Genomic DNA, 44556 nt, shown 5'->3' with positions numbered 1-44556 from the left:
GACACTCGCGTTGAGCGGCACGGCAACCACCGGAATAGGGTGATCCCGCGCACTGCGTCCTCGCTGTGTTTTGTTACTAAAGGAATCTCCAACCCGGATCAAGTGACCCAGGCCGGGGATGTCAACATATCTGGCGTTGACTTTTGGCACGCTGTTGAGTTCTCAAGGAACGGATGCTTCCTTCGAGCGGCCTTCCGACCAGCCCTCCGGGCTTCGTTCTTTCGTGTTTCAAGCTTATCAGACGTTTTCCGCTCCGTTTTCCGGAGTTTCACTCGCCTGACCGGCTTTTCTTCGCCCCTCTCGGTGCGACTCCGGAACTGTACGGGGATCGGACCCCCACAAGCAAATCGGCCCCCGCCCGTCATCCGGGCGGGGGCCGACCGAACGGCTCAGCGGACCTCGGTGATCTCCGGTCCGCGGGCGAACGGGTCGAGGGCGGCGCCGCCGAAGCGGGAGCCCTCGGGGTCGGCGACAGTGCCGTCGGCGACCATCTGGGCGTCCTCGGGGAGCTTGAGGACGATCGGGTCGCGGGGGGCCATCGGGGTCTCGCCGCGGACCACGACGGTCTGGCGGAAGACCTGCTCCAGGATGCCCGCCATCTCGGGCTGCACCGCGGCCTGGCCGGAGATCACGCCGCGCAGGAACCAGCGGGGGCCGTCGCAGCCGACGAAGCGCACCAGCTGGACACCCTGCGTGCCGTCCGGCAGCTGTACGGGGACCTGAGCGCGGAGGTGCCAGCCAAGGGCGCCCTCCTCCTCGTCGACCCGGCCGCCCTGCTGGGTGATGCCGGTCGCGATCTCCTCGCGGACCTCGCCCCAGATGCCCTCGTTCTTGGGGGCGGCGAAGGCCTGCAGCTGGATGGCGCTGTTGCCCAGCACCAGGGTGGCGGCCACGATCGCGTCGCCGGCCACCTCCACCCGGAGCTCCATGCCCTCGACACCGGGGACGAGGAGACCCCCGAGGTCCACTCGGCCCTCCTGCGGGCTCTCCAGCTCGGAGATGTCCCAGGGACCTTCCGGGCGCGGCGCCGGGGGGAGGCCGACGCGGTCTGCCGGGTCCAGGTCTGTCTGGTTCTCGCTCTCGGAGTCTGCGGAACCTTCGACACCATCGGCCGTCTCGTCGGCGCTGATGGCGTCGTCGGCGAGCTGCTCGACAGCGTCCTCGCTCTTGTTGCGACGACGGAACACGGTCACTGTCCTTCCCGGTCCAAAACCGATCCAAGACCGAAGCGAATACCTGCTCGGCTTACTGCGAGGTCGCGGGCATGCTAGACCGCGGCATGACCGCCGGTCGACCCGAACCCGCCTTCTGCCCTGGCAGAACCGGGCAACTCGGTCACTTCGTGGAACCGCGCCTTCTCGACCTGCTGGATGACCAGCTGGGCGATGCGGTCCCCTCGACGGAAGCTGACCTTCTCGCGCGGGTCCAGGTTGACGACGATCACCTTGATCTCACCACGGTACCCGGCATCGACCGTCCCCGGGGCGTTCACCAGTGCAACTCCGCAACGAACTGCGAGACCCGAACGCGGGTGCACGAAGGCCGCGTAGCCGTCCGGGAGGGCAATGCTGATGCCCGTGGGGAGCAGCACCCGCTCGCCGGGGGCCAGTTCGGCGTCCACCGTGGTCCGCAGGTCGGCGCCGGCGTCGCCGGGGTGCTCGTACGCGGGCAGCGGGATCTCGGGATCGATCCGGCGGATCAGGATGTCGACGGGCTGGCGGGCGGTGCTGCTCACGGATTCACCTCAAGGCTCGGGCGCGCTCGAACAGGGCTCGGTCGTCGATCGCCTTCTTGACGTCCTCGGGACGACCGTGCGTGGTGAAGTGTTCCAGCTTCACCTGGATGAAGAGAGCTGTCGCCCGGACGGCGACCGGGCCGTCAGGGCCGCCGATGCGGCCCTCGGCGGCGCTGTAGACCTTCCGGCCGTGCACTCCGGTGATCCAGGCGCGCAGGTGGAGCAGCGTGTCGACCGGCACCGGGCGCAGGAAGTCGGTCTCGATCCTGCCGGTCACGGCAGGGGCGTGGAGCAGCCAGTTGAGGCTGCCGAGGGTCTCGTCGAGGGCGGTGACGAGCAGGCCGCCGTGGGCCAGGCCGGGGCCGCCCTGGTGGGCGGTGCGGACGGTGAACTCGGCGGTGAGGTCGAGGCCCTCGCCGGCGGTCACGGTGAGCTGCAGGCCCTGGGGGTGCTCGGGACCGCAGCCGAAGCAGTGGTCGTAGTGCGAACCGAGCAGGCTGCCGGGGGCCGGGGCCGCCGCGGCGCGGGGCGGCAGGACTGCCTCGGCCGGGGGCGTGGTGGGGGTCAGGAAGGCCGTGGGAGCAGCGGAGGCGGCCGGGGTGGCGGCAGAGTCTGGTCTGTTCACACGCGCGACCCTACCGCTCAGTAGCTTTTCACCGGGAGAGCGTCCGGCAGGCGGATTCCGGGCCCGGCGCGGGGGCCCGGCGTAGGAGCGCCCAGAATGGGGGCATGTACGACGAACGTCTCACCGTGCCCCGCTCGTGGTGGCTGCTCGCGCTCGGTCTCGGGCTCTCGCTGGCCCTGGTCCTGCTGCGGTTCTCACCGGTCGCCGCGCTGGTCGGACTGGTGGCCGGTACGGCCGCCGGCGCCGTGGCGCTGAGCAGCTACGGCTCCGCCCGGATCCGGGTGGTGCAGGGCTCGCTGGTCGCGGGGGCCGCCCGCATCCCGGTGAGCGCGCTCGGCGAGGCCGAGCCGCTGACCCCCGCCGAGGCGGTGGCCTGGCGCGGCGTGAAGGCCGATCCGCGGGCGTTCATGCTGCTGCGCAGCTACGTGCCGACGGCGCTGCGGGTCGAGGTCACCGACCCGCAGGACCCGACGCCCTACCTGTACCTGTCCACCCGTTCCCCCCGGAAACTGGCGGACGCGCTGGCGGCGGCCCGCCAGGCTCCCACCGGCTGACCGGCTGCCCCGGAGGGGCGGACATGGAGGAGGGACGGCTCCGCTGGTTGCGGTGCCGTCCCTCTGCTCCGAGGTGCTGCCCTACCTGCGCAGGGGTGCCCTGCCGGTGCGGTCGCGGGTGCGACCGCCGGTACTGCCTCCGGACTCGTCGGTCGGAGCCCGGTGGGGCGCTGTACCGGGCCGACGGATGGCCGTCGGTCCCGGGCCGTGGCTGCCGAGCGCTCAGGCGCCGCAGTCCCGGCAGATGGGCTGACCGTTCTTCTCGCTGTAGAGCTGGCTGCGGTGGTGAACCAGGAAGCAGCTCATGCAGGTGAACTCGTCGGCCTGCCGAGGCAGGACGCGAACCGAGAGCTCCTCGTTCGACAGGTCGGCGCCGGGGAGCTCCATGCCCTCCGCGCTGTCGAAGTCGTCCGAGTCGACGGAGCTGCTCGACTTCTCGTTCCGCCGGGCCTTCAGCTCCTCGATGCTGTCCTCGTTGAGGTCGTCATCGGTCTTGCGTGGGGTGTCGTAGTCCGTTGCCATGTTTCGCTCTCCCCCTTTGGGTGTGTGCGGGTATCTCCAGCGCACGTAACGCATGGGGGGCCGGTCTTGTGCCCGACCCGAGGCGGAGATTTTGCCTTACTTCAAGCCCTGTTACTCAATCGACACCCGGCGGAAGGTCCGTTGGAGTGATCGAACACGTACCGAACGGCCTCGCCGGGATACGTCCGAACGGGCCCCGCGAGACTACCCGACCGCTACCGATGGTGATCGACGGCCTCCGGGGTGATCGGGAAAGCCCCCTCTGCACAAGGGGTTTGACGGGCCATCGACGGATCGCCCGCCCGGCCGCCCGATCACGGTCGGCAACCTACCCCGCCGAACGGGTGATCACCCTACGAGGTCGCCCGTACGTGTCGTGCGATCACTTGTGACCTTCGTCACAGTGACGTCATTTCGGGTCAAATTCGGGAAATCCGTACCCGCGTCCGGCGCCGGCTCCTAGCGCGCGGCAGCCGCCGCGCGCCGGGCGAGGAGCGCAGCCTGGCGCTCGTCGAAACGGGTCGCCTGGGCGTCCAGGCCGTCGAGGAAGAAGCCCAGCTCCTCCTGGGCCCGGCGGCCCTCGGGGCCCAGCCCCTGGATCTCCATGACCTTGAGGTGGCGCAGCACCGGCTGCAGCACGTCGTCGTGGTGGATGCGCAGGTTGTAGACCCCGCCGATGGCGATCTGGGCCGCCGCACGCTCGAAACCGGGGATCCCGTGGCCGGGCATCCGGAAGTCGGTCACCACGTCCGCCACGGCCCGCATGGCCTGATCCGGGGCGATCTCCAGGGCGGCCTTGAGCAGGTTCCGGTAGAAGACCATGTGCAGGTTCTCGTCGTTGGCGATCTTCGCGAGGAGCTGCTCCGCCAGCGGGTCGCCGGCGTAGTGCCCGGTGTTGCGGTGCGAGATCCGGGTGGCGAGCTCCTGGAAGGCCACGTACGCGACCGAGTGCAGCATGCTGTGCGCGTTGTCGGACTCGAAGCCCTCCGACATGTGCTGCATCCGGGCCCGCTCCAGCTCCACCGGGTCCACCGCGCGGGTGGTGAGCAGGTAGTCGCGGATCGCTATGCCGTGGCGGCCCTCCTCGGCCGTCCAGCGGTGCACCCAGGTGCCCCAGGCGCCCTCCCGGCCGAACATGGTGGCGATCTCGTGGTGGTAGCTGGGGAGGTTGTCCTCGGTCAGCAGGTTGACCACCAGCGAGACCCGGCCGAGCGGGGTCACCTTCGACTGGTCCTTGTCCCAGGCCAGGCCGCCCAGCACGCCGTCGAAGTCGGCGCCCTGGCTCCACGGCACGTACTCGTGCGGCATCCACTCCTTGGCGACCTTGAGGTGGCGGTTGAGCTCGGTCTCCACGACCTCCTCCAGCGCCATGATCAGGCGGGCGTCGGTCCAGGCCGGGGAGGCGGTGCGCTGCACGGGTGCGATGGTCACGGCTGGTGCTCCTGAGGCGAGTGGGACGCATGAGGCCGGTTGGAGGCAAGCTGATGCGACTCACTTACGGCTGCGTAGGTTACGTAACCGTAAGTTGTTCTGGCGGGAAATGACAAGCCGCCCCTGCCAGCACTTATGTCGCTTTGACACGTGTGGCAGGGGCGGCTCGTGGGTACCGCTGGTCGTCCGCACTCGGAGGGCCTGGTCCGGCGCCCGGGTTTCAGATCCCGGGGATGCGCACCGTCATGGTCAGGCCGCCGCCGGGGCGCGGCGCGGCCTCGATGGCGCCGCCGTGCGCCCGGACCACCGAGCGGACGATCGAGAGCCCGAGGCCCACGCCCTTGTCGCTGCGGGTGCGGTCGGCGCCCTTGACCCGGCGGAACGGCTCGAAGATGTGCTCCAGCTCGTACCCGGGCACCAGCGGCCCGGTGTTGCTCACCACCAGCTCGCCGCGGCCGCCCGCGGCCGGGGTGCAGGTGATCTCCACCCAGCCGCCCGGGGTGTTGTACCGGACGGCGTTCTGCAGCAGGTTGAGGGCGATCCGCTCGAGCAGCACGCCGTTGCCCGAGACCATCGCGGGGTGCAGCTCCGAGTGCAGCTCCACCTCCCGGCCGGCCGCCTCGCTGCGGACCTGCTCCAGCGCCCGCCCGGCGACCTCGGAGAGCTCCACCGGGCGGCGCTCGGTGAGCTCGTTGTCGCTGCGGGCCAGCAGCAGCAGACCCTCGACCAGCTGCTCGCTGCGCTCGTTGGTGGCGAGCAGGGTCTTGCCGAGCTGCTGGAGGTCGGGCGAGGTGTTCGGGTCGGAGAGCTGCACCTCGAGCAGGGTGCGGTTGATCGCCAGCGGGGTGCGCAGCTCGTGCGAGGCGTTGGAGACGAACCGGCGCTGGGAGTCGAAGGAGCGGTCCAGCCGGTCGAGCATCTCGTCGAAGGTGTCGGCCAGCTCCTTGAGCTCGTCGTCCGGGCCCTCCAGCTCGATCCGCCGGTGCAGGTCGGAGCCGGCCACCTCGCGGGCGGTGCGGGTGATCCGGTTCAGCGGGTGCAGCACCCGGCCGGCCAGCGCGTACCCGGCGATGAAGGCGATCACGGCCAGGCAGATCAGCGCGGTGAGCGCCTTGCGCAGCAGCAGGGCCAGGGCGGCGTGCTGCTCGGCGCTCTGGGTGTCGGACATCCACCGGTTGAAGTCGGTGATCCTGGTCCCGTCGGGGGTGACGAAGGCGTAGCCCGGGCTGATGGCGACATTGGGCAGCGAGGTGTCCCGGAAGGCCTGCTGGACGAAGTAGTACATCAGCACCAGGAGCACCACCCCGGCCATCAGGAACATCCCGCCGTAGAGCAGCGTGAGCCTGATCCGGATGGTCGGGCGCAGCTGGAGCCAGCCCAGCAGGGCGTCCCCCGGGTGGCGGGTCTCCTCGGCGGGGCCGTCGGCGGGCACGCCGGAGGCCCCGCCGACGGGTGGCGGGGTGTTCATTGACTGTCCTCTCGGGGAACGGCCGGCGGCCCGGGGAGGCCGCGAGGTCAGGTCAGATGCGGTAGCCGGAGCCCGGCACGGTGACGATCACCGGCGGGTCGCCCAGCTTGCGGCGCAGGGTCATCACGGTGACCCGGACGACGTTGGTGAACGGGTCGGTGTGCTCGTCCCAGGCCTTCTCCAGGAGCTGCTCGGCGGAGACGACGGCGCCGCCGGCCCGCATCAGCACCTCCAGGACGGCGAACTCCTTGGGGGCGAGCTGGACGGTCCTGCCGTCGCGCAGCACCTCCCGGCGGCCGGGGTCGAGCGAGATGCCGGCGCGCTCCAGCACCGGAGGCAGCGGGACGGTCGCGCGGCGGCCCAGCGCCCTTACCCGGGCGACGAGTTCGCTGAAAGCGAACGGCTTGGGGAGGTAGTCGTCGGCGCCGATCTCCAGGCCCTCGACGCGGTCGCTGATGTCGCCGGAGGCGGTCAGCATGATCACCCTGGTCGCCAGCCCCTGGCCGACCACCCGGCGGCAGACGTCGTCGCCGTGCACCAGCGGCAGGTCGCGGTCGAGCACGACGACGTCGTAGTCGTTCACCGCGATCCGCTGGAGTGCCGCCTCGCCGTCGTAGACCACGTCGACGGCCATGGCCTCACGGCGCAGGCCGGTCGCGACCGCTTCGGCGAGCAGCTGCTCATCCTCCACGACGAGTACCCGCACGATGGTTGTCCCTTCTCCAGGAGCTGGGCCCCACCGTGGCCCGCCGGGAGCGGGTCCGCCGACGTACGGGCCGTGACGTCGCCCGGACGCAGGAGCCCGGACGATGGTTCCATCCTGCCTGGTGTGCGGGTAAAGCAGCGGTAAGACCGGTCTACGGGCGGGCGCCAGCGCGGCGCAAGCGGTAGCCGCGATCACCGTTTGGACTGTGACGCGGGCAACTTTCTCAGGTTGCGAGGTTTCCCGGCGCGGTCTGCGGGGAGGACAGCTTCACACCACGCGATCGCGCTCGGAGCGCCGGTCGCAACCACCCTCCCGTGCGTTCTTCCGCACCGGTGCAGGGGTCATGTGTCAGGGAGCGGCCCTCGGCCGACTCACAACGCCCGGCGGTCGGCCACGTGCCTCCGGCGTTCCCGTACGGCACCGACCACGCACCGGGGAACGCCGACCGTGCCCGTCCGACACACGCAAGGGGGCCGTATGGACGCCTTCACCGCCGGAATCCTGCAGCGCATAAAGAACGCCGAGCAGGACCTGCACCGAGCACTCGAATCCGGGGACGAGTTCCTCGCCGAGGTCGAACAGTCAGAGCTTGAGGACCTTCGCCGGCTCGCCGCCGAACACGGCGTCGACCCGGTGCGTGAGATGCACCGCACGGCCGCCTGACCAACACGTCCGAGCCCTGGCCGCCACTCGTGGCCGCCAGGGCTTCGTCGTGCCCGGAAGACAGTGCTCAGTGCTCGCTGCTCAGGCGGGCCAGGCGAGCGCGATGGCGCGCAGCTGCTCCGGGGTGAGCGCCGGAGTGCCGGGCTTGGCGTCGTAGAACGCGGTGCCGTTGACCTCCTGCACGGTGACCAGGGTGCCGTTCGGGCGCAGTGCCTCGGCGGCCCGGTACAGGACGGGCAGCGGGGCGCCCTTGGCGGCGCCGGTGAGCCGGATCACGGAGACCGTCCCGTCGGACGACCGGGTGAGGCCGCTCTCGTCACTGTCGGTGCCGAAGGTGCTGCCCTGGCCCCCGGTGCCGGCCCAGCCCGGCTGGACCTGGACCACCACGGTGCTGGTGCGGCCGTCGAGGGTGACCGGCAGGTGCGCGGTGCCGGTGCCGGCCTGCGGCCCGGGTTCGCCGGGCTTCGCGCCGGCCGGCAGCAGCTGCTTCAGGGTCGTGAGCAGCGCGTCCGAGGGCGGGCCGGAGGGCGCCGAATCGACCGGGGCCTCCGGGATCTCGGTGGCTGTCGCGACGCCACCCGCGAAGACCTGCTCCCAGGCGGGGCTGGTCAGCGCGCTCACCAGGGCCTCGGCGGAGACCGGCATCGGGATCCCGGCCGGCTGGTCGCCGCTGCCCCGCAGGGACTCGTTGATCACGAGCTGGCGGCCGTCCTTGCCGGTGTAGCTGACCGACCAGGTCCGGTCCGGACCGCTCTGGCGCGGCAGGAACTTGTCCACGAGCACCACGGAGCCGTCCGGCCGCACCGTGCGCTCGCAGCTCTCGGTGGGCTCCTCGAACGGGTCACGGCACTGGGTGAGGGGGGTCGAGGCGGTGATCGGCGGCTCGATCCGGCTGGTCGACAGATTCACCAGGGCGGGCCCGTGGCCGGCGTCGAAGAACAGGTGGGCCGAGGGGCCCGAGTGGGGAAGCGCCCCGAAGCCCCCGTCCCCCGTGATCGTGCCGGGCGGCAGCAGCGACCTCAGCGTCTTGATCATGAAGTCACCGGTGACCGGCTGGTGCGGTGTGGCGGGCGCCGTGGGCGTCGGGGTGGGCGTGGGGGTCGGCGTGGGCGTCAGCTGCTGCACGCTCGGCGGCGCCGGCGCCAACTCCCGCCCGCCGCCGGCCAGTGCGCTCGCGCCGACCGCCACCGCCGAGACCACCGCGGCCACGCCGGTCACCGCGGCGCGGCGGCGCAGCCGGCGGCGCCGGCCGCGGCGCTCGCCGGCCATGGCCAGCACCTCGCCCGGCGGGTCGGGTGCCAGCTCGGCGGAGGCCCTGAGCAGCAGCGCGAAGTCGTCCTCGGGGCGGGCGGTCCCGGGCTTGGCGTCATCGTGGGTCATCGCTCAGCTCCTCAGTTCGGAAAGGGTCTCGGTGCCGAGTTCCTCGCGCAGCCGGGCCAGCGCCCGGCTGCTGCGTGAGCGGACGGCGGTGGAGCTCAGGTGCAGCGCGGCGGCGGTCTCCTCGACGCTGCGGTCCTCCCAGAAGCGCAGCACCAGCACCGCCCGGTCCCGGGCGGGCAGCCGGCCGAGGGCGCGCAGCAGCGTCACCCGCAGCGCCGGGTCGGGGTCGTGCGCCGCGGCGTCCGTGAAGGTGTCGGTGACGTGCTCGGTGTTGCTGCGCTTGCGCCGGTACGACATGAAGGCGTTGACCAGGACGGTCTGCGCGTAACCGGCCGGGTTCTCCATCGCGGAGATCCGGCGCCAGCGGTCGTAGACGCGGCCGAGGGCTTCCTGGGCGAGATCCTCGGCGAGGTGCCCGTCACCGCCGGTCAGCAGGTACGCCGTCCTGACCAGGTGTCGCCCCCTCGCCGCAGCGAACTCCCGGAAGTCCAGTGACCCTGGCGCCGTGGTAGTTGTACGGTCCATGACCCCCTAACGCAGTGGGACGGTATTTCTGTCGCACCGTCGGACCGGCCGGTCGCGGGCCTCAGTCGTGCCAGGCGCCGAGGGCCTCCAGCCGGGCCTGGAGCGCCTCGAAGGTGCCCGGCGAGGCTGCCAGGGTGAGCGACCCGTCGGCCGGTCGACCGGGGCGGGAGCCGGTGCGGGCACCGGCCTCCTCGGCGATCAGGACGCCGGCCGCGCGGTCCCAGGGCTGGAGTCCGCGCTCGTAGTAGGCGTCGAGGCGGCCGGCCGCCACGTCGCACAGGTCCACGGCTGCCGCGCCGCCGCGCCGGATGTCCCGGACTTCGGGCATCAGGGCGTGCAGGATCCCGGCCTGCCGGACCCGGACCTCCTGCACGTAGTTGAAGCCGGTGCCGACCAGGGCCTGGCCCCAGGGCGGGGCCGGGCGGCAGGAGATCCGGCGGCCGTTCAGGTACGCCCCCCGGCCGCGCACCGCGTGGAAGACCTCGCCCCGGGCCGGGGCGGCGACCACCCCGACCACGGCCTCGCCCTGCCACTCCACCCCGACGCTGACCGCCCAGCCGGGCAGCCCGTAGAGGTAGTTGACCGTGCCGTCGAGCGGGTCGACCACCCAGCGCACGCCGCTGGTACCCGGCCGGTCGGCGCCCTCCTCGCCGAGGTAGCCGTCGGCCGGGCGGCGGGTGGAGATCAGCTCGAGCACGAGCTTCTCGGAGGCGAGGTCCATCTCGGTCACCACGTCGACCGGGCTGCTCTTGGTCGCCGCCACCCCGAGGTCGGCCGGGCGGCCGTCCAGGAGCAGGGCTCCGGCGGTGGTGGCGGCCTCGGTGGCGACGGCCAGGAGCTCGTCGAGCAGTGCTTCGGGCGGCATGGCGGGGACCTCCACGGTCAGAGTTCGGCGGCGGCCGGGCGAGGGGCGCGCGGGTTGGGGCAGCAGGTGCGGGCGCACAGGTCGTGGCTGGGGCCGAGCGAGCCGACGGCGCACCGCTCGGGAGTCTCACCGCGCTCGGTGGCGGCCCGCTCCAGGAGCAGCTCGCGGACGGCGGCGGCGAACCGCTGGTCCGCGCCGACGGTGGCGGCCCGGGCGACCGGCAGGCCCAGCTCGGCGGCCTTGGCCACGGCCTCGGTGTCGAGGTCGTACTTGACCTCCATGTGGTCCGAGACGAAGCCGATCGGCACCATGACGGCGGCCGGGGCGTCCGCCTCGCGCAGCGCCTCCAGGTGGTCGCAGATATCCGGCTCCAGCCAGGGGATGTGCGGCGCGCCGCTGCGGCTCTGGTAGACCAGCTCCCACGGCCGGCCGAACACCCCGTCGGCCTCCGCGACGGCCGAGACGATCAGCCGGGCGACGTCCAGGTGCTGGGCCACGTAGGCCCCGCCGGGCGTGCCGCGGGCCGGGTCCTCGGGGGCGCCGGAGCTCTCCGCCATGGCCAGCGGGATCGAGTGGGTGGTGAAGGCCAGGTGGGCGCCGTCGCGGACCACCGCGGGCAGGTCGGCCAGCGCGGCCAGGGTGGCCTCGACCATCGGCCCGACGAAACCCGGGTGGTTGTAGAACCGGCGCAGCACGTCCACCTTCGGCTCGGGCAGGCCCTCGCCGATCAGCTGGTCGATCGCGTCCGCGAGGTTCTCCCGGTACTGGCGGCAGCCCGAGTACCCGGCGTAGGCGCTGGTGGCGAGCACGGCGATCCGGCGGTGGCCGTCCTCGACCATCTCGCGCAGGGTGTCCACCAGGTACGGCGACCAGTTCCGGTTGCCCCAGTAGACCGGCAGGCCGAGGCCGGCCTCGGCGAAGTCCTTGCGCAGGGCGGCCAGCAGCTCGCGGTTCTGCTCGTTGATCGGGCTGACGCCGCCGAACAGGAAGTAGTGCTTGCCGACCTCGGCGAGGCGCTCCTTGGGGATGCCCCGGCCACGGGTGACGTTCTCCAGGAAGGGCACCACGTCCCCGGGGGCCTCGGGCCCGCCGAAGGAGAGCAGCAGCAGGGCGTCGTAGGGCGCGTGGTCGGGCGCCTGGTCGTTGAGGGTGCGCGCGTCGGGCATGGGGCCGATCCTGCCACCAGAGGGCCGTCCACCGGTGGGCGGCTGCCCGGCAGGCTTCACCCGAAGAATTTTTCGGGCAAATCGCTTGCATCGATCCGTAAGCTGTCTACGCGAGTCGTGTTCCTTACCAACCGCCCCAGTGGAGCTTCGCGTGCTGTCCAGCTACCGCCAGATCTTCGCCGCGCCCGGCAGTCTGGCCTTCTCCGGCGCCGGCCTGATAGCCAGGCTGCCGATCTCGATGACCGGGATCGGCATCGTCACCATGCTGTCCCAGCTGCGGGGCTCGTACGGGCTGGCGGGCGCCGTCTCGGCCGTCCTCGCGCTCTCGGCGGCGGTACTGGGCCCGCAGGTCTCGCGGCTGGTCGACCGGTACGGGCAGCGCCGGGTGATCCTGCCCAGCACGGGGCTCACCATGCTCGCGGCGGCCGCCCTGCTGCTCTGCGCCCGGCTCGGGCTGCCGGACTGGACGCTCTTCGTCTGCGCGGCCGGAATGGGCGTGATGCCGAGCACCGGCTCGATGGTGCGGGCCCGCTGGGCCAACCTCTACAGCGCCGAGCCGCCCAAGCTGCACACCGCGTACTCCTTCGAGGCCGTGGTCGACGAGATCTGCTTCATCGTCGGCCCGATCCTCTCGATCGGCCTCGCCACCTCGGTCTTCCCCGAGGCCGGGGTGCTGCTCGCCGGGGTCTTCCTGACCGTGGGCGTCGCGCTGTTCGCCGCCCAGCGGCGGACCGAGCCGCCGGTCCATCCGGCCGAGCACCACACCGGGGGCTCGGCGATCCGCTCGGCCGGGCTGCAGGTCCTGGTGGTCACCTTCGTGGCGACGGGGGCGATCTTCGGCTCGGTCGAGGTGGTCACGGTGGCCTTCGCCCAGGAGCAGGGCCACACCGGTGCCTCCAGCCTGGTGCTCGCGGTCTACGCGCTCGGCTCCTGCCTGGCGGGCATCGTGTTCGGCACGCTCAAGCTGAACGGCTCGATGGCCGGGCGGTTCCTGGGCGGGATCGCGGCGATGGCGGTCAGCATGCTGCCGCTGGTGCTGGTGGCCGAGCTGCTGCGCGGCACGGCCGGCCTGGTGGGGATCGGCGGGGCGCTCTTCCTGGCCGGGATGTCGATCTCCCCGACCCTGATCACCGCGATGGCCCTGGTCGAGCGCCTGGTGCCGGCCGCCCAGCTCACCGAGGGGATGACCTGGACCACCACCGGCCTCGCCCTGGGCGTCGCCCTCGGCTCCTCCGGCGCCGGCTGGGTGGTCGACGCGGCGGGCGCTCCCGCCGGGTACTGGGTCCCGGTCAGCGCCGCCGCCTTCGGCGCGATCACCGCTCTCGCGGGCCTGCGCCGCCTACGGACGGGTCTGGCGACCGCCTGAGTCAGTTGCACTCGCGCCCCTAGTGGTCCGCCTGCGCCGTTGCTACGCTCCGGCCTACTCATTGGTAGGGACCTCTGGAGGCAACTCACATGGCCGACTGGACCAACTGGGCTGGGAATCAGAGCGCTCGGCCGAGCCGGGTGGTCACGCCCGGGTCGGCCGGCGAGCTGGGCGAGGTGCTGCGGCTGGCCGCCGAGGAGGGGCGGACGGTCAAGGCCGTCGGCTCCGGGCACTCCTTCACCTCGATAGCCTCCGCCGGAGACGGCGTGCTGGTCCGCCCCGAGGGTCTGATGGCCGTCCGCGAGCTGGACCGCGCGGCCGGCACCGTCACCGTCGAGTCCGGCCTCCCGCTGCACCGGCTCAACCGGCTGCTGGCCGCCGCCGGCCTCTCCCTGACCAACATGGGCGACATCGAGGTCCAGACCGTCGCGGGCGCCACCAGCACCGGCACTCACGGCACCGGCCGTGACTCCGCCTCGCTCGCCGCCCAGGTCAAGGCCGTCGAGATCGTGCTCGCCGACGGCTCGGTGCAGCGCTGCTCCCCCACCGAGAACGCCGAGCTCTTCCAGGGCGCGCGCCTGGGCCTCGGCGCCCTCGGCGTGGTCAGCGCGCTCACCTTCGGCGTCGAGCCGGCCTTCCTGCTCAGCGCGCACGAGGCCCCGATGTCCTTCGACCAGGTGCTCGAGGGCTTCGACGACTTCACCGCCGTCAACGAGCACTTCGAGTTCTACTGGTTCCCGCACACCGACCGCTGCTCCACCAAGCGCAACAACCGCAGCCAGGGCCCGGCCGCCCCGCTCACCCGGTTCAAGTCCTGGCTGGAGGACGACCTCCTCTCCAACACCGTCTGGGAGGGCGTCTGCCGGGTCGGCCGCCGCTTCCCGGCCGCCGTCCCGGCCATCGCCCAGCTGGCCAGCCGGGCCTGGTCGGAGCGGACGTACACCGACCTCGCGTACAAGGTCTACACGAGCCCGCGCAAGGTGCGCTTCATCGAGATGGAGTACGCGGTGCCGCGCGAGGCCGCGACCACCGTGCTGCGCGAGCTCAAGGCGCTGGTCGAGCGCTCCAACTGGCGGATCAGCTTCCCGGTCGAGGTGCGGACGGCGCCCGCCGACGACCTCTGGCTCTCCACCGCGAGCGGGCGGGAGAGCGTCTACATCGCCGTCCACCTCTACCGGGGCACCGCCGAGCAGGGCTACTTCACCGAGGTGGAGAAGCTGATGACGGCTCACCAGGGCCGCCCGCACTGGGGCAAGCTGCACACCCGCGACGCCGAGTACCTCGCCTCGGTCTACCCGCACTTCGGCGACTTCACCGCGCTGCGCGACAAGGTCGACCCGGGCCGCCTGTTCGCCAACGACTACCTGCGACGGGTGCTCGGCGAGTAGCGGCTCAGCCGGTCGGGGTGCTCGCGGGCGGGCGAGGGGGCTCCGTCCTCGAGCCCGTCCCGGTGGCCGGGTCGGTGGGCCTGCCGGTCGTCGGGCTCGGCGGCGACGGCGTGGGGCTGCCCGAAGGGCTCACCGAGGGCGAGGGCGAACCGGAGGGCCTGCCCGAAGGGGTGGGGCTCGGAGTCCCGGAGGGCTTGTCGGGCGAGGCCGAGGAGTCACCGGGCGGCTTGCGGTCCGGCTGCTCGTGGACCTCCGAGGGCGGCGCGGTGGACTTCTGACGCGGCGTGAACGAGGTGCCCCGGTCGTCGCTGCTGCCGGTGAGGGCGCTCACCGGCTTCCCGGTGGCCAGCTCGACCACCAGGATAGGCGTCATCGCGAGGGCGAACACCAGTGCGGAGACCACCGTGTAGGTCTTCCACGTCCGGGGCCGCTTGGCGCGCAGGGTCCGTGGCTCGTTCCACTCCCCCACCGGCGTCGGCTCCGCCGGCTGGCCGACGGCACGCAGCTGCTCGCCGGTGCGCTTGAACACGTGCTGGAACACGGCGCCGCCGGTGGTGGCGCCGACGCTGACCACGGCGGCGCCGATGATCGTCCCGTAGACGCCGAGCTCGGAGGCGAGCACCGCGCCCACGATGGCGGCCAGGGCACTCGCGGCCACCTGAGCCAGGCTCAGATCGAGCCGGGCGCGATCGCGCTGCTGCGGCATCAACATCCCTCGGTCGGTCGAATCGACAACTAGTACAAGACTCTCCATCTTGCACAAAAAAGGACACAAGGGTCGAAAATCTGGTTCTCGGTAGTCGATATATGTGAAGATGATCACCGTCGACGGGCCGGAGGTCGGCCATTGTGGTGCGCGTCCTTGAGATTCCCGTGAATCACGGCAGACTTGAGCGGCGAGCCGCCCCTCTGGATGCCACGAATGGAGTACTGTTCGTGGAGCCTGAGCCTTCGGTCACCGTGTCGACAGCCCATCAGACGGCCGCCGGGAGCATCCGGGCGCGACGTCGACCGGCGACGTGGCAAACAGGCAACCGTGCCACAGCGGCGAGCTTGGGCAAAAGCCCGACACGCCGGGTAACTCTGCAAGGTTGTGGCCACTCGCGAGTGGGCAGGCCACACTCAGTACGGGAGCAGCGACGCAGGTGACGTCGGCAGGCACCACCCGGGAGGTAACCGTGCCCGAACTGCGGGTTGTGGCCGTCAGCAACGACGGCACACGGCTGGTGCTCAAGGCTGCCGACAGCACGGAGTACACCCTTCCCATCGACGAACGGCTGCGCGCCGCCATTCGCGGCGACCGGCCCCGCCTCGGTCAGATCGAGATCGAGGTCGAGAGCCACCTGCGGCCGCGTGACATCCAGGCGCGGATACGAGCCGGTGCCTCCGCGGAGGAGGTCGCCCAGGTCGCCGGGATCTCGGTCGACCGGGTCCGCCGCTTCGAGGGTCCCGTGCTGGCCGAGCGCGCCTTCATGGCCGAGCGGGCCCGCAAGACGGCGATCCGCCGGCACGGCGAGTCCACCGGTCCGCAGCTGGGCGAGGCCGTGGCCGAGCGGCTGGCGCTGCGCGGCGCCGAGAAGGACACCGAGCGCTGGGACTCCTGGCGGCGTGACGACGGCACCTGGGAGGTCATCCTCTCCTACCGGGCCGACGGCGAAGGCCGCAGCGCGAGCTGGTCCTACGACCCGCCGCGGCGCCTGGTGCAGCCCAACGACGACGAGGCCCGCGCGCTGATCGGGGAGAGCCCCGAGCGCGAGGAGGACTCGGTCTTCCCGTTCATCCCGCGGATCGCCCGGCTCCCCCAGGACCGTCCGGCCCGCCCGATGATCGAGCGGCCCTCGCCGGACCGGATCATGTCCGGCATCGAGCGGCCGGACCGGATCCTGTCGGGGCGCGAGGTCCGCGAGAGCCGCGAGGCCACGGCGGAGAACCTGGACTCGTTGACCAGCCTGCTCGACGTGGTGCCGGCCTTCCCCGGCGGGCTCGGCGTGCCCGCGGTGGAGGCCGTACCGGACGCTCCGGCCGCTGAGGCCGAGGAGGCCGCTCCGGCTGCCTCGATCGGGGCCGGCTCCGCGTACGCGGACATCCTGATGCCGCGTGCGGTCGCCCCCCACCGGGAGCGGCTGGTCGGCACCACCGACCGGCAGGCCGAGGCCGACGGTGTCCGTCCGGGCCGCCGCGCGACCGTCCCCAGCTGGGACGAGATCGTCTTCGGCTCCCGCCGCAAGAAGTCGGAGTAGGACTTCCGCACCGCCTTCAGTTGCAGCACCCAGGGGCGCGGGGAACTGCGCGAGTGCGGAAGGAACCGGCCCGCGGCCTACCGCTTCGCGCAGTCCCCGCGCCCCTGGGTGCTGCAGCTCACCCTTCGGCGGAGCCCGTCGCCACCGGGCGGGACGGGTCTGCACACCACTCGCTCCAGGAGCCCGGGTAGAGGGTGCCCTCGAAGCCGGCGACGGCCATGGCGAGGAGCTGGTGGGCGGCCGTGACGCCCGAGCCGCAGTAGACCGCCGTCTCCCGCTCGCCCACGCCGAAGCCGCGGAACCTCTCGGCGAGCTGCTCCGCGGGGAGGAAGCGGCCGTCCGGGCCGACGTTCTCCATGGTGGGGGCGTTGACCGCGCCCGGGATGTGCCCGGCGGCCGGGTCGAAGGGCTCGACCTCGCCGCGGTAGCGCTCGCCCGCGCGGGCGTCGAGCAGCAGACCGGTCCGCGCGAACGCGGCCGTCTGCTCGGCCTCCAGGGTGGGCAGCTGGCCGGCGACCGGCTTGAAATCGCCCTCCTCCGGCTCCGGCTGGTGATCCGTCAGCGGCAGCCCGGCCGCCCGCCAGGCGCTCAGCCCGCCGTCGAGGACCCGCACGTCCGTGTGGCCGGCCCAGCGCAGCAGCCACCAGGCCCGCGAGGCGGCGGCCGACACCCAGTCGTCGTACAGCACCACGGTGCGCCCGGAGCTCACGCCGACCCGCCGCATCGCGGCCCCGAACTCCTCCAGGTCGGGCAGCGGGTGGCGGCCGCGGCCGCCTCCGGGCGGGCCCGCGAGGTCGCGGTCCAGGTCGACGAAGTGCGCGCTGGGCAGGTGGCCCTGGGCGAACTCCTCGGCGCCGGGGGCGCCGCCCTGCTTGTAGCGGACGTCCAGCAGGGCCGGCGGGTGGTCCGAACCGAGCGCCTGGCGCAGCTCGGCGACGCTGATCAGCGGCGAAGAAGTGTCCATGGCCGCCATTCTGCCGCTGCCCGGCGGGTCTTTGTACGGTCTTTGCCAGGCTCGCCCGCGCGGCCGGGCCCCTGGACGGGCCCGGGGTGGAACCATCACCCTGGACGCGCGGCGGCCCGGTCGGTCGTCCCCCGTCGAGGAGGTACGCCATGACTGCAGTGAAGGTGCGGCTGGCTCAGGGCACACCCTGCTGGGTGAGCCTGACGACCAGTGACCACGAGGGGGCGATGGCCTTCTACGGCGCGCTGCTCGGGTGGGAGTACGGCCCGGGGCCGACCCCGCTGGGCGCGTACGTGCGCGCGCTGAGCGGCGGGGCGAAGGTCGCCGGGATCGGGGTCACCCCGCCCGGGACGAGCCACTCGGTCGGGTGGACCACGTACTTCGCGGTGGACAGCGCGGACGAGGTGACCCAGCGGGTCCACGAGTGCGGCGGCACGGTCGCGATGGGGCCGCTGCAGGCGGAGCGGGCCGGGCGGCTGACCATCGCCGCCGATCTGACCGGCTCGGTCTTCGGCCTCTGGCAGGGTGAGGAGCACCTCGGCTGGGAGGTCACCGGCGAGCCCGGCGCCCCCGTCTGGCACGAACTGCTGACCCCGGACGAGCCCTCGGCCACGGCTTTCTACCAGGCGGTGTTCGGCCCGGTGCTGACCCCCGGCGAGGACGGCACCACCCGGCTGCTGGTGGACGGCTGCCCGGTGGCCGAGATCCGCTCCACCACCGAGGGCCGGGGCTGGCGGGTGCACTTCGGCACCGCCGACTGCGAACTGACGGCCCGCCGGGCCGAGGAGCTGGGCGGGCGCGTGGTGCAGGAGCCGCACGACACCCCGCAGGGGCGGATGGCCCGGCTCGCCGACCCGCAGGGCGGGCGGTTCTGCGTCCTGCAGGTCGGCTGACCGGGCACCCGGTGGGTCAGCTGGGCCAGGGCAGGATGATCGGGTTGCAGTACCAGGGGTACCACTGCCCCTGGTACACCGTGATCGGACACGGCTGCCGGGGCGGCACGGAGGTCCACAGCACGGTGCCGTCCGGCTGCTCGACCTGGATGGCGCCGCTGTCGTAGACGGCGAGGACGGCACCGTAGTGACCGCCGGTGTTGCTGGCCCAGAGCGGCGTGTTGCTCGCCGAGTAGACCACCAGGTTGCCGTCCACCTGCATCGCCAGGAAGTTGCCGTTGGGCATGGCGCCGGGGGCGGACCAGACGGCGGTGCCGTTCTTGTAGACCACCACGTTGCCGTCCCACTGCATGTACAGCTTGGTCGAGCCGTCGGGCGAGGCCCAGTACTCGTTCTGGTGGCGGATGGTGGTCCCCGTGATGACCGTCTTGGCGACGGCCGCGGCGGCGACGGCGGGCTTCGGGGCGGCCGAGGCCGCCGGGGCGGCGTGGGCTGTGCCGGCGGTGAGCAGGCCCAGCCCGAAGGCGGTGGCCGCCACCAGGGCTGCGGCGCGGGTGCGCATGGTGGTCACTGTGGCCCTTCCTGGTGCAACAGAACCGATCTGACAGATCGTCACGGTTGTGACGCGCCCAGGCTAGGGGTGCTGGCGTGAGCACAGCCAGGCATGGCGTTCACAACAGCTGACAGAAACCGGTCGCGGCCGCCAGGTTTAGCCGCGCTGCTCCTCGAAGGGCAGCACGTCCGGCGAGAGGACGGCCGCGCGGGCGGTGGCGGCCGTCAGCCGACGCCGGTGGTGACGGCGGCAGAGCACCTCGTAGCCGACCTCGCCCTCGTTGACGGCGATGTCGCCGACCACCACCTGGGCCCCCTCGACCACCATCACCCCGCCGACCGTACGGGCGTTGTGGGTGGCCCGGGCGCCGCACCAGCAGAGCGCCTCGACCTGCAGCACCTCCACCCGGTCGGCCAGCTCGATCAGCCGCTGGGAGCCGGGGAAGAGCCGGGTGCGGAAGTCGGTGGTGATGCCGAAGGTGAAGACGTCGATGCCGAGTTCGTCCACCACCCGGGCCAGCTGGTCGACCTGCTCGGCGGCGTAGAAGTTGGCCTCGTCGCAGATCAGGTAGTCCACCTTGCCGCCGGCCGAGAGCAGCTGCACCACGTGCGCGTGGAAGTCGAACGCGTCGGAGACCTCGACCGCGTCGGCCCGCAGGCCCAGCCGGCTGGAGATGGTGGAGGCCCCGGCCCGGTCGTGCCGGGAGAAGATGATGCCCTGCCGGCCCCGCGCGGCGTGGTTGTGGTCCAGCTGGAGCGCGAGGGTGGACTTGCCGCAGTCCATCGTGCCGGAGAAGAACACCAGGTCAGCCATGGGTGGAGCAGGGGCCTTTCGGAAGATTCAGGAACGGACTTCGAGCAGCGGGACGAGCTGCTCGACGGGGGTCATCGACCCGTGCAGACCGACCATCGAGGACTCGCCGGGCTCCCGGCGGGAGGCGATCACCGCGATGTCGTCCCGGGCGGCGGCGACCACGTCGCCGATCCGGTGGTAGACCCGCTCCTCCACGACCGGCCCGAACCAGCCCGCGGCTATCGCCTGGTCCCGGGTGGCGACCCACATCCGGTCCCCCAGCACCTCGCTCCAGACCGTGAAGACGTCGGTCGCCGCCCCCGGCACCGCGTACACGTGCCGGGCCCGGCCCTCGCCGCCGAGCAGCGAGACGCCGGCGCTGAGCTCCCAGTCCTCGTCGAAGTCGATCCGGTCCTCGGGCGCGATGTCGATCATGCCGTGGTCGGCCGTGACGTACAGGGCGGAGCGCGGCGGCAGCTGCTCGGCGAGGCGCTTGGCGAGGCGGTCCACCGTGTTGAGCATCATCCGCCAGTCGTCGGAGTCGACGCCGAAGCGGTGGCCGGCGCCGTCCAGCTCGCTGACGTAGGTGTAGCAGAGCGCCCGGTCGTGCTCGGCCAGCCAGCGGGCCGCCTGGTCCATCCGCTCCTCGCCGGTGGTGCGGCCGAGGAAGGTGCCGCCGGAGAGGGCGACCTGGGTGAGCGGGGTCTGCGAGAAGAGCGGGGAGGAGACCTGGCAGGTGGCCACCCCGGCCTCGTGGGCACGCTGGAAGACGGTCGGGTGCGGCTGCCAGCCCCGAGGGTCGACCTGGGGGTGCCAGCGCAGCTGGTTCATCAGGTAGCCGGCGCCCGGCACCGCCAGGGTGTACCCGGCCAGGCCGTGCTCGCCCGGGGCGAGCCCGGTGCCGACCGAGGCCAGCGAGGTCGCGGTGGTGGAGGGGAAGCCGGCGGTGATCGCCCGGCCGCCCGCCACCAGGGAGTTGAGGAAGGGCGCGTACTCGGGGTGACGCTTGATCAGCTCCCAGCCCATACCGTCGACCAGGAACACGCAGACCCGGTCGGCGGGCTCCAGCGGCAGATGGGCGGTGTACCCGGGCACGCCGAGCCCGGCCGCCACGGCGGGCAGCAGGTCGGCGAGCGCCCCGGCACCGTACGCCGGGGCGGGCGCGTCGGCGGGGTCGAGGATCTCGAAGGCGTCATGGCCGAGATGCGTCATGAGTCGGTTCAGCCCCGGTTGGCGATGGTCGCCTCGGACAGCGCGCGGGCGAAGACCAGCGCCTGCGCGACCGTCTCCGGGCCGTCCCCGGCCTCGCTGACCCGCAGCGAGAGGTCGTCGGCGGTGGCCGAACCGGTGTAGCCGTGGTCGGCCTCGCAGTTCGGGTCCGAGCAGCCCGCCGGCTCCAGGTCCAGGCGCTGGACGGCGCCCCAGCCGATGGTGAGGACCACCTCGCGGGGCAGCGTGCCCGGGGTGTAGGTCTCGGGGTTGGCGACCATCCGGCTGAGCACCACCGAACCGATCCGGTCCAGCCGGACCACCTCGGTGGAGGTGGTGGCGTACGGCACCGGGCTGGTCGCGTCGGCGGCCTGCTCGTCGGTGTGGCTGACCACGAAGCGGGACGGGGTGAGCACCAGCACGGTCACGTGCCGGCGGACCTCGTTCGCGTCGAAGGTGGTCTCCTGGTGGACCAGGTAGGAGGTGATCGGCTCGGGGCCCACCGCGGCTTCGACGGCCTCGGACACCAGTGCCGGGTAGTAGCCGCTGCGCTCGATCGCCGAGCGCAGGTCCTGGGTGGTGGTGGTACCGGTCTTCGCCATAGCTCCATCCTGGCATGCCGCACCGGGGTGGTGGGGTGGGTGGCCTCACCGCCGGGCGGATCGAGCGCCCCTTGGCAGGCGCAACCAAGGAAGGTTACAGGGTGCTCATCGCGCGCGGGCCCAGATCGCTGCGCACCGGGAGCGGGGCGATCCGCACCTTCGCCCCCAGCACGGCCAGCCCGCGGGGTGCCACCACCACCGGTGCGAGATCGACGGCGGCGACCTCGGGGAGGTCGTCGACCAGCCGCGAGACCCTCAGCAGCAGTTCCTCCAGCGCGGCGGTGTCCACCGGCGCCGCGCCGCGCCAGCCGAACAGCAGCGGGGCGGCCCGCACCTCGCGGATCAACGCCGCGACGTCCTGGTCGGTGGCCGGGATCAGCCGGTGCGCGACGTCGTCCAGCAGTTCGGCCGGGGCGCCCGCCAGTCCGAAGGAGAGGATCGCGCCGACGGCCGGGTCGACCGTGGCGCCGATCACGGTGTCCACCCCGCGCGGGGCGAGCGGCTGGACCACCAGCTGGGCCCGCTCGGCCCCGCCGAGCAGCTGGTCCAGCTCGCGGTGGGCCCGGCGCAGCCCGGCCTCGGTGGTCAGGTCCAGCCGGACGCTGCCGAGGTCGGGCCGGTTGCGGAACCGCTCGGCGGTGGCCTTGAGGGCGACGGGGTAGCCGAGCGCGGCGGCGGCCCGCAGGGCGGTCTGCTCGTCGGGCGCGGGCAGCGTGGGCAGCAGCTCGATGCCGTACGCGGCGAGCAGCTCGGCGGTCTGCTCGTCGGGGAGGGTGATCCGGGCGCCGCCGGGCTGCAGCCGGGCTGCGGCCGCCGTGCTCGTACTGAGGGCCTGCTCGACCAGGGTGCGGGCCTTCAGCTCCTGGACGCCCTCCAGCTCGGGCACCCGGGCGGTCTCCTCGGCCACGGCGGTGCGGCGGCGCCAGTCCGCGTACCGGACGGCGTGGGTGAGGGCGTGCACGGCGCGCTCGGGCGCGGGGTAGGCGGGCACCCGCCCGGCGCGCAGGCGCTCGGGCAGTTCGGTGAGCGCGAGGTGGGCGAGCAGCAGCGGCTTGCCGACCTTCCGGGCCCGGGCGGCGGCCTCGAGCAGCGCCTCGGCGAACTCGGGCTCGTCGGCCCCGAGCGTCGGGTCGCTCGGGGCGCCCTGGGCGGCGATCGGGGGGATGGCCACCGCGATCACGGCGTCCACGGCCGGGTCGGTGAGCGCGGTGTCCAGCGCGATGCGGAAGTTCTCGCCGGTCGCGGCGGTGGTCAGGTCAACGGGGGTGCGGGGGCGCAGCCCGGCGCTCAGGCAGGCGTCGTAGGTGAGCAGGCCGAGCGAGTCGGAGTTGCCCACCACGGCGACCCGGTCCCCGCCGGGCAGCGGCTGCCCGGCGAGCAGCTCGCCGGTGTCGAACAGCTCGGTGATGGTCTCGACCCGGACCACCCCGGCCTGCTGGAAGAGCGCGTCCACGGTGGCGTCGCGCAGGCCGCCGAGCGCGGGCTGGACGGCGTGGCCGGGCGGCAGGCTGCCGGTGTGCCTGGCCCCCTTGACCACCACGATCGGCTTGGCGGCGGCCAGGCGCCGGGCGATCCGGGTGAACTTGCGGGGGTTGCCGAAGGACTCCAGGTAGAGCAGCACCACCTCGGTGGCCTCGTCCTCCGCCCAGTACTGCAGCCAGTCGTTGCCGGAGACGTCGGCCCGGTTGCCGACCGAGGCGAAGGAGGAGACGCCGAGGCCCCGGCGGTGGGCGGCCTCGAGCAGGGCGACGCCGATCGCGCCCGACTGGCAGAACAGGCCGAACGGCCCGCGCTCGGGCAGCACCGGCGCGAGCGAGGCGTTCAGCCGGTGCTCGGGGTCGGTGTTGATCAGCCCGAAGGCGTTCGGGCCGACCACCCGCATCCCGGCGGCCCGGGCCTGGCGGACCAGCGCGCGCTGGCGGTCCCGCCCGTCGGGGCCGGTCTCGGCGTACCCGGCGGTGACCACCACCAGGCCCTGCACCCCGTGCGCCCCGCAGTCGGCCACGGCGGCCGGCACGGCACCGGCCGGGACGGCGATCACGGCGAGGTCCACCGGGCCGGGGATCTCGAGCAGACTGCGGTAGGTCGCGTGGCCGTCCAGCTCGGTGCCGGGCTCGGCGTTGCGGTTCACCGCGTACACCGGGCCCTGGAAGCCGGCCAGGTCGCGCAGCAGGGCCCGGCCGACGGACTGCGGGTGGCGCGAGACGCCGAGCACGGCGACCGAACGGGGTGTCAGCAGCCGCTGCACGGAGCGGGCCTCGGCGCGGTGCTCGCGGGCGCGCATGACGGCGAGCGAGGCGGCGGTGGGCTCGAGGTCGAACTCCAGGTGCACCACGCCGTCGGCGAAGCTGCGGCGCTGGGTGTACCCGGCGTCGGTGAAGACCTTCACCATCTTGCGGTTCTCGGGCAGCACCTCGGCGGTGAAGCGGCGGATGCCGCGCTCCTGGGCGACGGCGGCGATGTGCTCGAGCAGCGCGGAGGCCACTCCCCGGCCCTGGTGGGCGTCCTGCACCAGGAAGGCCACCTCGGCGTCGGTGCCGGTCTCCGAGGGGCGGCCCTCGTGGTCGGTCCGGTCGTACCGGACGGTCGCGATGAACCTGTCCCGGACGACCACGGCCAGGCCGACCCGGTTGACGTAGTCGTGGTGGGTGAACCGGCGGACGTCCTTGTCGGAGAGCCGGGGGTAGGGCGCGAAGAAACGGAAGTACTTGGACTGGTCCGAGACCTGCTCGTAGAACTCGACCAGCCGCTCGGCGTCGCCCTCGGTGATCGGGCGGATCCTGGCCGTGCCGCCGTCGCGCAGCAGGATGTCGGCCTCCCAGTGCTGGGGGTAGCCGTGCTGGTCAGGGCGGGGATCCTCCACGCTGGCCAGGTTATCCGGCCGCGGGGGTGTTGCGCGGGGGCAGGCGGTGCCTTTCTCTGGTGGGGCGCGGTGGTGTCGTGCCACGCGGGGACGCGTCCGGCGGTTCCACGTGCAACACTGGTCTAGACAACACAGCTCCACCAGCACCACCTGAAAGGCACGTCACATGGCTGAGCGCCGCGTCACCATCGGTTGGCCCGAGGGCCTGCACGCCCGTCCCGCCTCCGTCTTCGTCCGGGCCGCGACGGCCGTCGGCGTGCCCGTCACCATCGCCAAGGAGGGCGGCACCCCGGTCAACGCCGCCTCCATGCTGGGCCTGCTCGGCCTCGGCGCCCAGGGCGGCGACGCGGTCGTCCTCGCCTCCGACGCCGACAACGCCGACGAGGCCCTCGACCGCCTGGCCAAGCTCGTCCAGGAAGGCCTCGACGAACTCCCGGCCGCCGCCTAGCAACCCAAGCTGCACCTGCCCCGCCCAAGGGGCGCGGGCAACTGCGCGATGCGGTAGGCGACAGGCCGATGTCTTCCGCACTCGCGCAGTTCCCCGCGCCCCTTTTGCGTGGTGCAACTGGCTCAGAAGATGGACCACCCCGTCGCGGTCGTCAGGGCGTCCAGCGCCGCGACCCCGAGCACCGAGTTGCCCGCCGGGTCGAGCCCCGGGCTCCAGACGCAGAGGGCTCCCCGCCCAGGGATGACGGTGAGGATCCCGCCGCCGACCCCGCTCTTGCCGGGGAGCCCGACCCGGTACGCGAAGTCGCCGGCCGCATCGTACGTACCGCAGGTGAGCAGTACCGCGTTGACCCGCTTGGCCTCACTGCGCGTCAGCAGCCGCGAGCCGTCCGCCCGCAGCCCGTGCCGCGCCAGGAACCGCCCGACCAGTGCGAGGTCCGCGCAGGAGGCGGAGATCGCGCAGTGCGCGTAGTAGTGGGCGAGCACGCTGTCGACCGGATTGCGCAGGTTGCCGTAGCTGGCGATGAAGTGGGCCAGGGCGGCGTTGCGGTGGCCGTGCCGCGCCTCGGAGGCGGCGACGGCGTCGTCGGTGGTGATGCTCCCGTTGCCGCTCTCGGCGCGGAGGAACTCCCGGATGGTGCCCGCCGCGTCGCCGGTCAGCTCGAGGAGCCGGTCGGTGGCGACCAGGGCGCCGGCGTTGATGAACGGGTTGCGCGGGATGCCCTGCTCGGACTCCAGCTGCACCAGCGAGTTGAACGGGTTGCCCGAGGGCTCCCGGCCGACCCGCTGCCACAGGCTCTCACCGCCCTCGGCCAGCGCGAGCGCGAGGGTGAACAGCTTGGAGACGCTCTGGATCGAGAACGGCCGCTGCCACTCCCCCACCCCGTACAGCTCGCCGTCCACGGTGGCCAGGGCCATCCCGAAGGCGCCCGGGTCGGCACTGGCCAGCGCGGGGATGTAATCGGCGGGCCGGCCCCGGGCCGGGAGTGCCAGGGCGGCGGCCATCGCCTCGTCCAACAGCTGCTGGTAGTCCACGTCCATGCGGCCATTCTCACCGGTCGGCCCGCCGACAGGTTCCACAGAGTGAAATGCACCTGACCCGCCCGCTCAGGACCCTTACGCTGCACGGATGACGACCGCCCTCGCACCAGCCGCGCATCCGCTGCGCGCCGCCGTCCGGGACACCCTGGGCGTCGGCATGGGCCTCTTCCCGCTCGGCCTCGCCTTCGGCGTACTGATCACCCAGAGCGGCTTCGCCTGGTGGTGGACCCCGCTCTTCTCGCTGCTGATCTACGCCGGCTCGCTGGAGTTCCTGGCGATCGGCCTCTTCCTCGCCCTCACCCCGCTCGCCTCCGTCGCGGTGACCACCTTCCTGGTCAACTTCCGGCACGTCTTCTACGGGCTCTCCTTCCCGCTGCACCGCGTCCGGGGCCGCCTGGGCAAGGCGTACAGCGTCTACGCGCTGACCGACGAGGCCTACGCGATCGTGGCCACCAAGCCGGCCGAGGAGCTCACCAGCGCGCGGATCCTGGCGGTCCAGGCGCTCTGCCAGGCGTACTGGGTGCTCGGCGGGCTGTCCGGCGCCCTGGTCGGGGCGGCCCTGCCGCCCGGGCTGCACGGGCTGGACTTCGCGCTCACCGCGCTCTTCGTCGTCCTGGCCATCGACGGCTACCGCTCGGCGCGGGACGTGCCCGGGCCGGTGCTCGCCCTGCTCTGCGCGCTCACCGCACTGCTGGTGGCCAAGGGCCAGCTGCTCGTGGTCGCCCTCGGGCTGTACGTCCTCGCCCTGACCGTCCGCCACCTGCTCCGGGAGCGAGGCCGCCGTGCCCTCTGACCGCTACCTGCTCACCGGGCTCGGCGTGATGTTCGCCGTCACCTTCTGCCTGCGCGCCGCCCCCTTCGCCGTCCTCGGCCGCCTGCGCTCCTCCCGGCTGGTCGCCTTCCTCGGCACCACCATGCCGACCGGAGTCATGGTCATCCTGACCGTCTACACCCTCCGCGACCTCGACCTGACGGCCCACCCCTACGGCCTCCCCGCCGCCCTCGGTGTGGCCGCCACCACCGCCCTGCACCTGTGGCGGCGCAACTCGCTGCTCAGCATCGTCGCGGGCACGGCCGTCTACATGCTCGCCGGCCAACTGCTGACGCCCTGACGGAACCGGTACCGGCACCCCGGGCGTGATCACTGGCGGTTCGGACCGCAGATCACGGGGGTGGACGTGCGGCGCATCGTCGAGAACACAGCCAGAGCACTGCTCTTGTCAGTCACCCTGCTGGGGGCACTGGTCGTAGGGGTGGCCGGCAGCTTGCGGGTGGTGCTCAGCCTGGACGGGCAACCACCCGCCGACATCGCGGGGCTGGGCCTGTACCTGGACGTTTCCGTGCTCTGGGCCGCAGGCTCCGTCCTCGCCGTGGCCGCCCGACACGCTTCGGCACGACGGATGGCCGGCTGGGTCGTGGCCATGCTGCTGGCCCTCCTCTGGCCGGTCCAGGCGGCGCTGTTCGCGGGCCTGGCCGCCCGGCGCGCGATCGGGTGGCGGCGGGTGAGCACGGCGGTGGCCGGTGCCCTGCTGCTGGTCGGGGGCCTCGGCTGGGGCGTCACGGCGTACGCGGCCGAACAGCCCTGGACCGGCCGGTCCGACACCGAGCTGCTCGGCACCTGGCAGGCCGGTCAGGGCCGCACCCTCGACCTGCACGCCGACCACACCTTCACCGCCCACGGACTCACCGGCTACACCCCCGACACCAACACCGTGGGTTGGTGGCCGTTCTGGCACCCGGACACCACCGGCACCTGGGAACTGACCGCCGGACAGCTCGTGGCCGTCCCGCATCAGTCAGGTCTCCGCTACGGCACCGACGCCGATGCGGCCCTGTCGCTCTCCCCACGCGGTTGGTTCTCCCCCGCCTCACTCTGCCTGTCCCCCGCCGACCCGCTGCAGTACTGCGTCGCTGCCCTGCACCGGCCATAGCCGCCCGGAACCGGAACGGGCGCTCCGAACGTGATCAGTGGCGGTTCGAACAGCGGAGGAAACGTGCGGTACGTCGTCGGCTTGGCAAAGGCGCTGCTCTGGCTGGTCGCCCTGCTCGGGGTGCTGGCCGTCGGGGCCTGGCAACTGCTCAAGCTGCTCTTCGACGCGAACGGGCCGGACCTGACCGACACCGCAGGGCTGGGGCTCTACTGGGACGTGGCCAAGCTCTGGGCGGTGGGCTGCGGGTTCGCCGTGCTGGTCCGGCCCCGCTCGCTGCAGTGGATGGCGGGGTGGGTGCTGGCCATGCTGACGGCTTTTCTCTGGCCGGTCCAGGCTGCACTGTTCGCCGGTCTTGCTGCCTGGCGTTCGGTGGGGTGGCGGCGGGTGAGTACGGCGGTGGCCGGTGCACTGCTGCTGGCCGGCGGCCTCGGCTGGGGCGTGACGGGGTACGCCGCCGAACAGCCCTGGACCGGCCGGTCGGACGCGGCGTTGATCGGCCACTGGCGCAGCAACCACGGCGGCACCCTGGAGCTGCGCGCGGACCACACCTTCACCGCATCGGTCCAGGACCCCGACCACGACTGGGCGAGCTGGCCAGGACCCACCAGCGGCCACTGGGCGCTCGGCGGCCGGAGCTCGCTGGACCTGATCCCCGACACCGGCTACGCCACCGAGCTGGACCTCTACGGCAGCGCGAGCCCTGCGACACTCTGCAAGTACATGGAGGCCGTGAGCCCCTGCTACTCCGCCCTGCACCGCAGCTAGCCGGGGCGGGCCGAAGACGGCCCACCCGGCTACTGACGATGCGTCAACCCTTGACGCAGACGACCTGCTTCAGCTGGGCCACGACCTCCACGAGGTCCTTCTGCTGGGCCATGACCTTCTCGATCGGCTTGTAGGCGCCGGGGATCTCGTCCACCACGCCGCTGTCCTTGCGGCACTCCACACCCTTGGTCTGCTCCTCCAGATCGTGGGCGGTGAAGCGCTTCTTGGCAGCGGTACGGCTCATCTTCCGGCCGGCGCCGTGCGAGGCCGAGTTGAACGAGTCGCTGTTGCCCAGGCCGCGGACGATGTACGAACCGGTACCCATCGAGCCCGGGATGATCCCGTACTCGCCGGAGCCGGCCCGGATCGCGCCCTTGCGGGTCACGAGCAGGTCGACGCCGTCGTACCGCTCCTCGGCCACGTAGTTGTGGTGTCAGCAACAGTGGGTATGTCAGATGAGGAGCAGTCAGCCGCCCGCCCTGCGGGCAGGGGAGGTACCCGCCTTGACCATGCCAGATGAACCACCAGTCAAGAAGCTCACCGCTGCCCAGGTCGAGCTGTTGGTCGAGAAGCTTCGCGGAGTCCCCGCCGACGCGCCCAGCCTGGACGAGGCAAAGGCCCTTCGGCTCGCCGGCTGGAAGCTCGTAGTTGCGTACTGCCGGATCTCCGACGATGCCCACAAGCGTGACGCCCACGGTGTTGAGGACCAGACACGGCACTGCGGGCGCATCGCTGCTGTCGGTCGGATGGTGGTGATCTGCCACTACATCGACAATGACAAGTCGGCTTCGAAGGCCACCGTCGTCCGCGACGACTTCGACAAGATGATCGATGCCCTGGAACGCGGCGTCACCGAGCACGGCTATCCGGTCGACGGCGTTGTCTGCGTCGCGGACGACCGCCTCTACCGTGGCGCCTACGCCTACGAGCGCTTCATCGACTCGTTCACCACTCACCCGGGTCGGGTCTACGCCGACGACACCGGGCGCCACGACCTCTACGGGGACGGAGCCGAGTACCGGGGCCTGCTGGGCGTCGCCGCAGCCCGCTCGGAGACAAAGAAGAAGAAGCGGCGCGCCCGTCTCAACCACCTTGCTCGTGCCGAGCGGGGGGAGCCGGTGTCCGGCCGTCGGCCGTTCGGCTGGGGGGACGACAAGAAGACTCTGCGCGCAGCAGAGGCCAAGGTGATCGCCGAGGGCGTCAGGGGCCTGCTCGCGGGAAAGAGCATCACCACGGTGACCCACGGCTTCATCGCCTCAGGCATCACCTCGACGATGGGCAACAGCTGGCAGCTCCAGACGGTCAAGCAGATCCTCCGGAACCCCCGTATCTGCGGATACCGAAAGCTCAACGGGGAACTGGTGACCGACTCCGACGGCAACCCGGTCGTCGGGCAGTGGGAGGCCATCGTCTCCCCCAAGGAGTGGTACGCCGTCACGGCGTTGCTGGACAAGCGGCGCACCGCCGGGGGCTGGGACGGTTCCGGCGACGGCAAGCGCACTCCCCGGAAGTACCTGTCCACCGGACTGCTCCGCTGCGGCCGGGAGCTGGCTCCGGGCCGCCGTTGCCACACCAAGCTCAACGGCGCTCCGGCCCGCAAGACCCACGCATACCGCTGCCGATCCGTACTGGACGGAGGCTGCGACAGGTTGAGCCGCCAGGGACCAGCGATCGACAAGCTGCTGACTGAGCTCGTGCTGGCCAAGCTGGAACAGCGCAATGCAGAGCGTCAGCCCGTCGAGGAGGTGTGGGCAGACGAGGTGGTGATGGAGGCTGCCCAGCGTAGGAAGACAGCACTTGAGGCCCGCTGGCACGCCGAAGAGATCAGCGACTCGACGTTCTTCTCCCTCCTGAAGAAGGAGGAGGCGGAGATCAAGCGACTCACGAACGAGCGAAAGGCGTGGGCTGCCCGTCAGGAGACCAGGCGGCACCAGGTCACGGACATCCGGGCGCAGTGGGACAGCATGGACCTCCAGCAGAGGCGCACGGTGCTGTTCGACGCCCTCGAAGCCGTGATCGTCCTGCCGGGGGTGAAGGGCTCACACAAGTTCGATCCGGCCACGATCATCCCCGTATGGAAGGAGGAGGTCGCTAACTGAAGCGCACACCGAGTGTCCGCCCCATGCGGTCCCACTTCTCGGCGCTCCAGTCCGGCGACCTCTCCAGCCACTTGGCGATCCAGTCCCGCTCAGCCTCGGTCAGATCTGTCGGCGGCACCTCGGTCACAATCGGGGCGCCGCGCTCTTGTTCAGCTGGCAGGACATTCGCGTCCGCTGGCGGCCCGCTCTTTGCACCTGGCCTCGCGGACTGCCCCTGTGCACGGCTCCGCGACCAGGTACGCCGGTGCAGTGGTGCGACCTTCGACTCAGTCACCCTCGTCAGCTCTCACCAGCAGCTGGGGACTCCCCAGACGCCCGTGCGATCTCGCGGTTCTCCCCGATGTCTTGAGCGATGCCTGCTGCGATGAGTGCTTGGCCGGGGGTGTCGTGGCCGGAGCCGAGGTAGCGCCAGGTGGCTTCGGTGGTGGTGTCACTGTCCCAGTCGGTGAGCAGCTGGCGGCCTTCGGCGTGGTTTCGGGTGTGTTCGGTCCGGGCGGTGCGGAGTTGGCTGTAGGTGGTGGAGTAGGCGCGGGTCTTGGTGAGGCAGTGGCCCCGGTAGCCGAGCATGTGGGCCCAGGCGCGGAGCCGTAGGTGTTCCAGCTCCGGCAGGCCGGCGAGGCGCCAGGCGGTCTCCATCAGGGCCCGGATGTGCGGGGTGGCGTTCGCTTCGCGGATCTCGGCGAGGGAGTGGAGGCGGTGGTCGACGGCCCCGGCGGTCTCGACGCTCTTGGAGGTGTACTTCGCGACATATGCCGCCACGGCCTCGTCCGTGATCCTGCCGCCGTCTCCGTTGGTGAGGGGGTGGGCGTCGAGCTGGGTGCCGAAGCGCAGCCGCAGGTCCCCGTACGCGCCCGAGGCCGGAGCCGCGAGCGCCACGGCGGCAGCGGCCGAGCGGACCGTGTCGGCCAGGAGGTCGGTGGTGGCCCAGGACGGGGGCGGGGTGGTGGGGCCGTCGGGTCCGTCGAGGCGGATGACGGCGTGGAAGTGGATCGCGCCGCGTTTCTGGTACTCGGCGACCTTGGCGGCCGAGACCCGCAGCAGGGTGCGGACGGCGGTACGGCCGACTCCCGCGCGGGCGGCGAGGTGGTGGGAGAGGTTGTCGCGGAACGCCTTCCACAAGGCAGGAGCCATGGCGTTCCAGAGAACGTGGTACACGTAGTCGTAGCAGCCGAAGCAGAGCGGCTGACCGACCACGTCGTCCCTGTCATCGTGGGCCGTACCGCAGCCGAAGCAGGCGCCGTGCTCGCAGGTCCAGCGCCGGGCCGGGTGGCAGTCGCCGGCGCGGTGGACCCGGCCGAACGAGGGCGCGGTCAGAGTGGCGAACAGCCTCGGGTGGGCGCGGACGCTGTCCGGGACGCCTTTGCCGCCAGTCAGTCCGGCCCGCACCAGGTGGAACGTGTCGCCGGAGTACTCCCGGGAGCAGGGCGCGCAGCGGGTGGCGCGGCGGTTGCGGCAGCGGACGAGGAGGCGTCCGCCGGGCTCGTTCGCGGTCGAGTAGTGCCGCAGGATCTCGCCGGTTTCCCCGTCCAGGGTGGTGCTGTGTCCGGCGAGGTGGACGGGGTGGGCGCAGCCGCCGGTGGCGCGGATCTGGTCGAGCCAGCGGGTGAGGTCGGGGAGTTCGCCGAGGCGGACGAGGTCTTGGTCGAGGTCGGGGAGGGTGCGCAGCCGCGCCTCTCGGTCGAGGTGGGCGCGGCTCGCGTCGGGGTCGGTCCAGGGGTTGCCGGGCCGGGTGGTCATGTGGGGTGTCTCCAGGGCAGGGGCGCGCTGTGTCCTGGCCAGGTGAGGCGTGCTGGGGGTGGGCCGGGTGCAGCGGTGAGCCGGACGGGCGGGCGGCGGGCGGGGGTTGTCGCGGGTGTCATGGCGATCGCTCTCATTCGGGGTTCAGGGGGTGTGGGTGGTGAGGAGCCAGGTGACGGCGTAGATGACGGGGTCCGTCCAGTGGGCGCGGTCGAGGTAGACGCCGAGGAGGCCGACCGTGACGGCGTGCCAGGTGCGGATTTCGCCGCTGCGGACCAGGAGGACGGTGACGGTGGCCAGGAGGATGAGCAGGGTGGCGTTCACAGGTAGATGCCTTCCTGGGCTTCGCCGGCCGGGTCGGTGAGGCCGGGCCAGGGCGGGGTGAGGTGGGCGTGCTTACGGGCCACCCGAAGCGCCTGTTCGGGGGTGACGTGGACGGAGCGGGCTCGGGTCCACTGGCCGTCGGTGGTGGCGGTGACGGCGACGCCGGGCTCGGAGAGGGTGATCTGCTGGGCGGCGGCGAGGGCGTCCTTGTTGAGGTCGCCGAGGGCCATCTCTGCGGTGGCGGGGTCGTTGACGCGGTGGCAGATCCGGCCGGCGAGCTGGGCGCGCAGGGCGGTGACGCCGGGGCCGAGGTCGGAGCCGACCCGCTGTCCGGCGACCACCAGGTGCACGCCCAGGGCCGCGCCGAGCTGCGCCAGGCGCAGGAGGTTGACGGAGATCTCGGCGACCTCGGCCTTGTCGTCCCGCGTCGGGGTCAGGTACAGCTCGGCGACTTCGTCGACGATGACGACGATCGGTGTCTTGCGGAGCTTGGCGGGCAGGTCCCAGACCGAGCGGACCCCCGCCGTACGGCACAGCGCCATGCGCGCTTCGGTCTCGGCGACCAGGCCGGTGAGGAGAGCGGCGGCTTCGGTGCGGGTGGCGGCGAGGGCTGACAGCCGAGGCTCGAAGAGGGAGAGTTCGAGGCCGCCCTTGAGGTCGATGCCGAACAGGGCGACCCGTTGCGGCGCGAGCTGCCGAACGAGAGCAGCGATCAAGGTCGACTTGCCGGAGCGGGTGGCGCCAACAATCAGCCAGTGCGGCACCAGACGGAAGTCCAGCGCCCAGGTCCGGCCGTCCTCCAGCAGCCCGACCACGGCCCGCAGCAGCCTGCCGGGCAAGTGAGGGATGGTCGGGGCGGCCAGGGGATCCCAGGCCAGGGCCGTGACGGTGACGAAGCCCCGCGCACCGGGGCGCACCCGCACGGAGTGGACCCGCCAGGCGTGGGTGAGGGCGTCGGTGACGGCGGTGAACTGGTCGGGGACCTGTCCGGGGTGCAGCCGGATCGCCAGCTCCAGGCCGCCGCGCCGCAGCTTCAGGGTGCCGAGGCGGGGCGGGACGGGCTTGAGCGGGTCTCCGCTCACGGTCATCTCGCCGAGGATCGCGCGGGGCGGACGCCTCGGAATGGCGAGACCGGTGACGGTGGTCAGGCGCCGCCAGGTGAACAGGACGCGCAGCACCGTCTGCGGGTAGCCGAGCAGGCACCACCACACGTGCGGGGCGCTCCGGCGGAGGGTGGGCCCCGCGACGAGCAGGGACAGGACAGCCAGGACCAGGGCTAACCAGAGGAGCTGGGTGATCATCGGCTGGTCTCCCCGTTCTCGGTGGCCGTGTTGTGGGCTTCGGTCTCCAGGTCCCGGGCGAGCTGGGCGGCGGTGCCGGCCTTGGTCGCGATCTCGGCGAAGAGCGGGGCGCCGTCGGAGTCGGGGGCGAACGGGTCGACCTCCTCACCGAGGTCGGACAGGTCCCAGAGGACGCGGCGCAGCTGCACCCGGGTCTGGCCGCTCACGCGTCACCGCCCTTGCGCGCCGACGAGGAACCAGCCGGGGCGGCGGGCGGGGTGACGGGCGGGGCGGGGGTGATGGAGTCGGCGCGGAACGAGAGTCCGTGCCGCTCGCCCATGGCCCAGGAGAACGCGACCAGGCCGGTGACGTTGACCCGAACGCCTTCCACGACGCCGACGGGCTCACCGGCGACGCTGATCTCGACCACGGAGGCCCGGCGGGCTTCCTGCCGCACGGCGACGCCGACGGTGTAGATGGTGTTGCCGTCGCGGTCCTTCTTGACCTCTCCGGTCTCCCGGTTGGCCAGTCGTGCTTCCGGGGCGACGATGCAGGTCATCGTGCCGAGCCGGGTTCCGTCCACAGGGATGGACTGCATGAGGGTGCACTCTCCAGGCATATGAAAGGACGCTTGACGCCATTCGTCAAACGTACTGACCTTTGCTGGCCCTGATGATGCCCCTCCTTGACGCCCGAGCGCAACAGATTCATGCTTACGTTTAACGCATAGCGACTGACGACAGACTCACTCCGCACCGCCCCAGCTGGGCGAACACCACACACCACACCTCAAAAACCACACACGGCGGGCCTCCCCCGGCGCCCGCACCAAGGGGCCACCCATCCATGGCGATCATCCGCAACGAAGCACTTCACAAGCAGGTCGCGACAGCCATGCGGCAGTCCATCGCCTCCGGCGAATGGCCGCCCGGCACCCAACTGCCCACCGAGACCGCTCTCGCCGAGTTGTACGGCGTCTCCCGCCCCACCGTCCGCCTTGCCGTCGCCGCCCTGCGCAGCGAAGGCCAACTGGACGTGAAGCAGGGCCGGGGCACCTTCGTCCGCGCCACGGCGCTGGGTCCCGACACCACTGTCGAGCGAACGGTCACCCAGCGCGGGACCCGCTTCACCACCCCCACTGACGGGTGGTTCGACGGCGGCGAAGAACCCACGGTCTACCGAACACGCACCGACTCCATCACCGGCCCGCTGCTCGGCCTGGACGCCGAGGAGCTGCTGATCGGCGTGGACCGGCTCCTGACGGACCCGCAGACCGGCGCCCGCGCCCTGCACCGCATGTGGCTGCCGATGGAGCGCATCGAGAACACCCCGCTCGCCAAGACCCCGGCCGTTGCCCCGGCGAAGGCGTACGCGATCCTCGCCACCGCCGGCCACGAACCCGCCTGGCGCGAACTGGTGAGCGCCCGCGTCCCGCAGCCCGACGAGCGCGAAGCCCTCCGGCTCACCGAGTCCGCCGCGCTCCTGGTCACCCACCGCATCACGGCCAGCAGCACCGACGGCCGGCCGCTCATGCTCGAAGAGACCCGGCTCAGCGCGGACACGTTCGCCCTGAGCTACGGCGTCAACGCCCAGCAGGCCACCGGCCGCTCCCCCCGCACCACCACCGCATAGAGCCCCGCCGCGCGGCCGTGTGCCGGGCCCGGGGCTGTCGCGAATCTTCTCTACTTGCTCAAGGGGCGGCGCTGTCGCGCCGCCGGGCGGTCCCTGCCGCCCCGGCCGGGCATGCGGCCTGGCGGCCGTTCCGGGCCGGGCGGCAGACCGCCCACACACCAGCGCACCCAGGGCGAGAAGCCGACGACGCGTGGTCGAGGCTGCCGCGCGGTGGCTGGGGCGGGCGGCTCCGCGGTTTTACCCACCTCTCCGGACCGGGCCCCGCGCCGGGCAAGACCGGGGGGCCACTCGGCCACACTGCGGTCAGGCCCAAAAGCCCTGACCGAGTCGCAGCAGCTTACGGCCCCCCGATCATGCCCGGCCCCACACCGGACAGGACACCGACCAAAACCACTCCGCCGCCCGCATCCCTCAGGCAGGGGGCCTCACATGTGCCAAGGACGACGCTAGTTCGTCGCGCGGCCGCTAGAGTTCGCGATAGGTCGCAACGCGCAGCCTTGGAGGCCTCAACGAGAACTTTGAGGCGACTGGTACAGCGGTGCGAGGTAGGCACGCACGAGGATGGACTCTGTGGAACTCATTGAGTTGAATGTCACTAACTTCCGCTCCCTCCTTGATGTGACGGGCCTACCTATTCACCACCAAACAATCCTTACCGGCCGCAACGACTGCGGCAAGACGACTACGCTAGATGCAATCGCTTTCCTTCTGGGCGAGACAAGCCTCGCAGATTCCGACATTTCACATGATGCCAGCAAGCTTGAGGCTCTCGCATCAGACTCTGAGACGACACCGCAAATTCATGTCGAGGGAATTTTTCGCCTGACCGCCGAAGAATCATCGACACTAGGTCTCCCCTCGCAGGTTTCTATCCGCCGCCTGTACGCCAAAGGTGGCTCGGCCTGGCTCGAAGCAAAGATGCTTGTCCCCGAAGCGGAAGGCCTCCGGGGCATTGACGATCTCAGCCTGGAGTCTCTTCGAAAGCTGGGAGAATCTCTCGAAATTTCCCCGATTGGAAAGGCCAATGCGAAGGCGAGTTGGATCGAGCCACTGAAAGTGCACTGCGCGAGCGCCCCCAAGGTTGACGCCTGGGTGAAAGCCCCTGCCGGACTGCAGGATCTCCTGCCCCAGATGCTTTACTTTCGGGGCGACGTCAGCGAGTCTCCAGAGTCGGTGGTTCGCAGTATCCTGTCCGCCAGCCTTCGCGAGCATTCCAAGGCCGAGGAAACCCAAAAGAAGATTTCAGAACTGGAGGAAGATTTCTCCAACAGGCTTCTCCTGGATGCGGAGAGGCTCCGCCAGCTGGTAATCGAGCGCTGCGGATTCGACGATTTCAACCTTGCCCCCCAAGTCCAATTCAAGCCGACCGTGGGGTCAATTGCGATGACCGCATCAGTAGAGGGCCAGGGGGGAGTTTCCCTGTCGGCCGCCGGCGCCGGACGGGCTCGCCGCGTGGCCCTCGCGCTCTGGGAAGGCACGCAGGAACTGCTCTCAGAGACCCCCGACGACGGCATGGGCCGGAACTTGATCATCGCCTACGATGAGCCCGACACGCACCTTGATTACGAACATCAGCGGCGAATCATGAAGATGATCAGGGCATCCTCCTCGAATCCACGGTCAACAGTCATCGTGGCGACACACTCTCTGAATCTAATCGACGGTGTCGATATTCAAGATATTGTCCACCTGGACGCGAAAAGCGGTCGAGCAGAGGTGCAGCTCCTCGGGGCAGATGAACCCGACGAGGGTGTTCGGAGGTTCATGTCAAACATGGCAACTTCTCTCGGGTTCCGCAACAGCGTACTCCTGCACGAGAAGTGCTTTGTTGGAGTCGAAGGGGTATCCGAATATTCAGCCCTTCCAATCCTATTCAAACTCTCAAGGGGATATCCGATTCAATCCTCAGGGATCGCTCTTTGGTCCTGCGGGGGCAATGACGGATCGCTTCACTTTGCGCGCTTCCTAAAAGAACACAAGCGGACAGTTGCCTTCATTGTAGATTCCGACTCTCGCCGAGATAAAGAGAAGTTCTTCAATGAGACTCGGTTGAGCAGGTATGGATTCTCTCCCGACCACTGCATCTTTCTTGGAAATCCCCACGAACTTGAGGACGTATTCAGCAGTGAACAGTGGGCACGGGTGGCCAACGAGGTTTGGCCCCGACGCGATGAACGCCCTTGGACAGCAGAAGAGATTGAAAACCTGAGGCCGGAAGGGAAGTTCAGCAAGAGCCTGCACGGCCTTATTTATATGAACAGCGACTCGGCGCCGCGAGGCAAGGATGACATGGTCATGGAGCTGGCGCAGCGCCTCAGGGAACCTGCGGAAATCCCAGAAGCACTTGTTAGCGTGTTTGACAAAATCGAACTAATCGCTCAAGGGGCTGGCCAGGACATCTGGCTGGACTAATCTTCGGTAAGCCGACGAGGCTTTCGACGAGCCTTCATGCGACTGATTCTTTGGCTACGAGTGGGGGGCTCCCACTCGTGCATGCCCACCGATGCAACCCATTGCGATCCATGCACGTTTTGAGGTTCTCCGCACCATCTGCAACCGCTCGGTGCCGGTGGCTCGGCGTGCCGAATCCGCATCAGAGGGGTTCGCATGTCCATACCGCCTTCCCGTCGCTCGTTGGTCTGCTGCAAAGCCTGCCATGGGCCACTGACACCCGCCTGAGGTCACCGGTGGATCGAAGCGTCATGATCTTTCGACACCTCCACTGCCTACTCCCGCACAAGATCATGTGATTCTGGCTAGGTGGCAGGTCGGCTGGACGACTCGGACAATCGACGACCTTGTCGGCGATCTGGCGGGCAGTCAGCCTCGGTCTCCCTGATACCAGTTCTGTCCAGATGCGCCGTCGTTGACACCTTCGGCAGGTAGCCGGATCGTTCCATCGTGATCGTGTCAGCCCTTGGCCACTGGAAAGTGGGAGCGCCATGACTTCATCGTGAGCCTGCCTTGCAGGGGAAGATCATTGATCCCGTGATCAACCCGATCTGGCTCGATCAGCAGTGCGTGGGGCACTGAAGTGCAAGCCCACCCCGTTCGGAAAGGGAGCGACTCGGTCTGTCTCGTCCAGATCGGTCCTGTTACTGCTGCCGCGCGAGCGCCAGCAGTAACTCGAGTTGGCGCCAGCCGTCCGGGGTTCCGATCAGCCGCACGATCCCGCCGCCGGCCGCGTCGGTGTCGGGAACCGCCCGTAGCTGGCCTCGCTCCAACCCCGTCTTGGCGAGGAGGGCGTTCAGTTCCACCGCCTCAGCCTTTGCAGCTCGCCAGCCCGCCGCGTAGTCAATCCCCGGCAGCCACAGCCACTCTTCGGGGTCCAGATCTTCCACCGCGCTCGCGAGGGCATCGCGCTCCGCACCCAACGACTCATCAACTCCTGAGATCAACAACCGACTTGGCTGAATCCGTGTACGGACATGCCGAAGGCCCCGGTACCATCGGCACCGGGCGCCAGCCCGCCGGACCACCCCACGGCCCGCCAAGGATGCGGGGTGGTCCGGCAAGAACTCAGTTGTGATCTGCTCCGGGCTCAGTCGCCGGGAGGCTCCCAGTCCTCCCACTCGCACCCGAAGATCCGGCGGAACAGCTCCCGCTCAGCGAGTACCTGCACCTGAGCGCCAACGCCGCCCGCAGACTGCCCCTCCTGCGGAACCCTGGTGCGGACTGGCCAGCCAGACCGTCTCCGCTCCGCCACCAGCTCCACGGCCCACCGATGGGCCCTCTGACGGCGGGGGCTGACCAGCCGCACCGGCCGGGAGGACTGGCCTCGCAGGAACCACCAGCGCTCCAGGCCCTCCCGCCAGCGGCACCGGCCCGGAGTCACGGCGCTGTCCTCTCCGCCGGCCGCACCCACACCAGGTGCGACTGACCAGCCATGGTGAACGTCAGCTGGAGCTGACCGTCCCGGGACAGGAACCGGCCCACCCGCTCGACCGCGCCCTCCCCGAAGAACAGGGCGTACGCCTCGTACTGCTGCGAGCCGAGCGGCAACGCCCGCAGCGCGAGCCACAACGCCTCCACCGCCGCCGGGAGGTTCGAGAAGGTGGCCGCAGGCGCCACTCCCTCGATCCCCACCGTCACCGCCCCGACCCACTGGGCCTCCGCCACAGCAACCCCGCCACTCACCTTCACCACTCCTCTCCGAAGGCGCAGTCGCGCAGCCGCCCGGCTCCACCACCGCGCACGAGTCCTGGCCGCACACCTCGGCCCACCGTTGCCGCCCACCCTCAGCCCTCAAGATCGAAACGCATCACCAACGGCCCATCGGCCCGGGCGGACGAACTCCAGCGCCAGGCCGGCGTCACGAGGTGGCTCAGTACCGCCACCTGTTCACCACTCACCCGCTCCGGCGCCGGTATCTCCACCTGCACGCGGTAGTGCCCGCCGCCCAGTGCCACCACCTGCGGCCGAGCGCACGCGAGGGTGTCTTGCAACGCGGCGGCGAAGCGGAGCACCCGCCTCGTCGGGCGGCGCCACAGAACTTGCTGCGAGCGCCGCCGATGGGATCGTCGCCCGCTCATCCCGCGTCCCCGCCCCGGTCGCCCACGGCCCGTCCGAGCATCCCGACCACCAGCGCCCCTACCATCGGGGCCGCCCAGGAGGGCGAGGCTTGACGTCTGCCTTGAGCAGCACGGCCCGGACGGTGTTGATGCTGGTCTTGAAGCGCCGCGCGATGGCACGGATCGACATCCGCTCCGTGACGTAGAGGCGGACGATCGCCTGCTCCGGCCTCTCCTCCGGCGGCTTCCGGTCGGGCACGACGCCATGGCGGGCCAGCAGACTTGCGATCGACCCCTCGGGGATTCCGTACTTCCGGCTGATCGCGGCCCACGTCATGTCCGCCCGGTAGTCGGCAATGACCTGAGGCATCACGGCATCCCACTTGCCGCCGCTGGGCACCGACGTCACGCCTGCACCTCACCCTGGCGCCGGGGGTGCCGCCGGTGCACACCGACCACCTTGCCCCCGACCACGATCATCCGCGCCGCTCCCGTCCGAAGGCCTGCTCCGCAGTAGTGGCACCGCGACAGGTCCGCCTCAGACGTACGCTTCGCCCACTTCACGATTCACTCCCAACCGGCCCCACCAGGGCCCAGACGACCTTCCCGACACCACCGGCACGCTGGCAGCAGCCCCATGACGAGGACAGGGCCTCAACCAGGCGCAGCCCGCGCCCGGATTCCTGATCCTGGTCGACGGCGGATCGCACGACCGGCAGCTGCCTGCTTGCGTCATGCACCTCGATACGGAGTGCATCGCCCTCCAGCAGGAACCGGATCATGATCAGCCGCCCCGGGACGTTCGCATGCAGAACCGCGTTGGTGACCAGCTCCGAGAGCACGACCTCGCCGGCTGCAACCGCTTCATCGTCGCTGCCACTGCTGGCGAGGGCTTCCCGCAGCAGGCCGCGTGCTGCGCCCACGGACTGTTGCCGACACGACAGCCAGTAGGTGCGCGCATCCGACGCAGACTCGGCGCGGTCGACTGCCACCTTGGAATTGATCACCCTCACACCTCCCGCTACGGCCAGCGCGCGGAGCCGGGAGCTACGCGTGCTTGATGGCAAGTCAGAACGCTAGAAGGATGGGATGCGGAGACCCCGGAAAATTCTTCCGGGGTCGTAGAACCAGGCACCGCCAAGGTGGGGGCATGCGTGGGATGACTGAGAGCCTGAGTGTCGGCGAGCGTGTTGCCTGGTACCGCCGCCGGAGGGGCATGCCGCAAGAGGTACTCGCGGGCCTGGTCGGGCGGACCGCCGACTGGCTCAGCAAGGTGGAGAACGGCCGGATCGAGCTGGACCGGCTGTCCGTCATCAAGTCCCTGGCCGATGCGCTCGACGTGCAGCTCGGCGATCTGCTCGCCGAACCATCGCTCTTGGACTGGACGGCCGATGTCCAAGGCGGCACGGTGCCGAAGCTGCGCGAAGCGCTCATGGACTACCGACAGATGTCCCCGCTATTGGCGCCCGCCTCACAGGAGGAACCGCCTGACCTGGAGATCCTGCGGGCGGATGTCGGTTCAGCCTGGTCCGCCTACCAGGACGCGAGGTACGCACGTGCCACGCGCCTGATCCCCTCGATTCTCACCGAGGCCCAGCAGGCGGTGCGTGCCTACGACGGGGACGAACAACTCCAGGCCAAGGCCCTACTTGCGATGGCCTACCAGGGCGCTGCCATGGTGCTGACGAAGATCGGCGAGGCTGATCTTGCCTGGATGGCAGCCGATCGGGGGTTGGCAGCGGCCCAGGAGTCGGGCGATCTCGTGGTGATCGGCTCGCTCTTCCGGTCCGTCTCGCACTGCCTGCTGGCCAACGGTCGCCCCGCAGCCGCCCGGGATCTCATCACCGACTCGGCCGGCTACCTGGAAAGCGGGCTCGACAGCGCCTCGCCGACCTATCTCTCGATCTACGGCACGCTGTTCCTCGTCGGCTCAATGGCCGCCGCGCGGCTCGAAGATCGAGGCGCCGTCCGCGACTTCCTGGCCGAGGCCGACCGGGTGGCTCACCGCCTCGGGCACGACGCCAACCACATGTGGACGGCTTTCGGCCCGACCAACGTGGCCATGCATCGGGTCTCGACCGCCATGGAGCTGGGAGACGTCCAGGTTGCTGCCGATCTTGGACCGCGCGTTGACCCCTCGACGCTGCCGCTCGAACGGCGGGTGCGCCACACTCTCGAACTCGCCCGCGCCTACAGCGCGCAGAACCGCGCGGACGAAGCTCTCGCCCTCGTGCTGGACGCCGAGGAGCTCGCCCCCGAGCAGGTGCGGTACCACCTCATCTCGCGACGTCTGGTGACCGCTTGGGTCCGCCAGCAGCGCGGAAGGCCCAGCCACCTTCTCGCGGGTATCGCTCAGCGCCTTCACATCGTGGGGTGACCACCGGGGGCGGACTACAGTCATCCGCATGAGCGACTCCGAAGTCAGCGAGGCCGTCGCACAGCCGCGTACCGCCGCCGGCGTGCTGTTCTTTGACGAGGTCGACCGGGTGCTCCTGGTCAAGCCGACCTACAAGCCCGGCTGGGAGATCCCCGGTGGCTACCTGCACCCGGGCGAGACCCCGAGTCAGGGCGCAGCGCGCGAGGTCAAGGAGGAGCTCGGCATCACACCTCCGATCGGCGGTCTCCTTGCCGCAGACTGGGCGCCCCACCCCACCGAGGGTGACAAGCTGCTTTTCGTTTTCGACGGCGGGATACTCACTCCGGAGTGGCTCGCCGAGATCACCGTCGACGGCGTCGAGATCGGCGAGTACGCGTTCCACGAGCTCGACCAGGTGGACGCACTCCTCATCCCCCGGCTCGCCCGTCGGGTCCACGCCGCATTCGGCGCTCGCACGGCCTCAGCGACCGCGTACTTGGAGCACGGCGTACCGCATTCCTGACTTCGGCCACCGGCCCCACTCAACGCCTCCAGGCCTTCCTGAGAGTCTGGGAAGGACTGGAACCATTTGTGCACACCTGGGAGATCGGTACTTCCGCTGATCAATCACACACTAGATCAGCTAATCCGCACCTGAGATCTCATCGACCACAAGGCCGTCGTACAACCGACGCCAGAGTGTCTGGCCCAAGTCCATGAAAAAGGCGCACCCGAAGGTGCGCCTACACGACATGATCGTCTACTCAGCTTCGACCAGGTGGCGCCAAGCGAACGAGGTCTCAACAAACTGGATCAGGAACTTGAGCAGCTTAGCCAGTTTAGCCATACGACCACCTCCACAAAAAGTTGCCTTGCCCTGCCTCTCCCCTCCCGGGTTGTCTACAGCCTGATCAAAATCGGCCCCGGGCGTGATATCCCCGCTCGCACTGTCAATGCTCACGAAAATCTCGTACGCCTCAACCGAAGCCTTGTACAGCTCCCGTGCCGCATAAACAGCAAGGGCGGTCAAAACCAAGATCAAGATCCAGGGAATCGAACCCTGCACCATGGTCATAGCTCAATAGACGATCAATCTGCCAAAAATCATCCCACGAGCATGGCGCTTAAATCAAGTGATATTCAGCAGTCATGCATGCGACGACCTCTCATGTTACCGCAGGCTTGTGACGAAGTGGCTGCAAGGCAAAGCCACGCGGTTTCGTGAGCTGAGGTCAAAGGAGGGCCCGACCAGCGGCCCGACCCTCCCTGTAGCACCTACATCAACCCTTGACGCAGACAACCTGCTTCAGCTCCGCGACGATCTGCACGAGATCCTTCTGCTGGTCCATCACGCGCTTGATCGGCTTGTACGCGCCCGGGATCTCGTCGACCACGCCGCTGTCCTTACGGCACTCGACGCCCTTGGTCTGCTCCGCCAGGTCCACAGCGGTGAAGCGCTTCTTGGCGGCCGTACGGCTCATCTTCCGGCCGGCGCCGTGCGACGCCGAGTTGAAGGACGCCGGGTTACCCAGGCCACGGACGATGAACGAGCTGGTGCCCATGGAGCCCGGGATGATCCCCCACTCGCCCGTGCCCGCGCTGATCGCACCCTTTCGGGTGACCAGCAGGTCGAGGCCGTCGTACCGCTCCTCGCTGACATAGTTGTGGTGGCAGCTGATAACGCCCGGCCGGTACTCGACCGTCGTCATCTCACCTTGACTGTCTTCCTGCTGGCAGCTGATGACCTGCTCGAAGCCGACCTTGGCCTTCGGGAACTCACGACGGACGATGTCCTGGAACAGCGCCATCATGATCGCGCGGTTGTGCTTGGCGTACTCCTGCGCCCAGAACAGGTCCTGCCGGTAGGCGCCCATCTGCGGGGTGTCCGCGATGAAGACCGCGAGGTCGCGGTCGACCAGGCCC

The 44556-nt window shown here is 70.7% G+C and carries 46 protein-coding genes and 2 pseudogenes (1 of these 48 running past the window's edge); 16 read left to right on the top strand and 32 right to left on the bottom strand.

What is annotated here, in order from left to right:
- Nucleotides 1-389 precede the first annotated feature (389 nt).
- From ABT095_RS17580 to ABT095_RS17570, 3 genes and pseudogenes are all read right to left on the bottom strand, one after another.
- Complete coding sequence (locus tag ABT095_RS17580) at nucleotides 390-1187, bottom strand: DUF3710 domain-containing protein (protein WP_350530308.1); 798 nt, start codon at nucleotides 1185-1187, stop codon at nucleotides 390-392.
- 80 nt (nucleotides 1188-1267) lie between these two features.
- Nucleotides 1268-1735, bottom strand: a complete 468-nt coding sequence (dut, locus tag ABT095_RS17575; protein WP_350530307.1) for a dUTP diphosphatase — start codon at nucleotides 1733-1735, stop codon at nucleotides 1268-1270.
- Nucleotides 1732-2303, bottom strand: a pseudogene (locus ABT095_RS17570) (PaaI family thioesterase). Before ABT095_RS17570 ends, dut begins: the two are co-directional and overlap by 4 nt.
- A 161-nt stretch (nucleotides 2304-2464) precedes the next feature.
- On the opposite strand from ABT095_RS17570, the gene ABT095_RS17565 reads away from it, so the two are divergent.
- The gene (locus ABT095_RS17565) at nucleotides 2465-2914 is read left to right on the top strand and encodes a DUF3093 domain-containing protein (protein WP_350530306.1); all 450 of its coding nucleotides are present in this window, start codon (nucleotides 2465-2467) and stop codon (nucleotides 2912-2914) included.
- Between the two features lie 222 nt (nucleotides 2915-3136).
- Here the strand turns inward: ABT095_RS17565 and ABT095_RS17560 are convergent, their stop codons facing one another.
- From ABT095_RS17560 to ABT095_RS17545, 4 genes are all read right to left on the bottom strand, one after another.
- Nucleotides 3137-3436 carry a DUF4193 domain-containing protein gene (locus ABT095_RS17560; protein ID WP_350530305.1) on the bottom strand — a complete coding sequence of 100 codons (300 nt, stop codon included), beginning with the start codon at nucleotides 3434-3436 and terminating at the stop codon, nucleotides 3137-3139.
- 459 nt (nucleotides 3437-3895) lie between these two features.
- Entirely contained in the window at nucleotides 3896-4867 is a 972-nt protein-coding gene (locus ABT095_RS17555) for an acyl-ACP desaturase (RefSeq protein WP_502884906.1), read from the bottom strand.
- Nucleotides 4868-5087: 220 nt separating this feature from the next.
- Complete coding sequence (locus ABT095_RS17550) at nucleotides 5088-6335, bottom strand: sensor histidine kinase (protein WP_350530304.1); 1248 nt, start codon at nucleotides 6333-6335, stop codon at nucleotides 5088-5090.
- 52 nt (nucleotides 6336-6387) lie between these two features.
- On the bottom strand, nucleotides 6388-7041 hold the full coding sequence (locus ABT095_RS17545; RefSeq protein ID WP_350530303.1) for a response regulator transcription factor: 654 nt from the start codon (nucleotides 7039-7041) through the stop codon (nucleotides 6388-6390).
- 477 nt (nucleotides 7042-7518) lie between these two features.
- Here ABT095_RS17545 and ABT095_RS17540 point away from each other — a divergent pair, with 477 nt between their 5' ends.
- Entirely contained in the window at nucleotides 7519-7704 is a 186-nt protein-coding gene (locus ABT095_RS17540; protein ID WP_350530302.1) for a hypothetical protein, read from the top strand.
- 81 nt (nucleotides 7705-7785) lie between these two features.
- Here ABT095_RS17540 and ABT095_RS17535 read toward each other — a convergent pair whose 3' ends face one another.
- From ABT095_RS17535 to ABT095_RS17520, 4 genes are all read right to left on the bottom strand, one after another.
- Complete coding sequence (locus ABT095_RS17535; RefSeq protein WP_350530301.1) at nucleotides 7786-9084, bottom strand: hypothetical protein; 1299 nt, start codon at nucleotides 9082-9084, stop codon at nucleotides 7786-7788.
- 3 nt (nucleotides 9085-9087) lie between these two features.
- Nucleotides 9088-9609 carry a SigE family RNA polymerase sigma factor gene (locus tag ABT095_RS17530; protein ID WP_350530300.1) on the bottom strand — a complete coding sequence of 174 codons (522 nt, stop codon included), beginning with the start codon at nucleotides 9607-9609 and terminating at the stop codon, nucleotides 9088-9090.
- Between the two features lie 61 nt (nucleotides 9610-9670).
- A complete protein-coding gene (locus ABT095_RS17525) occupies nucleotides 9671-10474 on the bottom strand; it encodes an inositol monophosphatase family protein (protein ID WP_350530299.1) in 804 nt (267 codons plus the stop codon).
- A gap of 17 nt (nucleotides 10475-10491) precedes the next feature.
- Entirely contained in the window at nucleotides 10492-11640 is a 1149-nt protein-coding gene (locus ABT095_RS17520) for a ferrochelatase (RefSeq protein ID WP_350530298.1), read from the bottom strand.
- 151 nt (nucleotides 11641-11791) lie between these two features.
- Between ABT095_RS17520 and ABT095_RS17515 the strand changes: the two genes are divergently transcribed.
- Both ABT095_RS17515 and ABT095_RS17510 read left to right on the top strand, forming a co-directional pair.
- Entirely contained in the window at nucleotides 11792-13006 is a 1215-nt protein-coding gene (locus ABT095_RS17515) for an MFS transporter (protein ID WP_350530297.1), read from the top strand.
- 89 nt (nucleotides 13007-13095) lie between these two features.
- On the top strand, nucleotides 13096-14394 hold the full coding sequence (locus tag ABT095_RS17510; RefSeq protein ID WP_350530296.1) for a D-arabinono-1,4-lactone oxidase: 1299 nt from the start codon (nucleotides 13096-13098) through the stop codon (nucleotides 14392-14394).
- A gap of 4 nt (nucleotides 14395-14398) precedes the next feature.
- Here ABT095_RS17510 and ABT095_RS17505 read toward each other — a convergent pair whose 3' ends face one another.
- Nucleotides 14399-15100, bottom strand: a complete 702-nt coding sequence (locus ABT095_RS17505) for a hypothetical protein (RefSeq protein ID WP_350530295.1) — start codon at nucleotides 15098-15100, stop codon at nucleotides 14399-14401.
- A gap of 439 nt (nucleotides 15101-15539) precedes the next feature.
- On the opposite strand from ABT095_RS17505, the gene sepH reads away from it, so the two are divergent.
- Nucleotides 15540-16634, top strand: coding sequence for a septation protein SepH (sepH, locus tag ABT095_RS17500; RefSeq protein WP_350530294.1), 1095 nt, complete (start codon nucleotides 15540-15542; stop codon nucleotides 16632-16634).
- 118 nt (nucleotides 16635-16752) lie between these two features.
- On the opposite strand, the gene ABT095_RS17495 is transcribed toward sepH, so the two are convergent.
- Nucleotides 16753-17598 carry a sulfurtransferase gene (locus ABT095_RS17495; RefSeq protein WP_350530293.1) on the bottom strand — a complete coding sequence of 282 codons (846 nt, stop codon included), beginning with the start codon at nucleotides 17596-17598 and terminating at the stop codon, nucleotides 16753-16755.
- Nucleotides 17599-17747: 149 nt separating this feature from the next.
- On the opposite strand from ABT095_RS17495, the gene ABT095_RS17490 reads away from it, so the two are divergent.
- Nucleotides 17748-18491 carry a VOC family protein gene (locus ABT095_RS17490; protein ID WP_350530292.1) on the top strand — a complete coding sequence of 248 codons (744 nt, stop codon included), beginning with the start codon at nucleotides 17748-17750 and terminating at the stop codon, nucleotides 18489-18491.
- Between the two features lie 16 nt (nucleotides 18492-18507).
- Here ABT095_RS17490 and ABT095_RS17485 read toward each other — a convergent pair whose 3' ends face one another.
- The 5 genes from ABT095_RS17485 to ABT095_RS17465 form a co-directional block, all read right to left on the bottom strand.
- The gene (locus tag ABT095_RS17485; protein ID WP_350530291.1) at nucleotides 18508-19053 is read right to left on the bottom strand and encodes a hypothetical protein; all 546 of its coding nucleotides are present in this window, start codon (nucleotides 19051-19053) and stop codon (nucleotides 18508-18510) included.
- A 147-nt stretch (nucleotides 19054-19200) separates the two neighbouring features.
- Nucleotides 19201-19857 carry a thymidine kinase gene (locus ABT095_RS17480; RefSeq protein WP_350530290.1) on the bottom strand — a complete coding sequence of 219 codons (657 nt, stop codon included), beginning with the start codon at nucleotides 19855-19857 and terminating at the stop codon, nucleotides 19201-19203.
- A gap of 27 nt (nucleotides 19858-19884) precedes the next feature.
- On the bottom strand, nucleotides 19885-21048 hold the full coding sequence (locus ABT095_RS17475; RefSeq protein WP_350530289.1) for an alkaline phosphatase family protein: 1164 nt from the start codon (nucleotides 21046-21048) through the stop codon (nucleotides 19885-19887).
- A gap of 8 nt (nucleotides 21049-21056) precedes the next feature.
- On the bottom strand, nucleotides 21057-21647 hold the full coding sequence (locus tag ABT095_RS17470) for a DUF5998 family protein (RefSeq protein WP_350530288.1): 591 nt from the start codon (nucleotides 21645-21647) through the stop codon (nucleotides 21057-21059).
- Nucleotides 21648-21741: 94 nt separating this feature from the next.
- Nucleotides 21742-24510 carry a bifunctional acetate--CoA ligase family protein/GNAT family N-acetyltransferase gene (locus ABT095_RS17465; protein WP_350530287.1) on the bottom strand — a complete coding sequence of 923 codons (2769 nt, stop codon included), beginning with the start codon at nucleotides 24508-24510 and terminating at the stop codon, nucleotides 21742-21744.
- 166 nt (nucleotides 24511-24676) lie between these two features.
- On the opposite strand from ABT095_RS17465, the gene ABT095_RS17460 reads away from it, so the two are divergent.
- Nucleotides 24677-24958 (top strand): HPr family phosphocarrier protein, encoded by a 282-nt coding sequence (locus ABT095_RS17460; protein ID WP_350530286.1) that lies wholly within the window; start codon nucleotides 24677-24679, stop codon nucleotides 24956-24958.
- Nucleotides 24959-25080: 122 nt separating this feature from the next.
- Here ABT095_RS17460 and ABT095_RS17455 read toward each other — a convergent pair whose 3' ends face one another.
- A complete protein-coding gene (locus ABT095_RS17455; protein WP_350530285.1) occupies nucleotides 25081-25998 on the bottom strand; it encodes a glutaminase in 918 nt (305 codons plus the stop codon).
- An 88-nt stretch (nucleotides 25999-26086) separates the two neighbouring features.
- On the opposite strand from ABT095_RS17455, the gene ABT095_RS17450 reads away from it, so the two are divergent.
- The 4 genes from ABT095_RS17450 (at nucleotide 26087) to ABT095_RS17435 (ending at nucleotide 28694) form a co-directional block, all read left to right on the top strand.
- A complete protein-coding gene (locus ABT095_RS17450; RefSeq protein WP_350530284.1) occupies nucleotides 26087-26791 on the top strand; it encodes an AzlC family ABC transporter permease in 705 nt (234 codons plus the stop codon).
- Complete coding sequence (locus ABT095_RS17445; RefSeq protein ID WP_350530283.1) at nucleotides 26781-27110, top strand: branched-chain amino acid transporter permease; 330 nt, start codon at nucleotides 26781-26783, stop codon at nucleotides 27108-27110. The genes ABT095_RS17450 and ABT095_RS17445 overlap by 11 nt, the downstream gene beginning before the upstream one ends.
- 105 nt (nucleotides 27111-27215) lie before the next feature.
- A complete protein-coding gene (locus tag ABT095_RS17440; RefSeq protein ID WP_350530282.1) occupies nucleotides 27216-27929 on the top strand; it encodes a hypothetical protein in 714 nt (237 codons plus the stop codon).
- 63 nt (nucleotides 27930-27992) lie between these two features.
- Nucleotides 27993-28694, top strand: coding sequence for a hypothetical protein (locus tag ABT095_RS17435; protein WP_350530281.1), 702 nt, complete (start codon nucleotides 27993-27995; stop codon nucleotides 28692-28694).
- Nucleotides 28695-28737: 43 nt separating this feature from the next.
- On the opposite strand, the pseudogene ABT095_RS17430 reads toward ABT095_RS17435, so the two are convergent.
- Nucleotides 28738-29127, bottom strand: a pseudogene (locus tag ABT095_RS17430) (RtcB family protein); the annotation flags it as partial.
- A 76-nt stretch (nucleotides 29128-29203) separates the two neighbouring features.
- Here ABT095_RS17430 and ABT095_RS17425 point away from each other — a divergent pair.
- The gene (locus ABT095_RS17425) at nucleotides 29204-30793 is read left to right on the top strand and encodes a recombinase family protein (RefSeq protein WP_350530316.1); all 1590 of its coding nucleotides are present in this window, start codon (nucleotides 29204-29206) and stop codon (nucleotides 30791-30793) included.
- Nucleotides 30794-31072: 279 nt separating this feature from the next.
- Here the strand turns inward: ABT095_RS17425 and ABT095_RS17420 are convergent, their stop codons facing one another.
- The 5 genes from ABT095_RS17420 to ABT095_RS17400 form a co-directional block, all read right to left on the bottom strand.
- On the bottom strand, nucleotides 31073-32530 hold the full coding sequence (locus ABT095_RS17420; RefSeq protein ID WP_350530280.1) for a replication initiator: 1458 nt from the start codon (nucleotides 32528-32530) through the stop codon (nucleotides 31073-31075).
- 144 nt (nucleotides 32531-32674) lie between these two features.
- Nucleotides 32675-32854, bottom strand: coding sequence for a hypothetical protein (locus tag ABT095_RS17415; protein WP_350530279.1), 180 nt, complete (start codon nucleotides 32852-32854; stop codon nucleotides 32675-32677).
- Nucleotides 32851-34155, bottom strand: a complete 1305-nt coding sequence (locus ABT095_RS17410) for an FtsK/SpoIIIE domain-containing protein (protein WP_350530278.1) — start codon at nucleotides 34153-34155, stop codon at nucleotides 32851-32853. The genes ABT095_RS17415 and ABT095_RS17410 overlap by 4 nt, the downstream gene beginning before the upstream one ends.
- Nucleotides 34152-34361, bottom strand: coding sequence for a hypothetical protein (locus ABT095_RS17405; protein ID WP_350530277.1), 210 nt, complete (start codon nucleotides 34359-34361; stop codon nucleotides 34152-34154). The genes ABT095_RS17410 and ABT095_RS17405 overlap by 4 nt, the downstream gene beginning before the upstream one ends.
- The gene (locus ABT095_RS17400) at nucleotides 34358-34732 is read right to left on the bottom strand and encodes an SCO3933 family regulatory protein (RefSeq protein WP_350530276.1); all 375 of its coding nucleotides are present in this window, start codon (nucleotides 34730-34732) and stop codon (nucleotides 34358-34360) included. The genes ABT095_RS17405 and ABT095_RS17400 overlap by 4 nt, the downstream gene beginning before the upstream one ends.
- A gap of 248 nt (nucleotides 34733-34980) precedes the next feature.
- Here ABT095_RS17400 and ABT095_RS17395 point away from each other — a divergent pair, with 248 nt between their 5' ends.
- Nucleotides 34981-35766, top strand: coding sequence for a GntR family transcriptional regulator (locus ABT095_RS17395; RefSeq protein ID WP_350530275.1), 786 nt, complete (start codon nucleotides 34981-34983; stop codon nucleotides 35764-35766).
- A 570-nt stretch (nucleotides 35767-36336) separates the two neighbouring features.
- Nucleotides 36337-38178 (top strand): ATP-dependent nuclease, encoded by a 1842-nt coding sequence (locus ABT095_RS17390; protein ID WP_350530274.1) that lies wholly within the window; start codon nucleotides 36337-36339, stop codon nucleotides 38176-38178.
- A 683-nt stretch (nucleotides 38179-38861) separates the two neighbouring features.
- Here the strand turns inward: ABT095_RS17390 and ABT095_RS17385 are convergent.
- The 5 genes from ABT095_RS17385 to ABT095_RS17365 all read right to left on the bottom strand — a co-directional run bounded on the left by ABT095_RS17385 (nucleotide 38862) and on the right by ABT095_RS17365 (nucleotide 41284).
- Nucleotides 38862-39140, bottom strand: a complete 279-nt coding sequence (locus ABT095_RS17385; protein WP_350530273.1) for a hypothetical protein — start codon at nucleotides 39138-39140, stop codon at nucleotides 38862-38864.
- 457 nt (nucleotides 39141-39597) lie between these two features.
- Complete coding sequence (locus ABT095_RS17380) at nucleotides 39598-39903, bottom strand: hypothetical protein (protein ID WP_350530272.1); 306 nt, start codon at nucleotides 39901-39903, stop codon at nucleotides 39598-39600.
- Nucleotides 39904-40004: 101 nt separating this feature from the next.
- A complete protein-coding gene (locus ABT095_RS17375; protein ID WP_350530271.1) occupies nucleotides 40005-40232 on the bottom strand; it encodes a hypothetical protein in 228 nt (75 codons plus the stop codon).
- 124 nt (nucleotides 40233-40356) lie between these two features.
- Nucleotides 40357-40686: a hypothetical protein gene (locus tag ABT095_RS17370; RefSeq protein WP_350530270.1), complete on the bottom strand. Its 330-nt coding sequence runs from the start codon at nucleotides 40684-40686 to the stop codon at nucleotides 40357-40359.
- Nucleotides 40687-40837: 151 nt separating this feature from the next.
- Nucleotides 40838-41284, bottom strand: a complete 447-nt coding sequence (locus ABT095_RS17365; RefSeq protein ID WP_350530269.1) for an ATP-binding protein — start codon at nucleotides 41282-41284, stop codon at nucleotides 40838-40840.
- A 152-nt stretch (nucleotides 41285-41436) separates the two neighbouring features.
- Here ABT095_RS17365 and ABT095_RS17360 point away from each other — a divergent pair, with 152 nt between their 5' ends.
- Complete coding sequence (locus ABT095_RS17360; RefSeq protein WP_350530268.1) at nucleotides 41437-42654, top strand: helix-turn-helix domain-containing protein; 1218 nt, start codon at nucleotides 41437-41439, stop codon at nucleotides 42652-42654.
- A 28-nt stretch (nucleotides 42655-42682) separates the two neighbouring features.
- Nucleotides 42683-43156, top strand: a complete 474-nt coding sequence (locus tag ABT095_RS17355; RefSeq protein WP_350530267.1) for an NUDIX domain-containing protein — start codon at nucleotides 42683-42685, stop codon at nucleotides 43154-43156.
- A 237-nt stretch (nucleotides 43157-43393) separates the two neighbouring features.
- Here the strand turns inward: ABT095_RS17355 and ABT095_RS17350 are convergent, their stop codons facing one another.
- Both ABT095_RS17350 and ABT095_RS17345 read right to left on the bottom strand, forming a co-directional pair.
- Nucleotides 43394-43708: a hypothetical protein gene (locus ABT095_RS17350; RefSeq protein WP_350530266.1), complete on the bottom strand. Its 315-nt coding sequence runs from the start codon at nucleotides 43706-43708 to the stop codon at nucleotides 43394-43396.
- Nucleotides 43709-43913: 205 nt separating this feature from the next.
- Nucleotides 43914-44556: the 3' portion of an RtcB family protein gene (locus tag ABT095_RS17345; RefSeq protein ID WP_350530265.1), read on the bottom strand. Its footprint extends 614 nt past the window's final position; 643 of the gene's 1257 nt are visible here — the last part of the coding sequence; its start codon lies beyond the right edge, outside the window — the gene reads right to left on this strand; its stop codon occupies nucleotides 43914-43916.

Source organism: Kitasatospora sp. NPDC002227 (genome assembly GCF_040296285.1).
Lineage (GTDB): Bacteria > Actinomycetota > Actinomycetes > Streptomycetales > Streptomycetaceae > Kitasatospora.
Note: the sequence above shows the minus strand (reverse complement) of the source record. Positions and strands in the feature narration are given on the sequence as shown.

Excerpts from the sequence above, each read along its gene's own strand:
- ABT095_RS17480 (WP_350530290.1), bottom strand. The coding sequence starts at position 19,857 with ATGGCTGACCTGGTGTTCTTCTCCGGCACGATGGACTGCGGCAAGTCC.
- ABT095_RS17505 (WP_350530295.1), bottom strand. The coding sequence starts at position 15,100 with ATGCCGCAGCAGCGCGATCGCGCCCGGCTCGATCTGAGCCTGGCTCAG.
- ABT095_RS17490 (WP_350530292.1), top strand. The coding sequence starts at position 17,748 with ATGACTGCAGTGAAGGTGCGGCTGGCTCAGGGCACACCCTGCTGGGTG.
- ABT095_RS17355 (WP_350530267.1), top strand. The coding sequence starts at position 42,683 with ATGAGCGACTCCGAAGTCAGCGAGGCCGTCGCACAGCCGCGTACCGCC.
- ABT095_RS17530 (WP_350530300.1), bottom strand. The coding sequence starts at position 9,609 with ATGGACCGTACAACTACCACGGCGCCAGGGTCACTGGACTTCCGGGAG.
- ABT095_RS17470 (WP_350530288.1), bottom strand. The coding sequence starts at position 21,647 with ATGGCGAAGACCGGTACCACCACCACCCAGGACCTGCGCTCGGCGATC.
- ABT095_RS17535 (WP_350530301.1), bottom strand. The coding sequence starts at position 9,084 with ATGACCCACGATGACGCCAAGCCCGGGACCGCCCGCCCCGAGGACGAC.
- ABT095_RS17525 (WP_350530299.1), bottom strand. The coding sequence starts at position 10,474 with ATGCCGCCCGAAGCACTGCTCGACGAGCTCCTGGCCGTCGCCACCGAG.
- ABT095_RS17495 (WP_350530293.1), bottom strand. The coding sequence starts at position 17,598 with ATGGACACTTCTTCGCCGCTGATCAGCGTCGCCGAGCTGCGCCAGGCG.
- ABT095_RS17485 (WP_350530291.1), bottom strand. The coding sequence starts at position 19,053 with ATGCGCACCCGCGCCGCAGCCCTGGTGGCGGCCACCGCCTTCGGGCTG.
- ABT095_RS17560 (WP_350530305.1), bottom strand. The coding sequence starts at position 3,436 with ATGGCAACGGACTACGACACCCCACGCAAGACCGATGACGACCTCAAC.
- ABT095_RS17510 (WP_350530296.1), top strand. The coding sequence starts at position 13,096 with ATGGCCGACTGGACCAACTGGGCTGGGAATCAGAGCGCTCGGCCGAGC.
- ABT095_RS17350 (WP_350530266.1), bottom strand. The coding sequence starts at position 43,708 with ATGACCATGGTGCAGGGTTCGATTCCCTGGATCTTGATCTTGGTTTTG.
- ABT095_RS17450 (WP_350530284.1), top strand. The coding sequence starts at position 26,087 with ATGACGACCGCCCTCGCACCAGCCGCGCATCCGCTGCGCGCCGCCGTC.
- ABT095_RS17425 (WP_350530316.1), top strand. The coding sequence starts at position 29,204 with ATGCCAGATGAACCACCAGTCAAGAAGCTCACCGCTGCCCAGGTCGAG.
- ABT095_RS17520 (WP_350530298.1), bottom strand. The coding sequence starts at position 11,640 with ATGCCCGACGCGCGCACCCTCAACGACCAGGCGCCCGACCACGCGCCC.
- ABT095_RS17395 (WP_350530275.1), top strand. The coding sequence starts at position 34,981 with ATGGCGATCATCCGCAACGAAGCACTTCACAAGCAGGTCGCGACAGCC.
- ABT095_RS17455 (WP_350530285.1), bottom strand. The coding sequence starts at position 25,998 with ATGGACGTGGACTACCAGCAGCTGTTGGACGAGGCGATGGCCGCCGCC.
- ABT095_RS17540 (WP_350530302.1), top strand. The coding sequence starts at position 7,519 with ATGGACGCCTTCACCGCCGGAATCCTGCAGCGCATAAAGAACGCCGAG.
- ABT095_RS17565 (WP_350530306.1), top strand. The coding sequence starts at position 2,465 with ATGTACGACGAACGTCTCACCGTGCCCCGCTCGTGGTGGCTGCTCGCG.
- ABT095_RS17550 (WP_350530304.1), bottom strand. The coding sequence starts at position 6,335 with ATGAACACCCCGCCACCCGTCGGCGGGGCCTCCGGCGTGCCCGCCGAC.
- ABT095_RS17460 (WP_350530286.1), top strand. The coding sequence starts at position 24,677 with ATGGCTGAGCGCCGCGTCACCATCGGTTGGCCCGAGGGCCTGCACGCC.
- ABT095_RS17410 (WP_350530278.1), bottom strand. The coding sequence starts at position 34,155 with ATGATCACCCAGCTCCTCTGGTTAGCCCTGGTCCTGGCTGTCCTGTCC.
- ABT095_RS17360 (WP_350530268.1), top strand. The coding sequence starts at position 41,437 with ATGACTGAGAGCCTGAGTGTCGGCGAGCGTGTTGCCTGGTACCGCCGC.
- ABT095_RS17420 (WP_350530280.1), bottom strand. The coding sequence starts at position 32,530 with ATGACCACCCGGCCCGGCAACCCCTGGACCGACCCCGACGCGAGCCGC.
- ABT095_RS17400 (WP_350530276.1), bottom strand. The coding sequence starts at position 34,732 with ATGCAGTCCATCCCTGTGGACGGAACCCGGCTCGGCACGATGACCTGC.
- ABT095_RS17475 (WP_350530289.1), bottom strand. The coding sequence starts at position 21,048 with ATGACGCATCTCGGCCATGACGCCTTCGAGATCCTCGACCCCGCCGAC.